This window comes from Massilia litorea, assembly GCF_015101885.1.
In the GTDB taxonomy this organism is placed as follows: domain Bacteria; phylum Pseudomonadota; class Gammaproteobacteria; order Burkholderiales; family Burkholderiaceae_D; genus Telluria; species Telluria litorea.
Genome location: NZ_CP062942.1, coordinates 1 through 57,671 on the forward strand (window position 1 = coordinate 1; position 57,671 = coordinate 57,671).

The window sequence follows — 57,671 nt, forward strand, 5'->3', positions numbered from 1 at the left end:
AGTTGGTGTCGCTGATAGCGTATCCGGAAGTTTCGCTTTTGCTTATACGCCGGATGCAGGTATGCAAAACCTTGGTACTCTTCCGGGGGCGTATTTAGTCGGGCAGAATCGATTAACGATGTAGGCACGGTTGTTGGTGGCTCGTTAGTTGGCGATTTTCCGTTAGCGCCATTCCACGCTTTTGAATATGCATCTGGTTCTATGTATGATTTAGGATCATTGAATGGCGCGTGGAGTGTCGGGAAGCAATCAATAACAATGGTGAAACCGTCGGCTGGTCTAATGCAGGCTTTAATGTGGATCATGCCGTATTGTACGCAGATGGGCTCCTTACTGATCTTGGTACCCTCAATGGTTTTGGTTCCAGCTTGGCATACGACATTAACGATGCTGGACAGATTGTTGGCTCCTCCGAGTTTATGACCGGGAAAGCGCGGCTTTTGTATGAAGAGGGTCGATGATCGATTTAACCACGCTTATTGACTCCGCGTCTGGTTGGACAATCGAATCGGCGTATTCGATTAATAATCAGCATCAAATTGCTGCGTTCGGATGCAAGCAGATGTATGCCAAACCTTATTGCTTGATCCGGTAACGCCTGTTCCCGAGCCGCAAACCGACTCAACTCTTCTAGCCGGATTATTGCTCATCCGATGGGTGCTCCGCGGCAGGCGGACACGGGTTCATCTGGGAAGCGGCGGCTAATTTACTGCAAATATAATTGGCGATACTCAGCCGCTTTCGCACAACGGCTGCTAGCTGCACCGTTGATGCACTTTAATCGTTTTCACACTAAATGTGGCGTTCGAATTTGGATTTGCTCAGAAGACGCTCAAACGACTGCCTTACCAGTTGTATAAGTACTTCATTCTTTAACCACTACATTCGTACACAGATATGAAACCCAATCAGAATTATCGGAATACTCACTTGCCCGCTGAACAAGTTAGAAGCAGAGGTTATTGAGGAGCTTAAAAAACGGCACTTTCTGGAGTATTAGTCAAGCACGTGAACAGTTTTGCATATTGCTCGCGGTGCTGGGCTTTCCGCCGAAGACCTAATGCTTAGTAATAGCCCAATAAGTCGAAAGTTGGACCCGCTCAAATGAAATACCATCATCCCATTGATGCGACGCGACATGGAGTGGACCGAGGGCGTCGACCAGGCTGGGTTAGAGACTGGATTGCTTCGGGAAAGAGTCTAGATACTTTAAAAATCTAATTGCGACCTTTCGGGAGGGCGGCATGGATGAAACAAGCGGGCACTATGAGTGCGACGTGCTGATTGTCGGCGGCGGCATCAACGGCGCGGCCATCGCGGCGCGACGCAGCCGGACGCGGCCTGCGCGTGGTGCTGTGCGAAAAGGACGACCTGGCCCAGCATACCTCCTCGGCATCGAGCAAACTCATCCATGGCGGCCTGCGCTACCTCGAACAGCGCCAGTTCGGCCTCGTGCGCAAGGCCCTGGCCGAGCGCGAAACCCTGCTCAGCAGCGCGCCCCACATCATGGCGTCCGCTGCGTTTCGTGATGCCCCATGACGCCGGCGCCCGCCCGGCCTGGATGATCCGCGCCGGGCTGTTCCTGTACGACCGCCTGGCGCGGCGCGAATTCCTGCCCGGCTCGCAGGGCGTGGACCTGCGCACCCACCCGGCCGGGGCATCGCTGCAGCCGCAGTACACGCGCGGCTTCATGTATTCCGACGGCTGGGTCGACGACGCCCGTCTGGTCGTGCTGAATGCGCTCGACGCCCGCGAGCGCGGCGCCGTCATCCTGACCCATGCGCGCTGCAACCCGCCGCAGCGCCACCCCGACGGCTGGAACGCCACGCTCGAGGGAGAAGGGCGCCACGTGCACGTGACGGCGCGCTGCCTGGTCAACGCCGCCGGCCCCTGGGCCGCGCGCTTCCTGCACGGCGCCACGAATGCGGCGGGCGGCCAGGCGCTGCGCCTGATCAAGGGCAGCCACATCGTCGTGCCGCGCCTGTTCGAGCACGCGCACGCCTATATTTTCCAGCACCCGGACGGGCGCATCGTGTTCGCGCTGCCCTATGAAGGCGCCTTTACCCTGGTCGGCACCACCGACGTCGACTTCCGCGGCGAGCTCGACAAGGTGGCGATCAGCGCCGAGGAAAAGGTCTACCTGTGCCAGCTGGTGAACCGCTATTTCACGCGCCAGGTGACGCCTGCCGACGTGCTGTGGAGCTATGCCGGCGTGCGTCCGCTGGTCGAGGATGCGGCCGCCAGCGCCGCGGCCGCCACGCGCGACTTCCGTCTCGAGCCCGACCTGGCCGGGGCACCGCTGCTATCCGTTTTCGGCGGGAAGATCACGACCAGCCGCAAGCTGGCCGAGCAGGCCGTGGACTGGATCGGGCAGGCGCTCGGCCGCGCGGGTCACAGTCACTGCGCGGGCTGGACGGAGCACGCCTGCCTGCCCGGTGGTGACCTCTACGGTCCGCGTCCGGACAAGCGCGGGGTGCTGGAATTCGGCGCCTGGAGCGCGCGCCAGGCAGGCCGTTATGCCTGGCTGCCGGCGCCCCTGTTAGAGCGCTATGCGCGCGCCTACGGCACCCGCATCCATCTGCTGCTGGCACGCCGCGAGAGCCTGGCGGACATGGGACCGGAAGTGCTGCCCGGCCTGTACGCGGCCGAGATCGACTACCTGATGCAGCACGAATGGGCGCGCAGCAGCGCCGACATCCTCTGGCGCCGCAGCAAGCTCGGCTTGCACATCGCACCCGGCAGCGCGGTGCGACTCGACGAGTGGATCGCGGCACGAGAGGAAGCTTTAGTTGTATAGGGCACACGGACTGCGTCTAAGACAGTATCAAAAAATCCATTATCGTTTAGGTCGTCCATAATGTTTGGCTAATTCTTGCAGAAAATTGCGTCAGCAGGCTAAACAAATTATTGTTGGGCAGCGAAACCGAAGTGCCGAAAGAATTATTGGCTTTCAGATCTCAGAGGGGTTTTTCCTAAACTCTTATGTCAAATATGTGCGCGTATCCCGAGGAGCGCATCATGAGTTGGAAACAACGTAAAAACAGGGAACGCCGCACCGATCTGCGCACGTCTATGCTAATCGATGCAGCTATCAATGCAGTCCTCACAAACCACCTGATTCCTGTCGCAGAAGAACTTATTGATCAGGGCATTGATCCAAATCTTATCCTACGTGTTCTGACACGCCAGCCGAGCGAAGGCGCTATGGCGAATTATACGAATCGTACCAGTCATTAGTGTTCCACTAGTTTATTCAGAGTGACATTTAGAGCGCTTATAAATATTTTTAAACTATCTTCCCTAAGATACTAATTGCTCACTCAAACGGTGTTCCTTCTTTTTCGAACTATTGGAAACTTTAACTTATCACTGTCCAAGCTCGCAAACGGCATCAATGTTCGCTTACTCGAACGACCGAACTTCTTAAATCTGTGCTGTTAAGCGACTACGACAAGCGCAAGGATGAGATCTTTAACCGGCGTTATCGACAATGATAATAGGCAACTCAGACGATGAGTGCAGAGCAATTAATATCGGCACGTCTTAACTCAAGGCGTCGGCTCCCAACGTTTTAAGTACATACCGCGAGCATCATGCCGCGCTCAATTTCCATTTGAAATTGTAGCGTTGCCGATACCCAATACTGAGCTCCTGACGCCGAGCTAGCGGCTACGTATACCTTCGGTCCCGAAGTTGACCAAGGGTCGATAACTTCTTCTTGTGTGCATTTTCAGCTTTGATAGCAAGCCTCCTCATACGCCCTGTCGTGTCGGCGCCGCCGAAAAGTTTGCCGAGGTAACAATCAATCCTTGCCAAGCTAATGTTGACAGCGCGAATCAGGAGCCCCAAGACCGAGCTAAGGGATTGTTGCTCGGCTCTAACTGCGGCTTGGCAGGCCCCAAAGCCGCGTTTCGTATGTTTTGATAAACAGTACCCGCCCAAAATGATGTCGCGATATTTGATCTGAACCAAAGTCCGGTCTGCTTGTTTGACCTACCCTGAGTCTAGATGCACCCACGTACTCATTCTGACAGGCAATCATGGAAACGTTCAACGTGTTAATTCTCAAGGGAACTAATTTCAGGATCGGGGTTCTGGCATTAATTTGCTTCATCGAAGTCGTCATTACTGGATGTGCCTCGTCCATTCAGTTTCGCGAAAACGGCATGCACGGAACGGATGAGCTTGCACCTCCGACTGAAATGATTACCGAAAAGCTGATCAACGCAGAGCGAGAGCAGCGACGGCAGGTAGCCAACGAAGACCTCGACCGTCTGCTTGTGCCTAACCCTCCGCCTTATGTCATCGGTAGCGGCGACCTTCTCTCAATTGTGGTGTGGGATCATCCTGAACTTGCGAACGGCTCGGTCGCTTCGGCTATAGCACCGACGAGCGCGACAGTGGACCCTGGCAACGCGACAAATGCAGCTGTGGGCTTCGTGGTTGATCACGCCGGCCAAATTCAATTTCCCCTCATTGGCATGGTGGCTGTGGACGGTCTGACCGAGGAGCGTGCTCGTGCATTGTTGACGACCAAGCTTGCTAAGTATCTAACAAGTCCAAACGTAACGCTACGCGTACTCGCATATCGAAGCAAGCGTGTGTATGTCGATGGTGAAGTCAAACAGCCCGGATTACAGGCCATCAATGACATCCCAATGACCTTAATGGAAGCGCTAAACCGCGCTGGTGGTCTGCTGCCCACGGCCGACCAGAGCCGCATTGCTTTAGAGCGTGGTAAGGCCCGCTACCGAATCAATCTCCGTGATCTTGTACAGAAAGGAATAAATCCTGGAAGCGTCATGTTAGCGCACGGTGACGTTGTACGTGTGCATTCGCGTGACGAAAGCAAGATATTTGTCTCCGGTGAAGTCATCACACCGAAGGCACTCACAATGCACGATGGCCGCCTCACGTTGAATGAAGCATTAGGTGAGACAGGCGGCATCAGCCCACTAAGCGGAGACGTACGCCAGATCTACGTCGTGCGCAAGACGGCTGAGCGGACACGAGTCTTTCAGCTCGATGCCCGGATAGCCAGCTCGCTGGCGATGGCTGAGGGTTTTGAACTGCAGCCCAAAGATATTGTGTACGTGGCTGCAACTCCGTTGGCGAACTGGAACCGCAGTATCAGTCTACTAATCCCTGGTGCATTGACTTCCGCTGTCACTGCAACCAACCGGCAGTAACTATCCTGCCCTCATCAAGAACGGAGTTAGACATGAGTATCGCAAGTGAGCAGCACGCTCTAGCCCCAATGGCCCCTCATCCTCCAGTTTTTAGCATTCCTTTTGACCCTCATGTTGTCCATGGACCGGACGAGTCGTCATCTGATCTCAAGGGTTACCTCGGCACATTCTATGACAACCGCTGGCTGATCGGTGCGATCACTCTGCTCTTAACACTCGTAGCAGTCATGTACGTGCTAATAGCTAAACCCGTATTCGAGGCTAACCTAATAATCCACGTTGAGGAGGAGAGCACGAACGCATCAAAGAACATTCTCAGCGAAGCATCTTCGCTTTTTGAAATGAAAAAAACAGCAATTGCAGAGATCGAACTGCTGCGTTCGCGAATGGTTATATCGCGCTCACTCGACGACTTACAGCTTTATATAGATGTACATCCAAAATACTTCCCCGTTTTAGGGCCGTGGTTTGCAAGCTGGAATAGTAGTCACCTATCTACCCCTGGCCTGCTCGGCTATGGCGGGTACGTCTGGGGCGGCGAGAAGGCCGAGGTTTCATTATTTGAGGTACCCAACGCGTGGGTGGGCCGCGAATTTACACTAGCCACGCTAAGCAACCAACGCTTCCGATTTAGTGGCGGTGGGCAACCGATCGTATTTGAAGGGAACGTTGGCCTGCGCTACCGAGTGCCTACTCCCGAGGGCGTAATCGAGCTGAAGGTCAACAATATGTCCGCGGAACCAGGCGCCCACTTTGTATTGAGACGCATGTCGCGCGCATCAATGACGGAAGCAATCCAAAATGCACTCGTGATCACCGAGCAGGGCAAGGAGTCGGGCATCATCGAAGTTAAGCTGGAGGGAGAAAATCCTCGCGAAACTTACAGTGTGTTGAGCGAGATCGGCCGCGAATACATGCGCCAAAACCTCGCACGTAAGACCGAAGAAGCTGAAAAGTCGCTTGCATTCTTAAATCGACAGCTTCCGATTGTAAAGCGTCAGTTAGAGCAGGCAGAAGAACGCTATAACGAGTTCCGCAACCTTAATGGGACGGTAGACTTGCGCGAAGAAGCGCGCTTAAGCCTAGAGCAAGCGTCTGCAACGCGCGCGCGGGGAATTGACTTGATGCAGAAAAAAGCGGAGCTCCTCGCCCGCTTTACGGAGGATCACCCAGTTGTAATGGCAATTAACCGCCAGCGGAAGGAGGTCGAAGCTGAGCTTGCGGCTATTAAAGCGCGAATCAGAAATATGCCTATGCTAGAGCAAAATGAAGCAAGGTTAACACGCGACATCAAGGTCAGCACCGAACTCTACACCTCACTTCTAAATACTGCACAGCAGTTGCGCTTGACAGCCACAGGCCGAGTTAGCAACGTGCGTATGGTCGACGCACCTGTTCTGCCGGAAAAGCCGATTAAGCCGAGACGTGCGCTAATAGTAGCGCTGGCTGCGATAACTGGGTTATTCCTAGGCACTGTGGTGGCATTCACACGCAAAGCGATAACAGGAGGAATCGACGACCCGCATAAAATCGAACAGATGCTGCGGGCAAGAGTGGTCTACGCTACCATTCCACATAGCGGAAATCAAGATAAACTAATGCGCAAGAAAAAGAGTGGGTACAGTGTCTTGCCATTACTAGCAACAATGATGCCTGAAGACGTAGCTGTTGAGAGTCTACGAAGCTTCCGGGCGGCCCTTCAGTTCCAGCTGCCTCATTTTAAGAACAACGTTGTAATGTTTGCTGGTCCAACAAGCGGGATGGGCAATTCTTTCGTTACTGCTAATTTTGCGGCCATAATGGCGGCGAGCGGAAAACGCGTCTTGCTAATTGATACCGACTTACGTTGCGGCCAGCTGTACCATTATTTTGGTGTGGGCCGTGACCACGGATTGTCCGACGTAGTATTAGAAAAGGCATCAATCGGTGAGGTTATTCATCGCAACGTAATCGAAAACCTCGATTTCGTTGGCACCGGAGAACTGCAATCAAGCCGCTCGGAATTGCTGTTGCATACAAATTTCGGCAAATTTATAAAACAAACGAGTGCTCACTATGATCTCGTTCTGCTTGATTCGCCACCCCTATTGACAAGTGCTGAAGCGCTAGTCATCAGTGCGTACGCTGGCGCTGTCTTTATGATTGCTCGTTCAGGCCGCACCAACGAACGTCAGATCAATGAGTCAGTTAAACGCCTGCACCACATCGGTGTGTCGTTGCAAGGAATATTGCTAAACGATATGGCGCCACGTTTAAGTTCCTTCAGCTCCAAGGAGCACGCGCCAGCTAGTCGGATTGGGCTTGGTAGCGTCTGAGAGCCTCCGTATGTCATAGGGCATAGTTATCGGCAACGATGCCCGCATAAGATGAGCGCCATTTTTCTAAGCTAAAAGCGGATGGGGTAAGTACAGCTCCATCAAGGATTCTTAAGCTTAGACGGCCTAAAAAAAACCTCCAGGGCTAGGGGCGGCCTCAAAGACAGTACGCCTATACGGCCGGACGCTCCAACGCAGCCACGGAGGTTTTTTGGTAGGCGCTATTAGAGTCGGGTGTTTAAAGAGTACAACAAAGACGGAGCTATCTTTACCTGGTTTGAGCCTTGTCAAAGGCACTTATTATATTTAATAAGATTATGAAACTGCGAAGCAAAGCAAAGCAAAGCAAATCAATCGATAGTGGCGGTTGAACGGCAACAAATTTATAGATGCGTCGCCATTGCTTGATATTAGAACGGAAATGTTCGGAGAGTTTTCGCTGACCAATCTACGAAGCGACTAGAATCATGTTAAAAATCCAGCAAGGCAGCGTCAAGCTATTATGCCAAAAATTGGTTTCGTTGCCTCGATCAGCAAAAATTGGGCTGATGGTCGCGGCAGATCTAATTGCGTTACCGTTCTGTTTTTTGGTAGCCATACTTCTCCGGGGTGGCGATTTGGATCTGGTGTCAGGTTTTAGTCCCGCATCCTACTTCCTCGTGGCTGTGGTTACCGTCACTACCTTCTCAGTCTCCGACCTGTACCGTGCGGTTATCCGCTTCATCGATCAACGTCTGCTCAGTATCACTGGACTATCACTAGCGGTCGCTATTTTATGCGCTTATGTCGTAATGTTTATCATTAACGAAAAAAGCTTCCCGCGCAGTGCTTTAGCGATCTATTGGTTTGTCGGTTTTTCCTACGTTGTCGCTTCGCGAGTTGGAATGCGTAATTTCTTGCGTAATCAAGATTTGCGCGGACGCCGCGTTTCGGAAGTAGTGGCAATTTATGGCGCTGGCGAAGCGGGCGCCCGTTTGGCACAAACAATGCATGGTGGCGACGAATACCGCCCAGTTTGTTTCTTCGATGACAAGCACGCGCTCAATGAACGCAAGATCGGCGCGTTACGCGTTTTCAACACTGAGCGCTTGGTAGAAATTGTCAATGCGATGTGTATTCGCTCGATCGTCATCGCTATTCCATCTGTGTCGCCGGCACGCCTGCGCGACATCATGAACCGGTTGTCTAAGGCTGGGATTAGTACTCGTATTCTCAGTCGTCTTGTCGATCTAGCGGGGGAGACGCCTAGCCCACACGAAGCAATTCGTGAACTCAAGTTTGAGGATCTGCTCGGTCGCCCGCCTGTGCCTCCCCGTATCGATCTGTTTGCACGCTGCGTGCGCGGAAAGACAGTGTTGGTAACCGGGGCAGGTGGCTCTATCGGTAGCGAGTTGTGTCGGCAGATAGTGACGCTCGCTCCGAGCCATATGCACTTGCTCGACCATTCGGAGTTTGCGCTGTACACCATTCGCCAGGAACTGACAACGCGTTTCCCCGACCTCCACATCGTCGCGCACCTGGGCTCTGTCTGTAACGCCGATCTGGTCGGGCGTATCCTACGCGACAGCAAAGTCGACACCATTTATCACGCAGCCGCATATAAACATGTGCCATTGGTTGAGTCCAACATTGTCGAGGGCATGCGAAATAATGTCGTTGGAGCTCAGGTAATCGCTGCCCAGGCGGCTCTGCACCACGTTAAGACGTGTGTCCTGATTTCAAGCGACAAGGCGGTTCGACCGACCAATGTGATGGGAGCAAGTAAGCGGATCGCCGAGTTGATCTTCCAGGCTGCAGCAACACGACCCGAAACTTCTACCACTTTCGCCATGGTGCGATTCGGTAATGTGTTGGGCTCATCTGGCTCGGTGATCCCGCTATTTCAACGTCAAATATCTCAGGGCGGTCCTATCACGATTACGCATCCTGAGATGTCGCGCTATTTTATGCTTATACCAGAGGCGGCCCAACTAGTGATTCAGGCGGGTGCCATGGCTAAAGGCGGCGATGTGTTTGTGCTCGAGATGGGCGAGCCAGTAAAGATCGTTGACCTGGCGCGCAGTCTCATCGCGTTGTCAGGCTTAACAGAAAAGACGCTGCAGAACCCGAACGGCGACATTGAAGTGCGCTACGTTGGCCTATTTCCTGGCGAAAAGCTCCATGAGGAGTTATTGATCGACGGTACGGTAATCCCTAGTGAGCATCCTCGCATCATGCGCATGAAGGAAAATGCGCTGCCCCCAAGCGTCCTCGATACATTTATCGCCTGCTTGATGATGGCGTGCGAAACCAACGATCGCGCGATGATTGAATCAATGGCTAGAGCAATCGTTCCCGAATACAACCCGCAGCAAGCATTGGCTGTACCGACCGCGGTTCCGATTTCGCAATCGTCTACGCAGTTAAGCGTCATCAAAAAATTTGTTCCGTTTCGTATGTAATTATTTCATTCTAGCGTCCACCTAACCCATCCACTGATTCGTGAGGAACCTCATGCGTGACGAAAGTAAACCGGCATACCTCGATCAGCTCATCGCAAAGTTACACGACGGCACTGCTGTAATCGGCATCATTGGCCTTGGCTACGTTGGGTTACCACTGACTTTGCGCTATTCAGAGGCTGGATTTCGGGTCCTAGGGATCGACATCGATTCGGCAAAGGTCGAAAAGCTGAATCGCGGCGAAAGTTATATCGAAAATATTCCTGCGAACTCGATCTGCGCGGCACGTTCAGTTGGCTTTCAGGCTACGACCGATTTCGCGCGCGCTTGTGAAGCGGATGCGCTGATCATTTGTGTACCCACGCCCTTAAATCCCTACCGCGAGCCAGATTTGTCGTTTGTTCTCGGCACCGTCGACGCACTTCTTTCTTTTATCCGTCCAGGCCAGTTAGTGTCACTAGAAAGTACTACCTATCCAGGCACCACCGAAGAAGAGCTGCGTCCGCGGCTCGAGTCACGCGGCTTCGTGGTGGGACGAGACGTATTTCTCGTGTTCTCGCCGGAGCGCGAAGACCCCGGCAACCCGGATTTCGAAACTCGCACTATTCCAAAAATATGTGGAGGCAGTACTGCGGCCTGCCTCGAAGCTGGTGTTGCCTTGTACGAGTCGGCAATTGACCGTGTAGTACCAGTTACATCGACCCGCGCCGCTGAACTTACAAAATTATTAGAGAACATCCATCGGGCAGTAAATATCGGCTTGGTGAATGAGATGAAGATCATCGCTGACAAGATGGAAATAGACATACACGAGGTGATCAGAGCTGCCGCCACTAAACCGTTTGGCTTTACTGCGTACTATCCTGGTCCGGGCCTGGGTGGTCACTGCATTCCGATTGATCCATTTTACCTTACCTGGAAGGCCCGCCAATATGGCGTACATACGCGCTTCATTGAACTCGCAGGCGAAATTAATAGCGAAATGCCACATTGGGTAGTGGGAAAGGTGACTGACGCATTAAATCAGCGCAAGCGCTCAGTTATGGGCAGCCGCATTCTGGTGTTGGGTATCTCATACAAGAAGGATGTCGAAGACATGCGCGAGTCGCCGTCAGTTGAATTAATGGAGCTTCTGCGCGATAAAGGGGCGCACGTCGACTATTCCGATCCGCATGTGCCCGTCTTCCCTCGCATGCGTGAACACTATTTCGACCTCTCTAGCATCCCGCTTACTCCGGAGTCGCTGGCGTCCTACGATTTAGTATTGCTAGCGACAAGCCATAGCGCTTTTGACTACGAAATGATTCGCGACCATGCGAATCTGATTGTTGATACTCGTGGCGTGTACTTGGAATGCCTGCCCCATATCGTGAAAGCCTGAGCGTTCAACCGGAGAAGAACATGCACAACGTAATGCGTAATTATCCACAAGGTATTACCAATCGGAAGATACGCTTCGCTTTAGTGGGCTGTGGCCGTATTGCGACCAACCACTTCAGCGCTATTCGCGAACACGCGGATCGCTGCGAGCTGGCGGGTGTATGCGACATAGAGCGACGTGCTCTCGCTGTCGCTGCAGACAAGACGGGTGCTGAGGCGTACTCAAGCTTGGATCAAATGCTTGCGCGCTGTGACGCCGATGCTTTCATCGTCACCACTCCTTCAGGTTTGCATCCCGAGCAGACGATCCAAATCGCCCGTGCTGGCCGTCATGTGATCACTGAGAAACCGATGGCCACGCGTTGGGAAGACGGCAAGCGAATGGTTGCAGCCGCTGATGCCGCTGGTGTGCGCCTATTTGTTGTTAAGCAGAACCGTCGCAACGCCACACTGCAGTTGCTTAAAAGCGCAGTCGAGAAAAAGCGCTTCGGTCGTATCTACATGGTCAACCTCAATGTGTTCTGGACACGCCCTGAAGAGTACTATAACAGCGCTGACTGGCGTGGAACGTGGGAATTCGATGGCGGCGCCTTTATGAATCAGGCGAGCCACTACGTTGACTTGATCGACTGGATCGTCGGGCCGGTAGAGAGCTTGCAGGCCTACACCGCCACGCTAGCGCGCAACATCGAAGTCGAAGATACTGGCGTCGTTAGCCTACGCTGGCGCAACGGCGCTTTGGGCTCGATGAACGTTACGATGCTCACTTATCCGCGCAATTTTGAAGGATCCATCACAATTCTCGGCGAGCACGGAACCGTACGCATCGGTGGCGTTGCCGTGAATGAAGTGCAGCAATGGGAATTCGCTGAACCTGATCCAGATGACGAAAAAGTACGCGATGCCAGTTACCAGACGACCTCGGTGTACGGCTTTGGCCACCCGCTTTATTACGACAACGTCATCAAAGTACTACGCGGGGAAGCTGAACCCGAAACCGACGGTCGCGAAGGACTGAAATCACTCGAGGTCTTGGTCGCAACCTACATGTCAGCACGTGACGGTAAGCGCGTCGCGCTCCCGCTGGAGTATTAATTATGGATCGCGATCTCTCGCAGGACCGGATCCATCCCAGCGCAATCGTCGACGAGGGTGCGGAGCTTGGTGCAGAAACACGCGTTTGGCATTTTGCTCATGTCTGCGCAGGCGCACGCATTGGCGAAGCCTGCTCTCTCGGGCAAAACGTCTTTATTGCTAACGACGTTCGTATCGGTAATCGGGTCAAAATACAAAATAACGTCTCTGTCTATGATGCTGTTACGCTCGAAGACGACGTGTTCTGCGGGCCCAGCATGGTCTTTACTAATGTCCACAATCCTCGTTCGGCTGTGGAACGCAAGAATGAATATCGACCGACCTTGGTCCGGCGCGGCGCAACGCTTGGCGCCAACTCCACCATCGTTTGCGGAGTTACTATCGGAGAATATGCTTTCATCGGTGCTGGCGCTGTAGTCACACGCGACGTCCCGGCGTTTGCTCTAATGGCCGGGGTGCCGGCACGCCAAATTGGTTGGATGAGTCGCTATGGAGAGCGGTTGCCCTTGCCCATCGGTGGTAACGGCGAAGCGCGATGTCCAAATACAGGCGATATCTATACCTTACAGAACGGCGTTTGTCTGATGACTTCACGCCCTGAAACTCACGCGCTCTAACCCTCACAAAACGGACCTTAACATGGAATTTATCGACCTTAAAGCTCAGTATGAAGCATCGCGGGAACTAATTAATCAGCGCATTCAGGCAGTGCTCGACCACGGTCAGTACATCATGGGTCCTGAAGTAGTAGAACTTGAGTCGGGACTGGCCCAGTACACGGGAGCGCGCCATTGCATCACAGTCTCGTCGGGCACAGAAGCGCTGGTGATTTCGCTTATGGCGCTCGGCATTAAACCAGGCGATGAGGTCATCACTACGCCGTTCTCGTTTATCGCCACCGCGGAAGCCATCGTGCTCCTTGGCGCTACTCCGGTGTTCGTCGACATTGATCGAACGACATGTAACCTTGCACCGAGCCTAATCGAGGCCAAGGTGACGCCGCGCACTCGCGCAATCATGCCGGTATCGCTGTTCGGTCAACCAGCTGATATGGACGAAATCAATGCGATCGCTCAACGCCATGGCCTCGCCGTGATTGAGGACGCAGCCCAAAGCTTCGGTGCGACCTACCACGGCAAGAAAAGCTGCAACCTATCAACTATTGGTTGCACCAGCTTCTTTCCGAGCAAGCCACTTGGCTGTTACGGCGATGGCGGAGCCATCTTTACCAGCGACGACAATCTTGCTCAAGCCATGCGTGAAATCCGAGTGCATGGCCAGTCCCGGCGGTACGTTCATACTCGCATAGGGGTCGGCGGACGGATGGATACCTTGCAATGTGCAATCGTATTGGCGAAGCTGGAGCGTTTTGAATGGGAACTGATGCAGCGCGCAAAGGTGGCTGAGCGCTACGACGTATTGCTGTCTGGGCGGATCGAGCGAATCTCCTGCATCTCCGCGCGCACAAGCGTGTACGCTCAGTACACGGTAGTTGTCGAGAACCGCGCGCGCGTTCAAGAGCAATTGCATGCGGCCGGTATTCCCACCGCAGTACATTATCCGGTTCCAATTCATAGGCAACCTGCGTACGCTCACTTCTCGTCCGCAGATTGCTGTCCGGTAGCGCTCGAGATGGCAGACAAAGTCATCAGTCTACCTATGGGACCATATTTGTCAGCCGAGTCTGCCAATACCGTCGCTATCACCTTGCTAAGTGCGGCAGGCATTGCGCTGCCCGAAGAAATTACCACAACCGAAACAGCAGAACAACAAAGCATGGCTGCCGCTACAGCAAGTGCCTTGCCCTAAGTTTGCAAGGGCTACTCTTACCAGGGTTCGGCTAAAGGAAGCGATGTTAACGCTCGGGACAGGTGAAATGAATATCCTTCTAATCAATCACTACGCTGGTTCGCCAAGACATGGTATGGCATTTCGTCCCTACTACCTGGCCCGCGAGTGGGTGCGTCTAGGCCATCGCGTCCACATCATCGCCTCAGAACATTCCCACATCCGTGCACGTCAGCCTGATCTCCGGGGCAAAGCGCGCCTTGACGAGACCATCGACAACATCGAGTACAGTTGGTACCGCACGCCAACTTATTGCGGCAACGGGATCGGCCGCGTAAAGAATATGGCGACGTTTATCGCAGCATTGTATCGGGACAGTAAGCAATGGGCGCAGTCGTACAAGCCCGATGTGGTCATTGCGTCAAGCACCTACCCCATGGATATCTGGCCTGCTCATCGGATCTCTACGTTAGCCAAGGCAAAACTATTATTTGAAGTGCATGATCTATGGCCTTTATCGCCGATGGAACTTGGAGGAATGTCGAAATGGCACCCGTTCATCATGGTAGTGCAAAAAGCTGAGGACTATGCGTATCGCCATGCAGACGGTGTGGTGTCGATTTTACCTAAGGTACGTGAATATATGGTGTCGCGCGGGCTAGCGCCAGAGAAACTACACCTGGTACCCAACGGCATCGATCCAACCGAATGGATTGCCGGCAGTCGTCAATTGCCCGACCGAGTCATTCGTGTTCTTGCCGCGCTTCGTGAGCAAGGCAATGCCATCGTGGGTTACGCAGGCACGCATGGCGTATCGAACGCACTCGACAATATGCTGAGCGCAGGAAGACTAATGCTAGACGAGAAGGTCGCGTTTGTGCTCGTAGGATGCGGGCCGGATAAGGCGAGTCTACAAGAGCGAGCGGCTCGCGAAAATCTAAGTAACGTCTACTTTTTAGACCCAGTCGAGAAAAGCCAGATCCCTTCTTTGCTGCAATGCTTCGATATTGCTTACATTGGCTGGCATCGGCATCCACTGTACCGGTTCGGAATTGCTCCAAACAAATTAATGGACTACATGATGGCGGCGCGCCCTGTATTGCACGCAGCTGCAGCTGGAAATGATCCTGTTGAGGAGGCGCGTTGCGGGGTAACCGTAGAGCCAGATAATCCTGAAGCAGCCGCTGTCGGCATTCGGGGACTATTACGTCTTTCGATTGAAGAACGAACCGCAATGGGACAGCGAGGAAAGGCATTTGTTCTAGACAATTTGACTTATCCTGTCTTAGGGCAACGCTTTCTCGCCGCATGCAGTCATCAATAAATTAAAACGGCTGTTGCAGGTGAGGCCCATGCGTCACTCGTCATATTTCGGCCGAAAAATTTTGAGGACATGGCTTCACTCATCTCGCAGAAAGAAAACGTCGAAAGTAAAGACCAAAGAGGTGACAAAACGTTTGCTCGATATATCGTTTGCGTTAGTAGCAATGTCCATTTTAACGGTACCCTTCCTGGTCCTCGTTATTTTGGTAAAGCTAACTTCGAAAGGACCAGCACTTTACTGGTCGGACCGAATCGGCCGAGATAACGTAATTTTCTCGATGCCAAAATTGCGGACAATGCGCGTAGGCACACAAGTGGTAGCGACTCACCTCCTTCCGAACCCTGACGAGTGCCTCACACCGATCGGCGGGTTCCTGCGCAAGTCGAGCCTAGATGAATTACCGCAACTATGGTGCATCTTCCGCGGCCAGATGAGTCTCGTCGGCCCGCGCCCAGCGTTATTCAATCAGCACAACCTCATCAAAATGCGCACCGAAAAAGGCATCCATATGATCCGTCCAGGTTTAACTGGATGGGCACAGATCAATGGTAGAGATGAGCTACCAATACCTGAAAAAGTAGAGCTCGACCTCTACTACTTGCGCCACCGATCGATAGCATTCGACGCGAAAGTTATTTTCCTTACGTTTCTAAAGGTGATGCGTCGTGAAGGCATTACCCACTGACAAATCCTGCGATGTTAGCAAAATTATTGATTGCGTCCAGCAACAATTTTCACAGGGAATTCTATGCGTACCATTGCAATCATCGGCGCAACAGGAGAAGTCGGTTTCAGACTCGTGCATGCTCTACGATCGACATACAAAATAATTGCGATAATTCGTAACCGGGAAAAGCGGGACTTCAGCTGCTATCCCGACGTTGAAGTCCGTCAGCTCGATGATATAACGGATTTCAATAGGCTCGGTTTATTGCTCAGCGGGTGCGAAGCCATTATAAACACAGCATACATTTGGTTTGCTGAACACATTCATCGAGCAGTATTGCACAGTAAAACGCCCATTCGTCATGTCGTATTAACGGGGTCGACCGGAATCTATACGCGCTTACCGTCCGAGAGTGCAGACCGTAAGCGCGAAGCCGAAGCATTCGTACGTACAAGCTACCGTTGTCCCTGGACAATTATTAGGCCCACCATGATTTACGGCCATAAGGACGATCGAAATATATCGCGTTTAGTTCAGGCGGCTGCTCACTACCCCGTCTTACCTTTAATCGGTAAGGGCGATAACCTTATTCAACCTGTGCTAATTCACGATCTCATCAGAGCTTATAAAATGGCAGTACTTAATCCTAAATTTTATAATAAGTCCTACGATATTGGAGGAGGTAAGGCATATTCGAATAGGGATTTAATCTCCTGCGCTGCATCAAGCCTCGGGAAACCAGCCCGGTTAATGCCCCTTCCTATAGCGCTCATTCGAGGCGGGATCGCTTTGCTTTCGGTAATAGGGAAGAGCCCGATCTCGAAGGAGCAGGTAGGGCGCTTCCAAGAAAACAAAGATATTGACCTTGCCCCGTTCATTAGCGATTTTGGCTATATCCCTCGTGATTTCGAACATGGAATCCATTGGTTGATACGAGATCTGAAAGTTCACAGATTACTCCGCTGACATTCAAAATGGTAATGTCGGAGATAAATCGGGCGGCGCTCTTTAATGTTTGATATGACCGACGAGCCGAAAATCAACATCGCAATCCGCCACGCATGTCGGCAGTAGATCACTGACATGGAGTTTTACTGCCGAGCCAAACCGCATTCTAGCGCGGATAAAAATGGTATTTGCGAAGTCCGTTGACTGTATTGCGCAATAACTGTACGGGCTCGTACAAGTTGCGGTAACTCCGAAATGATTTGATCGGGGCCCGCATGATGTCTTCGAACTGCTGGGGCGACAATCTGAGTTTCTTTGAAACATACGCGAGATCCTGCTGCTGTAGATCTTCAGGATAAGGGGGACGTTTCATTTCTGCTAGCGCTTGTGATCGGCTTATCTGACTCGCGTTGATCAGATCGGACAAGTGGCCATAACGTTTATCGATCCCGAACTTACGCGGTAGAACATAGCCTTGGTAGAACCTCGTATAAATCGACTCGTGGTGCTTCCCTCCATAATCTTTCCAACCTAAACTGTTGCATAGTATTTCTTTTGCCCTTTCTTTATTATAGTCGACGTAGTTAAGTATTGAGACCATACGAACGCCCCGCACGACATTCGCATAGCACAAGTAAGCCAGGCTAAAATGCGGATAGGTTTTAAGTTTCACAGAACCGAATCGTCGGTGAATGTCTTTAATGTAACGCCAGTCGGAGTGTCCATAGGACCATTCGGGCACACTAATTGACTCGGTGGCGAAGTTCATGCCTGAGATGATGTACTTGATGCCGCGCGAAGTCGCTTCTTTCCAAAGCAAAGCACCTATCGCATGGTCTGTTGGTATTTCCCCGTCCGGCGTGGAGGCCTTCAGAAACGCGAGTTGCAAATCGCGAAATTCGTCCCAGTCAACGACATGGGTATGGAGGTCGATTTTTATATTGCAGAGCACGCGCTCGATATTCTTGGTGGCTAGTTCGGAATTCCAACCATTGTCAAAGTGAACTGCTAGCGGACGTAACCCATGCTGTTTGACGAGCCAGGCCACATACGTGCTATCTACTCCGCCGCTGACCCCAATTATGCAGTCGTACTCGCGTCCCTGTCCGGCTGCCTTAATGCATTCCACTAAAGCTTGTAGTGCGTCTCGCCCAAGATCGCCGCGCAGGTGTCGAGCACTTACCAGTTTGTCATAACGAAGACAGTGCCGGCATAAGCCGTCGTCATCAAAGGAAATACTTTGATCCGCTACAGTGTCCATGATGCAACGGGTGCATACCTGGTAGGATTTGGAAGGGGCCAATGGGTAGCCGGCGTTCTCGGTAAGGGATGTCATTTAAATAACCTTTCAAGTTCTTCGTATTCGGGGTAGGTGATCAAAACAGCACGGTGTTTACCGTGAAAGACAAACATGCTTCCGGCTGCAAGGCCAGAGGCCCCCGCTCCCGCCGCGTTTCGTAAATCCGGCAAGTGGGCAGCACCACCAGCTGCAACGACCGGGATCGAAACCGCTTTACACACACGGCCTATGAGTTCCAGATCGTAGCCTTCCATTGTTCCGTCACGGTCGATAGCGTTTAGTAGAATTTCACCTGCGCCCAGCTGCTCGACCGCGCGAGCGTACTCAACCGGATCACGTTTGAGGTCGCGCGTGCCGCCGGCCACGTGAACCGAATATTTGCCCATCCAATTACGGCGCACATCGATTGATACTATTACGCCAGAACTGCCTGCGAGCGCGGCGGCTGCCGATACCAAGTCGGGCTGATCAGCAGCCGCAGTGTTGAGAACTATTTTCTCAACTCCCAAACTATATAAGCGCTTTACATGTTCGATACTTTTGATGTTGCCGCCATATGCAAATGGCATAAAGGCCTCACTTGCAATCTCAGCGAGCAACTCGAAATTAGGGATGGCCGGCACGCCGGGATTGCCAATGTCGAGAAAGACCAGTTCGTCTACCTCTTTCTCGTTGAAAATTCGCACAGCATTGATGGGATCGCCCACGTAGCGTGCGTTCTTGTATTTGACTGTCTTAACCAGACCGCCATTGCGCATGAGCAAACAAGGAATTACGCGTGCGTGCACCATCATATCCTCGCGAAATTGTGCAATAGCGACATGCCGAAGCGATGGCTCTTCTCCGGATGGAACTGTACCCCGTAGATATTTTCACGCTGCACCATCGCTACGAAGTCCCCGCCGTGGTTCGCTGTGGCCAAAATATCGTCAGGATCATTGCAGAACATGCGATAGGAGTGGCAGAAATAAAAACGTGACCGTTCGTCAAGTGTGTGCAATAGCGCGCTGTCGCGATGTGGAACTAGAAGGCTCCAGCCCATATGTGGCACCTTTAGTCCGCTGCCTGGTGGCATGCGGAAGCGGCGTACCTCGGCGTCAACGAGACCTAGTCCGTTCATGCTACCTTCCTCGCTACGCCGACCTAACATCTGCATACCCAAGCAGACACCCAGTAGTGGAACCCTATCGTTCAACGCCTTTTTTCGCAACGGCTCGGCCAGACCTCGATCACGCAAAGCAGCGATGCCGTTATCAAATGCCCCTACGCCCGGCAACACGATTTTCTCGGCCCGTTCCACCTCTGCAGGAGTTGATATCAGCTCAGCTTGGGCACCAACTTTATGCAGCATGTTGAGCATTGAGCCTAGATTGCAGACGCCGTAATCAATGACAGAAATCATGGTCGTTCTCCCGTCGGTAATCGCCACCGGTATGTAACGAACGCATGCCTAACGCCCCTAAATAGACTTCGTGAAGTTTCTTCTCCTGGCCTTCCCAACAAAATTCATCGGCAGTACGAACCAGTGCCACCTGCAGCTCATTCTGATCGCGTGAAAGGAGATTTTTGACGCCCTCGCAGATGGCTGCTGGCGTCGTGCCGCTCGCGACCTCTCCGATACCTTGCTTGCGCACGAATGCGCTCTGTTCCGTCGTAGGCGACACTAGCACTGGTTTTTTTGCCATCACATATTCGAATAATTTGTTTGGCATGCAGTAATCGTAGCTGAGGGAGGTAGGCTCAATCACAGACAGCCCAAAGTCCGCGGACGCCGTATAGTCGAGGAGCTGATCCGGGGACACCGCTGGGTGATAATGGACGCCAGGGCGGTGTTTAGCCTCGTTGGCGATCCATTCAGTCAGCGGACCATAGCCCATGACAACGAGTGCCGCGCGGTCGGAAAATGCGGAAAAGGCCTCGACAAGATTAAATATCCCTCGGCCTGTGCCGATCATGCCTTGATACAAAAAGATCGGAACGTTTGACGGAATTTGAAATGTCTTGCGGAAATGGTCTGCTGATTCCACTTGACGGCGAACCGGGCAGTTGTACAACACTGTCGTATTCCTTAGCCCATATTCGCGAACATACCATTGCTCAATGGCGCTCCCTACGAAAATACAGTGGTCAACATGCCGAATTAATCTGCGTTCAGAGTGCTTGGTCAGGAGTCTGCGTACTCCCGCAAGGCCATTTGTTTCGGTCTCGAGTTCATGGGCGTCATACACTAGCTTCGCTCCAGTGCTGCGGCTAAGCATTACGCCTAGAGGAAGCGTTGCTACGCTGTGACAATTGATACACCCAATCTCTTTATTGTAGTAGCGCTGATATACTGCTCTGCTCCACTTGCTAGTACGTGCTAACTTTCCTAACAGACCAGTCCCACTCCGCTGTCCAATTCGTACGATCCGGATATCAGTTTGTATAGCTTCAATCGACGCTATCCCGTCCTGGCCCACACCTATCAATTCGATTTGATCAAACAGTTTTAGACGCGAAAGCGAACCGGCCTCTCGCAAGATCCGGCTCTCGTTAAGAAACACCGACGGATACAGGTGAATATTGATCATTTCCCGCTTCCTCATCAATTATTTATGACTTTTCGATTACTTAGATCGGGCTCGATAGTTCGCGTAGGCGCCCATAGCGGCTCCAGCGAACATATCGTCGAAAGTTTTTGCGGTGAAGAGTAGTAATAGCGACATACACATTAGCGAACACGCTAGAAGGAACTGGCTCGATCGGACCTTCAACAGCCACCCTTGCGCGAACAGCTTGACGGTGGCGGTCATAAGCATGAAAAATAAATATACAAAGCCGAAAAGACCGAGATCGACCCACGCAGACAAAATGTTGTGCGAATATGCACCCGATGGATAGCTCGCGTAGGCACCCAGAACAGGATGCTCTACAATGGTTTGTAGTGCACGTTGTGTAAGATTGTATCGAGAGCTTGCGGATTCCGAATGCGACAAATCAAATAATTCCCAAACCCGATTCTCAGGAAGGTGCGTCATAACGCCTTGTGGGCCTACAACGACCAAAATAATGATCGACAGCACAATAAAAAAAATGTGCAGTGCGTTCCTTGCACGATATATTTCAATTAGTGGTAGGACAAACAGCACCCCTATCAGCTCGCTCCGAGCACTGTTTAGAAACATGGCTACCGCAGCCATTACATATAATATCAAGCGCAACAATCTTGATTTTATAAAACATACTACTGAAACGAATGTGAGCGCATACGAGCGAGCGAAACCTTGGTAAGTTGCTACTTTCTCAGGATCTTTTGGAGAACCCACCTGACCAGGCTGGAAGCTTCCCCCACTTGAAAAGAAAAAAATTATCGCAGACATTAGCAGCAACGATACAACAGCAAACGCGATAGTCTTTCGGTCCGAAAAGTCGATGCTCTTAAAGATCAAATAAATATTAACAAAGTAAAGGACCGAAAGTAAATGACTTTTGACCGTGACGGTGTCGGCGCCAAACGCGGCGTTAATAGCCACCACGATCAAAAAATATGCTAGGAAAAAGCCGAATTGGACGTCAGTGGGAGCAACTCGGTATCCGGAAGCCTTTACGGTACTCCAGTAGGCATAGCCGATGGGAATGAAAAGCAGGATCGAGACAGCTGCGAAGTAGCCGCCAAGCAACGCTCTCATTGCGCCGACCCCAATTAGCGTATGGTAAAAGAAGAATCCGGGAAACAAGAGCAAAAAGGCGGCGCGCGCCAAATTAAGAATTTTGCCGTCATTAACCGTAGTGCTTGCGCGACCATAATTTATACGCATGGCGTTTCCGTCCGCGAAGAGAACCAATGCGTAATATTGTGCGAACCATGTACTGTTATGCGAAGGGGAGCTCGGTTGAGACAAACGTGCGGTGACGTCGTCTGCAAAAACGTAGATTTATAGCGCTCTTTTGGAGTAGTCAGAAGTCTGGCCCAACTGAGTACCAACTTACGTGTGTTTCCAACAGAGTTTTTCGGCACGAAGATAGATGTCGGTGGCCTACTTACCGATGAGAGATCCGGAATTCGCTTCGCATTAATGTTATCGTTTCTCCAGTCCGAGGACGCGCCAGAACGCGACCTTTGTAATCGAGAAACACTCGGCTGGCCAGCTGACGGAAGCCTATTAAAAGACATTATCTATTCCCCATATGTGACAGAATGCACTGGCGCAGTGATAGCAGAGGCGATGGAGTTTTGCTGACGCGGAAATAGGGAACATGCTCGCCTCCGAATCCTCGCAAGTAAGCCTCGACTGATCTGATCATCGAGCCACAGAAGTTGTACTGACGCGTAACGCTAGCTGCATGGCGAACTGTCTCCCACAGGCAAAGACTAGCCGCACCGGTGTGACGGTACTCCGGATCGGCGCCGGAGATTAAGCCGTAGGCGCTGTTTTCATCCCACACGTAGTAATATCCACAAAGCGGTATGCCGTGAGGATCGACTGCAACGAGTAACTTGCGGCAGTTGCGTTCTGCACATGCAGCGTCGAGTCGGCGAACGAACTCGTCCGTATAGGGGGGCACTAGCCCTTGGCGTTCGAAAGTCTTGCGGTTCAACTCGAGAAGCACGTCAAGTGACATGTCGTCGCGCACTTGTAAGCGATGTTTGCTTTCGGCCTTAGCAATAATTCGCCGAATATTACCGTCGAGCTCTGCCCATAATTTCTTAAGATTGGACAAATCTGGTAGGACGTAAGTGTAGTATGTGGTCTGCTGAAATCCATTCCAGTAAAAAGGCTGCCAGTTTCTGCGGCTGTGGTGCCAAGCCTGCGCAAAATGATCGAAAGACGGGAGCTGGTCGATCAGCGCCTGCATGAGTTCGTTTTCGCCGCTTAAACGTGTTGCTAGCTTGCCTTCAAGCTCATGTAGCCACGGACCAAGAATCGGAGTCAGTGCCGGTTGGCTGAGAACGCGCATCGTATAGCGGGTGCGTAGAACATAAGGCATTGACGCAATAATGACGTCACCCTTCTTAACAACAACAACATCCCATCCTTGCGAACCAACCGCGGCATCTAGCCACCAATCCCTGGAAAATAGAGGAATTGAAGGTTCCTGACGGCAAAACAAGCGGTACTCTTCTTTTGGCGAAACAGCACGGCTGGGCTCTGGCACTTGCCCGGTCAAAACTGAATGCGCTAAGTCCGTTGGTAAAGCTGTGGTAAGAATAGGAACCATCGAGGCTTTCTCCCTCATCAATTTGCAATCGAGCGGTGTCTCTCATAGTTTGCCTGGTCGTACGATCGCGGCTACTCGCAACCGCCGCCCGAGCACCGAGCTTTCGTGACATTACTTGTATATTGTTCTCGGGACGATTCGCCCGAATCAAAGCTCACGGTCGCCCAACAACTGAATATGGGTCATACTCTCAAGGCTAGCCTGACAACAGTCACTATGTTCAGTAAAGGAAGCGGATCTAAGGGTCAACCGCCCACGATTTAACAAAGTTAGGCGCATCATGCCTCGTACACCTTCGGGCTCGCAGACTTCGTTCTGCATACCCTAATCCTAATGGCATTTGCGATTAAAAAATGGCTTACTGCACGCTTGATCTACATGCAGTTGATTCTGCCACGACGCTAGAGGTAAAAATTTGATTTCGATCTATGTTTGAGCAGAACGCGGCCCAAGTGTACAGGGGCGGTTTCGACCGATGTTTAGGGCTTTATGCTCACCCAGCCACGTTACGCAGTTGCCTATTGAGCAAAACCGCTAACTTCAATCGTCTTGAGGTCCGACAGGCGCAACCTCAGACAGCGCTTAATGGCTGAGTCGAACACCAACAGCTGCGGCGAGAACTGCAGTCTTTGCCGAGTATCACTTTTCTGTTTGACCGCAATGTCCGGGACAGGTTAATTTCAGGCCTAATTGTTGTTAAGCCGATCAAGCACGGCGATGCGCTCCCAGTCAAACGGATTTATCGGGCGCGCCATAACTAAGACCGACGTATATTGTTTTGTGTCAAAATTGGATAAGTGTCTGCAACTCGAAGATAACGGTGAGGCCCACTGGCCTTTTTAAAGTTCGTTGTCGGGCCTCACCAATCCGTCCTACGCCGTCGTAGATATTTCGACTCGCACTTCGCTTATACCGATCACTCCACCTGCGGGACTACGGTCCCCATTAACTCGGACAAAGGACACTGACATCATCCCGATGTCACTCATGGATGCGCCCGATAGCGCGTCTTTGATCGGATATCGCAATTGGATGCGGCCCCCGGCGTGGTGAGAGGCGGCGTTTATTTCGAAGGGTCCGACTGTGCCAATATAGATGTTGGTTGGCCTCAGAGGGATTCCCTTACCTGAAATTATATTCAGGTATATTTGATAGAAGTAGCCTCCGTTCTTTCCGCTTTCTGACATTTCAATGCCGTCGAAAACGGCGAATGCTGAGCGATACGTTCTCGTACTTCCAGGGACGGACGCAGCACGACCAGCAGCGATTTCGACCAATGCTCGACTATATTCCGCGGCCACTGGGAGCTGAACGCTAATCGACCGGTTGTCTAAGCCAACGTTTAGGGCGCCAGTAACGGAAAACGTCTGGTCGCTGGTTTGATGCGGCCCAGATACCGGGAAAGAACCGACGGGAGGAGTCGACCCAAGTAGATCATTTGAAGTCGCTTGCACGCGGTAAATATTTTTACGACTGAGTTGCGCTACTGGTAACTGAGTAGGGAACGTTTCGCTGGCATAACGGTAACCCAACGTGGTCCGGGTACTATAAGTGTCTGTTCTCGACATCGTAAGTGAGCTGCTATAGGTATGCTTACCTTTCCAGTAGGGCTTGGTTATTCCGGGCATTTGCCGACCAGCCCCGGCGTTTACCCAAGCGACCCAGAGTCGATCAACGTTCGCATGATGAAGCCAGAAAATCGGATCGACTGGAGACGACATAGTTGCCATTACGTTCCCAACAATATTGTGAAGTTGGTTGTGTGGTGCACCCTCAAAGCTCGGCTCGTATGCGTTGCTCGTTCCGGTCTGGAAATTGACGAGATTGGAGCTGAACGGCGCGAGCGTTAACGCTTGTCGAACGTTAGTGTTGACGCGTTCGACGTACAGTGGGCTAGTAGAGTTGGTAAATTCGCTCGGTAACGTTGCATAGGAATAGTAGTCCCAATATGGAAGAATGAGCTGGGCATCGCCAGAGACTGCACGGAGCTGGCGCTCAAAATAGTATAAATAGCCGCGATGCCATGCGAGAAAGTATGGGGCACCGTGTGGGCAATAGTTGCGGTGAACATTCGTCCAATACGACCAACTGTTGGGGTCGGCTGAATTAGTGTTTGCTTTCATCGAACTGATCGCCTTAAGCAAGGAATCGTAGTGGCCTGTAGTTTTGAAAGATTGCCATTCAGGACGGACAGTTAACGTAGTTTGGCCAAACACCTCTAGCGGAATCGTCGCCGTGCCCAGTAAAATAGAAGAGCTTTTTATGAAATCCCTTCTGCTGAAATCTCCCTGTTTCATTTCCTTCTCCTTCGAGAATTCGACGGTGTTTGATGCTTTGCTGTTTCGCAACCTTGTATTTTTCAAAGTTGCAATCTTCAATGATGAGGCCCAACTGTTACGGTCAATGGTAGCTATAGAAGGTCTTCGCAATTTGACATTTATCATGTCTTGAGCAGTGGCCTTGGGGCTGTTGGGGTTAGCGCCACTAACGACAAACGTTGTTGCGAGTCAGGGAAGCCACGATTCGTCGCTGGGAATCGCAAGCGCACATCTGCAACACATTTACGGACAGGAAAACTCGACTATATGTGGCGAGGATTTCTGGATTGGACGAGCGAGCAAACCATGTTCCGATTGAGTAGAAAGGGGTTCGGATCATTTATCAATGCGGCGTAATGGCGGTTCTGTTATAACGATGCCGGACAAGTACGCTCGACGTTCGGCTGGTGGCACCGGTACCACCGACAAGTCACTGTGGTGGACGTCGTGTTGCGCGTGATCGTGCTGAGTAGACATAGTTTCAGCGAGCCCCGCGGTCGAGTAAATGGAAGTGCACGCGTCTTTTCGCTGCGCCAGCCGTACGTTGAGCAACCGGCCTGGAGTAGACAAATTAACGAGCTATTGGATCAGATTCGAGTACATTGTTCGATCCGCCTCTTCTGTAAGTGACGAATTGTGCCAAAGCAGAGTGAAGTCACCGTGAAACTGGCTGCAAATCTCTTTATAGCGTTGCATTGCTGCAAGAGCTCGCTCGCCACGTCCCAAGCCCATATTTGCCTCATCAATTACAGCGTTTTCCATCACAATGAGAGGGCGTTGCTGTAGCGAAAGTGGACGACGCTCGATGATGTCGTACATCGTGTACTCGCGGCATGTGCCGGTTCGAAATCCTGCAGTCGTAGGGTATGACAGCGTACTGTCATAGCTCAATTCGTTCGCTGCCCACAGTCGGGCTGTTGTCGTGACATCCCAACGTAAATAATGCTGACGTCCTCCTAGCTCATGCTGAGTTATCCCTTCCTGATCTAGTGCACGTCTCAGTGTCTCGACAGAACTCGCAAACAGTTGTGGGCAGCAATAAGTGTTATAGCCGGGGTGAATACCTACGAAGTGACCGCGGCGATGGACTACTTTGAGTAGATGGCGCATACGCCAGTCGTCTAGACTGGGCGCGTTATCCATGTCTCGGTCCGTTGGCTTTGGGATGAAATTAAAGGTGACACGGTTCCCGGCCTTTTCGTTAACATCCATGATCCAAAACAACGCCTGCCAGTATGGATCGCTACTTTGGTTACCTCTTTGAACTGACCAGTAATTGTGGACGCTAGACGTCAAACCGCCCAGTGAACGTTCGCGGTATGCACGGCCCGCGAGCCTCTTGCAGAGGCGAGAAATGGAAGTGCAGGCTGGATCGAACGGCAGGTCAACATCACAGCTGATTAGCTTGCGTCCTACGTGTTCTTTTCGTTTCAGACCCGGCCAAAGGCGACGCATGGCTGCCCACAAAATTTCCACATACTCGTCAACTATCGGGCGGTTAAGAAAACCTAGTCGGACCGCACTCGACGCTTCGGCGGGAAAACGACCATGTCGATCATGCTCTTTCCACTTCCATTCCTCATAACGCGTCAGCATGAAAAACGCTGAGCCAAATACGTCGAGGGATAGCAGCGCATCGCCTTTCGTATCAATCGTAAAACCGGGGCTCCCGAACAGAACTGGAATGCTCTCCGCGCACAGCTGGATATCAAGGGAACTCGCTGCCAAAGTCCAGTGTTGTCCAAGGTTTGTCGTTTTCACCTGGTTCGCAAAGAAGGAATCTGAGACAGTCAGTGTCTTACCCGACGCGGTAAGACGCACCATGTGGTCGCGCCCGAAGGTCAAACTGTGCTCAAGCCCAAGAAATTGCCCGAGCAAGACTTCCGTAATCCAAATCCGCTCGGGCTGCCAGTTTGAAGGAAGACTGATGTGTAGCATCATTTAGCCCCGATGTGTGACAAAAAGCCCTGACGAAGTGACAGTAGAGGTGACGGTGTTTTGCTGATGCGGGAATAGGGCACGTGCTCGCCTCCAAATCCACGCAGGTAGGACTCGACTGATCTGATCATTGAACCGCAGAAGTTGTACTGATGCGTAACGCTAGCGGCTTGTCGAATCATTTCCCAAAGACAAAAACTGTTCGCGCCGGTGTGACGAAAAGTTGGATTTGTGCCTGAGATCAAGTTATACGCACACTCGTCATCCCATACCAGATACTCACCTGAAAGGGGCACGCCGTGAGGGTCTACTGCAACGAGAAGCTTACGGCGGTTACGTTCTAGACATGCGGCGTCAAGCCGGCGCACGAACTCGTCCGTATAGGGGGGCAGCAGCCCTTGGCGTTTGAAAGTCTTGCGGTTTAGCTTGAGAAGTACATCAAGTGGCAAGTCATGGCGCACCTGTAGCCGATGTTCTTTATCTGCCTTCATAATGTTCCGCCGGACTTTACTATCGAGTCCCGCCCACAGTTTCTCAGAATCGGAGAGATCTGGCAGGATATAGGTGTAGTACGTGGTCTGCTCAAATCCGTTCCAGTAAAAGGGCTGCCAATTACGTCGGGTCGAGTGCCAAGTCTGGGAAAAATGGTCAAAAGGCGGGAGTTGGTCAATTAGCAACTGCATAAGTTCGTTTTCAGTGCTTAAACGTGTCGCTGGCTTACCTTCAAGCTCATGTAGCCATGGCCCAAGAATTGGCGTCAATGCCGGTTGCGTGACAACGCGCATCGTATAGCGGGTGCGTCGAACATACGGCATTGACGCAATGATGGCGTTACCCTTCTTCACAACTACAACATCCCATCCTTGCGGACCGACCGCAGCATCCAGCCACCAGTCCCTGGAAAACAAGGGAATCGAAGCTTCTCTCTCGCAAAAGGACCGATACTCGTCTTTGGGCGAGACGGTGTCACCTGCAGTCGACCCCAACTGCGACAAGTGTCTATGTACTTCCCTATTTGACGCTTTACTGTTAATTGCGCTAGCGTTCATAATCTACTAACTCAGGTAATCGCATCGCTAGCTCTTTGGCAAAGCCAATTTTAAACCTTGTCGCAATCGTAAAAGCCTTGAGGGCGTTTTGCTAATGGTAAAAATTTGGCTTTGCTCCGTTCCGAAGCTACGAACATATGGCTCAATAGAAGGATTGCTGTTTCCGAGAAAGTCATACTTAGGCGCTACGGTCGAGCTAAACTTAATCGCTTCCCACTGGCACAAACTCGGCGCACCTGAGTTGTGCATTTCCGGATGAGAGCCCTTCATTAAAGCGTAGGCGCAAGTGCTGTCCCAGACCGTGTAAGTGCCAGCGCAATGATTGCCTTCTTCGTCAACCACAATATGGATTTTGCGGCGACCTCGTGCGGCGCAAGCAGCGTCTAATCGACGTAGGCAGTCGTCATCGAATGACTGGACAATGCCACGATTCGCAAGTGTTATCTTGTGGAGCGCCAAAAAAGCGTCCACAGGAAGGTCTTCGCACACTCGAAGCCGTCCGGCGCCCTGTTTACAGTGCTTCCGCCGGCTCGAATCAAAGTTACTCCACACCTTATCTAGGTCGTCCAGTCCGTGCACGACGTACGTATATTCGGTGGTTTGGCTGAAACCCTTCCAATAGAAGGGTAGCCAGTTTGAGACGTTTCTACTTAATGTTTGTCGGAAATGATCGAACCGGGGAAGTTGCTCGATGAGCGACAGCATCACTCTTTGTTCGTTGCCTAGCCTCGTCGACGCCTTCTCGCCGTTTTGAGCTATCCATGGGCCCAGGAATGGGGTAAGCGGCGGTTGCTGGATGACCTTCATTCCAAACCTCTTGCAAGTGACGAACGGCATCGCACCGATAATCCGTCCGTTTAGGATTGCGAGAGCTACATCCCAGTTTGTAGGTCCTACAACCGCATCGAGCCACCAACTAGTGCAAAACACAGGAATCGACGGCTCCGTTTCACAGAATGCACTATAGGAAGCTTTGCGGGATAAGGCTGCACTTTCATTCTGCACAGCTTCATTGCCCGTAACGCTTGGGCTTTTGATTACTGCATCCATCGCCTGACTCCATTGTTAAAAAAAATCCATCAAAAGAACACCCGTTAACTTGACTGCGGTTTTTGCAATCGCAGGTCGCCTGCACAGGCAAACATATAGCTTGCGGCCAAATTTATAAGATCGAATATGGCAGAGACTGCTACGAACCCTAAAATAAAATCTTTTGCATCAAGGTCGACAAAATAATGGATTGCGGTTACAAGCAACAAGCACATCAATAACCCCGCCTGCCACAAAAATTCAAACCGATTTTTTTGAGCGATTATTGCGACCAGGCTCAAAGGGTTACTGATGAAGCGAAAGTAAAACATCGGGCACATCAATTGTGCGTATTCTCCAGCGACACGCCACCTTTCGCCGAACAAGTGGGCAAAAACCAGAGGGGAAAAAAATAGACACAATGAAAAGGGCGGAGTGGAAATCGCGACTAGCTTCCATAGAGTACTCACGAAATTTTTCCTACAATGGTTGCCAGCGGTATAAGACTCAGCCATTTTCTGTCGAAACACGTCTCCTATCGACGCGGAAACCAGAGAAACAGGCATCCCAACTAGTCTTTCAGCAAATAAGTAATACCCGGCGGCCGAGAGACCGAAATTTGCAGTAACAAAAACCGCAGGTAGCTGAACAGCTAGAGCGCTCAAGACGTGTGCAGGCACTAGAAATTTTACGCAACTAATGTATCGCTTTGCTAACACGAGAGTTTTGCGTTTGTCGATAACTCGCCATATATTTCGATTGTGACGAAAAATTATATTTGCCATCATAGCCGATGCCAACGCCTGGCCGAAGATGCTACCGATGACCAGTCCCCCCGCATCGGTGCGCAGAAAGCCTAAGGCAATTTGTACAGCTGAAGTCCCTCCACTTTGTAAGACTCGCCGATGGGCCATTATGCGGTAGAGCTTGTTCCGATTACTCCAATAATTCAGATTTGAATAGATACCGTTGAGCAGAACCGCTAGCGGAACAAAGTACAGCCAAGTACAAATTGCGCTATTTCCCAGCGCAGTTGAAATTCTGTCGTTTAAAGTCCAAGCTGCTATGAGCAAAATCGTGCTTGTTATAAAACAGATTGCGATGGATAACGCTGCCACATTGATAGCGTCGGCATTCTTACGCGGTAGCATGATTGCAAGTTCATAACGGCCGGTGACTACTGCCGCTAAGCTTGACACCGTTGCCGTAAACAGTGCGAAAACCCCAAATTGTTCTGGATTGTAGAGACGCGACAAGATCGGAGTAACTCCGAGCGGTATAAGTTGTGCCAGTCCGGTTCCGGTCATCAAAGTGAGTACGTTGCGGTTGAACTCGCCCTTTACCAATACTCTGATAGCATTTACGATGAACATACCCGCTACATTTCTCCTGTATACCGTTGTAGTTTCCACTTGGCCTGTCTGATTGCTCGGTATCGTCATTGACCACCGGGCGCCAGCCGTGCGCAGCCTGGCGAAGTACGGATGCGCTAGAATTTTCGGGCGGAACTCATAAACCAGGTTTGATCTATATCTATACATCGACAACTATTTCACCTGAATCATGGTCCGAAGAAATTTTTGCTGAAGCTCGGGATTAATAGTCAATGGAATCGAGGCTAGCCTGCCCGGAACCGCTCAACAGTACTGCGCATGTTTCCTTTGCGTTAATGAATGCTTCTCGCCGTTATTTATAAGATAGGGTGTGAGTGTGAATCCAACCGCACATTCAATTTCTTGTTACAGGAGTTCTTTGTTGAAACAGATGATAAGGTGGAGCAATAGCTTAAGAAATGCTACATCTATAATGAGGCATTCGTTTCCCTAGCGAATGGCACAGAAAGTGTATTGACACGTTGGTGTGTCCGCCTGGTCCAGCTTGATCCGGCTGAATTACATGAGCTGGCGGTTAAAGTGATCTGAGTCTAGGCTCGCCTGTAGGATACCCCAGCGAAGTTAATTAAGCTGACTGCTACGATCACCGCATTATTTCGGCGTTTGGTAGATGTTGTTCGAACTTACTTTTGTTCGCATGTGTCTGTCGAGAATAGCGATTCTCGGGATCTCAATCTTCTTGTTAGTGGCCACGCTGACGTTCTATAGTAGATCACAACGGTGGTGACTGAAGATGCGCCGAATTCTTGTCAAGCTGCGGAACCTTGCGTTATGTCAAAGAAGATAGAACACTTAAAGTTCATCCTCTTATTCTGCGGTGTATAGTAGGAACCGCATCGACATTGCACTTTGACAGTTCGCGGGACACTTGATAAACGCAGCTATACTGACGGAGCGAACATGCACCGCATTACATCGGACGTAATGATTCATAAGATAATAGAATCGTTACCCCTTCAGAGTGGAACAAAATGGGATTGTCGTATCCGATACTTTCTCGAACAGCAATTGGCAGTACTGGTACGATTATCGAAGCAAGAGCAGATGATCGAAGCGAAGGAGATAGCGGCAGAAGTTGACGATGCCGCCACGACCACAACCCGAGATCGTAAGAAGATCCTACATTAAATAGAGACGCTTCCAATGTAAAGTTCGGAAGACCGCTATCTAAGGTCGCTTCCGCGGCATGATGGTTCGCGTAATAAAATGTTGGCGATCTCGGGTACTCAAATAGTCGTTAGCGCATTTTTGCTGTCAAGAAATCTCAGCAAAGCGTTATGATTCCGCACTTGCATAAATCGTCATCAATGGTTTGTGTTCCCTAGGAGCACCGACACCGTTTCTTTGCCTACCTTGTTTAATCGTGCGGGTGCCTGGCCCTCCGCCTTATTTGATAGCTTATACAGTACAGTAAGGTAACGGCAAAGCAAGGATGAGTAGCGTTTGATAAAAATCAAGGACAGGCAAAATAGCTTTACAGGACGGAGTTTAGACATCCGCAGCATGCTTGATCTAAGGTATTCTTCTGTAGCCTTGCGATATCAAGTACGTAACTGCGATTCAGAGCTTTATAAGGAGACGGTTATGCCTACCTACACCCGAGCTAATCTTTCCCTCGAGCAAGCCGTACGGTACGGCATCGTACTAGACCACGAGCTTGGTGCAATTCATGCGTGGACATTCATGGCCAACAACGGAGTGGAAAGGCGAGTGATCCTTCGCGTGCTGCTAGACGCCGCGCAACGGAGGGAGGCTGATCGGGTAGCAGTCGATATCGCCGCAAGGAGCGGATATCTACATCGACAAGCTGAGGCAATTCGTGTGATATCGGCCCTGCGCCTGGCGTGAAGCAGCACATACTGAAGGTTAAACAGCGCAACGGAAACGACTTAAATGAAGTTGTACGTTTAATTAACAGCGCTGACTCGACCATGCTTTGCGACTGTCTGTCCGGGAGAAATGGATCACGACAAGCTGCTGCCTGGTCAGTGCTTGATCTTGCATCCAGTGGCTAAAGTTGTGGCCTTAAATCGGCCAATCATCCGTAGCCTCTGTTATCCGTTAGCACGCAGTGATGCAGCCGAGCTTATGGCGATAAGTCGGATCTCGGCCAATATGCGCACACCGCTTACGTTAAGCCGACGGATGAGCTTCTATATGCGGGAACGGTCGTCAGGAAAAGGGTTTGGACCATGGGCGTATTCGTTCTGTGAACGCAGCCGCTATCTTTACGCTCGACTGCGGAGCGTGTATGTGTGCTATCGCTGGGCCAAACGGATGTCCTGTGGCATTCAGCGGCAAGTCGATGCACCATCGCGAATTCGTTTAGACGGGCACCGTCTGCAGTTGGTCCACGTAAGCTCATGGCAAACAGGCACTTGTTCGACGTTGCTGTCGGCAGGCTAAAGCTCAGATGATCGCAGAAGCAATTGTCCGATCAGCTAAAGCGGCATACCTGGCTCTCCATGACTATCACCAGGCGAAGCGATCAACCGTGTTGATGTCCGCATTATTAGAAACGATCTCGAACATGGTCGAGATCGTTATGTAAAACCCATAACGTCAACTGATGTAGATCCGTTAAAACTCTCATTTCAGCATCGACCTGCCGAGTAACTATCGGTGGAGCGTGTTACATCCTCCGTTGATGAGAAAGCTCCGCTAGACCTTTTTATCCACGCTTTCGACTATGATTTCCGCCGCGAGCGAGCTTATCAGGGAGCTGTTCGTGCAAGAGGTGTCAGGTATTCTCGAAGTAGTAACTTCTCGAAAGCTCAAGAATTTTTCCGATTAGTTCACAAGCTTTACGATTGGTCGCCAGAAGGCGGCCACAGGCGTGACGTATTACAACATCATCGGAATATTGCCGAGCATCTCGTCGTGTTCGGGCTGGACTGCCGAGAATTGGCAACTCGGCAGCAACGCGCAATCGTTTCAGTTTTACCACATCTTGTACACCGCGACACGCTGTCGATATTTTACACGGCACCTTTTGGGATCTGTTCGGTTAACAGAGCCGTATGTGCTATTTGCATTATGAATGTTTCCGAACGCTCAGACCTTAAATGAAAGTTGGCGGTAAGCTGTTGAGGAAATTCTATACTGACACGTCAAGATAACTGGTCAGTATTCGTTATGTTTCTGGTTGCCATGAAGTTTTGAAAATTCCAGCGTTGTTTGATGTCGGACAAAATCTGCCGCCGTAAATCGATCGTATTTCCATTAATATAACAGCGTATTCAACGGAATAGGCGGAAGATTGCTTTGAAACACTCAGCTGGGCATCGTTTTGGATTTCGATAAGGAATGTTTGTAGGCAAAATTGTTATTGCGAAATTCATAAATTTGCGATCGTAAGGTCGTATCGAAAGCTATCAATCTTAAGACAGGTTTCGAACTACGCCGGCAAGATAACTCAATTATTGCCATCATTTACTTACGCTAAACATTATGAGTTCATCATGCAGATCCATTTTGTATCTACGAAAAAACTCCTCGTTGAGGGCATGACTCTCCTCCTTAAGGAAAACGGTAACTATGAAATTGGACGTATTTTCGACTCGTATAAACAACTCGAAGAGGGGCGGGGATTGATATCGGACGACGTAGTAGTTCTGACCGACCCAGAATTTGATTGCTCTACCGTAGAGGTTCTTGAGACGTTGCAATCAGTAGGGCTCCGTATCCCAGTTGTTTTGATAACCCGTAAGAATCGTCTCCGCTCCGTAACCGTGCTTTTTAAATATTGCGTACGAGCAATATTGCTGGAGGACAGTCGAGTGACCGACTTCTATGCATCGATAGCCGCGGCTACTTCCGGAAAGCCGTATCTAACAGCAACAATCTCTCAGGCCTTGACCGAAGAGATACTTCACGGCGAACCCAAACAAAAAAAACTTTCTCATCGCGAACGTCAGGTGATGGGTTTGATAGCCTCAGGAATAAAAAACAACGAAATCGCTAGAAGGCTTTCGCTTAGCGAAAAGACAGTTAGTAGTCATAAAAATAATATAAAGATACGACTAAATCTGCACGGCACTAGTGAAATTGTTCAATACGCGATCGAAAACGATCTGGTCGCTCGTAAGAAACCTCTCGCTACAAGTTTATCGACGAACAGACTAGTGTGACGAAACATAATCTATGACGCCCGTTCAATTAGGCAGGCCACCCGACTAAAGGAAACAAATAGATTCGTTTTTTCTTTTCCGAAGTGTAGACCGAGCCATTTATAAATCATAGATTTCGACAAACCGGGAGAAGAAATGATAGCGAACGCAGAACGTAGATTACGCGTCCTTATCGTCGATAACGAAGAAGAAAAATTAGAGCTGTATTTTTCCGTTTTTGTCAGCAAGGGTTATTCTGTAAGGAAAGCGATAACTTGTGCAGACGCGTTAGCGCTAGTTCCGATCTTCCGGCCTGATGCAGTTTTCACATCGTTGTTCGATGTCAGTCGCAGCGACCCTGATTTATGCTTGTCGCTTCGCAAAATGCCGGAAACGGTCGAGGCTCTTATCGTCGCTATAACGAATTACGGCATTCCAATAAACGACAATCGTGCTACCGCTGGATTTGACTATTTTCTTGTTAGGCCGATAAGCCTTAGTAAAGTGTTGGAAACGATGCAGCATCTTGTGGGTTATAAAGGCGATTCCGTAAAAGCAGTACGTGTACCGATCTATGACTGATGGGCCATTCTCCTACCATTCTCCAAGACGGTAGATGATAAATTAGCGTCACCGAGTTCCTGACGAATTGTGCAATCGTCTAGGCCTGCAGATTTGTGGATTTTCGGAGAAAGCAAGCTTTAATGCACCGACGACATAAATGACGGTGCTGACAGATAATTCATAAAATCGTAGTCCTTGGCTATACATACCAAGCTAGGCCTTAGGAGTTCCGGACGGAAACACTTTAGCTTTCCCGTCTCCTAAAATAAATACGAATTCTGGGACAAAAGCGAGCGCGCTAGCCGCGTCTTGGTTTAGAGCGCCTAACAACACCCCTTGCTTGCCCGGATAGCAACAGCACCGTAAACTGAGCTATTGTGGACGTCTGCAGCCGGCCGATGAGGGACATCTACAATGGTTAAGTGTATGGTGTTCGTTGCTTTACTCACAATCGAGGGTTTTGCTAGGCACACTAAGCAAGGACGTCGCTTTCGCAATGCTTGCACTTGATGGCAGCTGCTAGGATCTTCTCCGCGCAGAACGTGCATGTTTTCGTCGAGCTCGCCGGCGCCGGGAGAGAGGTCTCTTCAGCTTGCGACACCGCTACCGGTTCAGGTTTCTTGAAGGCTCACACCGTCGGCATGTCTTCGTCGGGCGTGCCGGCGCCGACGGCAGCGGGCTCTCTCGAGCTGGCGCCGCAACGACCGGCTCAGGCTTCTTGAACGCTACACCAAACCCCGCACCCACCCCAGAACAGACCACCGTAAAGAGATGTTCGCGAGCGCAATTGCGGTAATGTTCGGGTGCCCCTTCAGCTAGGCTTCGTAGGCCGGCAGTATGTCGAGCATCGGCACCAGGATGAGGAACAGAAACGAGAATATCTCGCCGGCCGAGTTGAGCTCCCTCACTGCGGTCATAACTACTGACCAGGTTAGAGCTGTCAGGAACATCGGTGAAGGAAGGCACAAGGCGAACATATCCTTCCCCAGTTAGTGTTTTGGAGCGCTCAGCCAGCACATCGGCAATGTTACGTTTTGTTAAGTTCTCCGCCGAACAGAAACGGAGCCCGATATCGAAACTAGTTATCAGAAATATAGTCCTAATGGACATCGGTTCGCGCGCTAAAGGCATCGGAACTGTTGTTTTGTAGGCCGTCTTCAGAGCATAAGAATCGTAAAGACATGATTGCGACAATTGGTGAGATTCTGGCAATTCTAGATCCGTATAATGCTTCGGCTTGAGGGCGCAAATGTGCCCGGTCAATCTCGGGGAAAAGCAAATGCCTCTGAAAGCGTGCGTCGAGTGTGGTTACCTCACCAGCTTCGTAACAAGCTGTCCTCAGTGCGGTCACCAGCCACATGTAGTTGTTGGCCTACGAACGGCCGGGATAGCCGCCGCCGCTCTAATTGCCTGCTTGGCAGTCCACTATTTCGCCAAGGCTGATGAGGCTCAGCCGGCGCCTGTCCTGGCCAATCTGCGCCAAGGGTAAGATGCTCGACCTCTAGAAAGCGATAGCAGAAAAAGACAGTGGTTTGTGGGTAGGGCTGCCGATCGCCACAGGACAATCAGTGTCGCGCGATGAATGGCTGGCCTAATGGAAGAAGACCCGGACCATTTTCAGATCGGCAGTCTTACAGCCGAGGAGTTGACCGGGTACTCGATGGATCACGAGGACCTGATTGAGTGGGCCGTGTTCGTCATATGGTCAGACGAGAAGGTGCATTAGGTTCGCAAATCTCCAGTAGATGACAGTCCTCCTAAATAACTGCAACTTGCTCTGATGGAACATTTTTACACCTAATCAGCCCAATCACTAGGCGGATGAGGGCCGGCATGAAAATAAAGTGCGCCGGCGGCGCACTTTATTTCCTGATCGCCCAGCCTTATTCACAGTGTTTCGGGCCGCTAGGATAACTGCCTTCGTTATATTTTGCCAACGTGGCGGCCCAGTCCTTTTGTACCCCGCAGCTTCCTTTAGTACTGCAGGCGACTGGACTAGTAACAGTCAGCCACGCTGCCGCGGCCGAGATGGTGGATGTCACTCCTTGTGGCGCAGATGCGTTATTCGCGACATTTAATACTGCGGCGATATATTGTTGTGCCAGCTGATAATACCCAGGTGCGCTTTTTACCGGGCTATCCATGATTCCCTGCCAGGTTAGTCCGCTCAAATAGAACATTGCGCTGCGATCGTACGGAGAAGGCCAGACGACGTTCGGCTTGCTCCCCCAGTACCCCTGCGTGTAGCTGCAGCCACCTGCGTCGACGGAGTCGCAAGGCTTCACGTCGCCCAAAAAGGTTGCTTTCGGTTCCGGGCCCTTGGGAATACCGAGCGAACCGGAATGGTTCATGATTGTGATGGAGGCTACATTCCGGATGGTGCCCGGAAGAGGCAGGTTGTCGACCGAATACGGGATGACGGTCGCGGTGCCATCAGTGGTCGCGGCAGGGATGAAGCTTGGAACGGTTAGATTGACATATGGACCGCCGACCCAGTCGGTTCCGGTCTTGTATTGGATCTGGTCTTTGATGGACAGGCCTTCCGTATTCACGGCGCCCTCATTCCAGAGCGTGATCAGGCCGTAATAACGCCAATCGCCATTACCGACCGCGCAGATATCGATCGTTTTGTAGCCGGCCAAAGTCGTACCGTTTTTCCCTTGGGCAAGGGCAGTGTCGTATGTTACGAGACAGGATGCCACCAGTAGCGTGGCCTGGAAAAGACGCGAGAGTTTCCGTGTATCTTTCATCATTATTCCCCTATATTTTGCAGACGGGCTCGAGAGTGAGCCTTATTGAGTCTAATGTAAATACAAGTGAAAATCATGAATTATGCATACTATTAAAATAATGTAAATAGCTTGTGGCTATTTAGCGGTTATTCATCTGGGAAAATAAGTTAAATTCATGCTTAATGCGATTGACATATTTAGACTGAAGATACAGATGTTATGTCCAAGAAAGCGTTCAGGACGCGTGACCATCTGCTCAATCGCCTATCTAGCTGCGTTGGAAACCAAGATCAACGGCATAGTAGGCATGAGCGCGATCGGCCTGTTCGCACAACCTCAAGGAAAGCGTTTCAAGCGCCGAGTTAGTACACAGCCTAGTTCACAAACCGCCGCCTTGATGACATCTTCCTATAGAGCAAGAATCGAGTTGCAAGGTGGGTTGGTACGCGGGAGTGGGCCGCACGCAGGTACTCATGGTTTTCTAAGCTCCGGACGGCACCCTTGGGAACTTTCACTCCAGGGTTTTCCTCTCCAAAGAGTCAATGTGCTCCATCCCTCTCACGACCAGGCATATTGGAATGTATGTTGTTGGTCACTGTAGAAGAAATACGCAAGGCAACGCACGTTGCAAGGTTCATCCATGCTCCCCTTTCCTCCACCGTCCAGGTCTCTCCCCATATCTGACCTTGTACTGCGCCGATTGGAACGACTCACCGCTGTCGTGCAACGACGAATAGTGATTTCATGTAAATTAAGATGAGGTAGAGTTACAAGGAGCAACAGACTTAAAACCACAACGCGCGCCGATGTTCGACGATCGGCTGAGTCACTTCGCCAGTAAGCAATTCGCCGTTGACCTGATGGCAATGCGTGTCTTGCTCTCAGCCATGCTCGGCTTTGATGACGGCTTTTGGTGAGCGACGGCGTCTTCTCATCGCCATGCCGGCCCTGCCGCTTCGTAACAGGGAAGCCTGCGGGCAGGGCCGCACCGTAGGCCAGGCAATATTGAGGCAGAAACATGACTGAAGGACGCTTTCCCTCTTCACAGGCGTGGCTCAGGCGCGCCCAGTGCGTCATTCCCGGTGCGCACCACCTGTCGGGGCGGGTGCTCACGACGCCCGAGCGCTCGCCGATGTATATCGAACGCGGCTTTGGTTGCCGGATCACGGATGTCGACGGGCACGAGTACATCGACTATCTGATGGCCTTCGGTGCGTTTCTGCTCGGCTACGCGGACCCTGAAGTGGACGCGGCGGCGCGCGAGGAGCTCGAGCGCGGCTCGCTGTTGTCGATGAATCGTCCGCAGCACGTGCTGTTCGCTGAAGCGCTGGTCGCGCAGTTTGACGCGGCCGACATGGCCGTGGTACTCAAGACAGGGAGCGAAGCGACGACTGCCGCCCTGCGCATCGCCCGCCGCGCAACGGGGCGCCGCCGTGTCGCACGGGCGGGTTATCACGGCTGGCACGACTGGTGTCTGCCACTCGAGAATTCAGTTCCCGCCGGGCTCGACGCACAGGTGCTGGAGTTCAACGCCAACGATCCGCATTCGCTCGAGGCCCTGTTCAGCGTCTTTCCTGGCGAAATCTCCGGCGTCATCCTGGCGCCGGAGATGGTATTGCCGCCGACGCGGGAACGGTTTCAGGCCCTGCAAGACCTGACGCATCGCCACGGCGCGCTGTTCATTCTCGATGAAGTGAAGACAGCATTTCGTACCGCCCCCGGGTCGGTGCAGGCCCGTTTCGAACTCAAGCCCGATCTGACCACGGTGAGCAAGGGCCTGAGCAACGGCTGGCCGATCGCGGCGGTGGTGGGGCGGCGCGATGTCATGAACAGCGCCGCCGGAATGCATCTGTCGGGCACCTTCCACGGCGATACTGCGGCCATGGCCGCCGCCCTGACAACCTTGCGTATCGTTCGGGAACGCGACGTTGCCGGCCATGTATGGGCGCTGGGCCAGCGGCTGATCGACGGCCTGAACACCATTGTGCGCGAGTTCGATGTGCCCGCGCTGAGCTACGGCGAGCCTTTCCCGCCGATGCCCTTCCTACGCTTTGATCATCCGGACTCCCAAGTTAACGATGCAATGCGGACAGTGTTCTACGAGGCGATGCTCGAGCGCGGCGTCCTGCTGCATCCCCGTCACATGTGGTTCATCAGCCATGCGCATCAGCGGGATGACATCGATACGACGCTGGAGCATGCGCGAAGCGCGATGCGGATCGCCAGCCAGCATTGCCGGGCGACCTGAACGGGCTGCGATGGACCATCGAGCCGCCAGCATCCAGCAAATTGTCGACCGCTATCTGCGCGCCGAGGCTTCGGTGTCCATGATCGTGATGGAACTCGTGCAGCACACGGAGGATACGTCGGCACTGGCCCGCATCCTGCCCACGCTCACCGGCGACCCGGCGAAGCTTCGCGCGCTGGCGCAGCACCTCGCCGACAATGCGGCGGGCTGCAGGACCATCGTCAGCATGATCCGCCAGCGCCTCGATTCTCCGGAACCTGCCAGCGACACGGAAGAGGGCATCGAGCGATGCCGACGGCTGTTCGATGCGTCTGTGGCGCAGAGCGAGGAGTCGAGTGTGGCGCTTTACTCACTGGGAAACCCCGAGTTGCTGGCTGCGGCGACGGACGAGGTCATTGGCGTGATGGACGACTGGGGTGTCTTGAAGCCAGATCGGGATGCCATCGAGATCGGCTGCGGCATCGGGCGCTTGATGGCGCCCCTGTCCTCGCGCCTGCGGTCCGTGAGCGGCACCGATGTCTCCCCTGGCATGATCGCGGCGGCCACGCGCCGGCTCGCCGCTTGTTCGAATACGTCTGTCCTGCTGACTGACGGCAAAGACCTGTCGGCGTGGGAGGCGGCTTCTGTCGATCTCGTCTACAGTGTCGATACCTTCCCTTACGTCGTGCTTTCCGGGCGGGCCTTGGTCGAGCGCCATTTTGAAGAGGTGCGGCGCGTGTTGCGCCCCGGGGGCGATTTTGTCCTGTTCAATTATGCTTACGGTCGCTCACGCGAGGAGGTCAATGGCGAGGTGCTCGGCTTGGCGCAGCAGGCGCAATTGCAGGTCATCCGTGCCGATGTATCGCCATTTCACATCTGGAATGGCGTCGGCTGGCAGCTGAGGAAAGCCTAGCGTGAGAATTCTTTACCTGTCGCCAGGTTTTCCGCCGAATTCGCATCTGTTCTGCGTCGCTGCGCGCGCGCGCGGCGCGAACGTCCTTGCCGTAGGCGATATCCCAGAGCAAGATCTGCCGCCGGAAGCGCGCCAGGCATTCGAAGCGTACGTGTTTGAACCGCGTATGGGAGAGTACGAACGCTTGCTCGGCGTCGTGCAGTCCCTGGTCGCGCTGTACGGTCCCATCGACTTTGTTGAATCGAACGGCGAGCACTGGCTCGAAGTGGAGGGCCGCCTGCGCGACGACCTCTGCATCGAAGGCCTCTCGGCGCAAGACGTCAGGCGCCTGCGCAGCAAGCTGGCCATGGCGCAGGTTTTTGAGACAGCGGGCGTGCCCCACCCGCCTGGCATCCGCTGCGTGTCTCCCGAGGTCGTCAGAGACTTTGCTGCAACGCATGGCCTGCCGCTCGTATTCAAGCCCGATAGCGGCTCCGGCGCAACGTCCACCTTTCGCGTATCGACACCGGCCGAACTCGACGCCGCGCTGCTTCTGCCGCTCGATAATCACATCGTCCAGCCCTTTGTCGAAGGCGTCATCGTCACCTTTGATGGCCTGGTCAACCGCGAAGGCGGCGTGGTCTTCTGCACCTCGCATGTCTACGATAGCGGCATCATGGAAGTGAGAACCGGCACACTCGATGGCTATTATTATTCGATGCGCAGTATTCCCCCGGCGCTCGAGGACGTCGGTCGGCGTGCGTTGGCGGGGTTCGGCCTGCGCCGGCGCTTCTTCCACCTTGAATTCTTCTGGCGTCCCGACGGGTCCTACCTCGCGCTGGAGATGAACGTGCGCCCGCCAGGCGGCTACACCACCGACATGATGAACCACGCCTGCGACTTCGACGTATACGCATTATGGGCCGCGGTCATGATGGGAGATTTGCTGGAAGACTATCGGTACGAACGCAAATTTCACACGGCCCACGCAGGACGGCGCCACGAACGCGTCTATGCGTTGTCACCTGAGACGCTGAGGGAACAGCTTGGGGACACCCTGGTTCTCGTTCAATCCGTTCCTGACGCGTTCGCATCGACAATGGGCAACACGATGTACATGCTGCGGCACTGGCAACTGGCGCAGCTGCTTGACGCTATCAAATTAGTGCAACTGCCGGCGGCTCGAATGCAAACTGGCTAGGGTAACCAGGCGTCGAAACGCCTGCGCCAGTGAAGCTCGTTGACGCTCGTTGACGCCGCGGACGAGAAAAGGGCTACACGATAAAGTTCTACGCCGCTATCGTAGTTTGCCCAGTGCTGCAGCAGTGATCACGATGCCATTTTCGGTGATTGCCCCAATCCAGTTCGGTCCTTCCTCGTTGACGTATGTGCAAGTTAAATTGCCGATACCAAACTCTGCCAGGATACCGTCGGTGGTCCAGGCCCCTTTCTTCATTTCCGGGAGTGTGACGTCTGGGAACTCATGCTTGATGATAGTCTGCACAACAACGCGTGCGGTCCACCGTCGAGCGCGAACATTTAAGGAGAGCTCGCGCGGCCGCGCAGGCACGCCTACCAAATAATTAAGTCGAAACACATCCATAACGCCTCCGCTCGTCTACCAGCGGAATCATATTGACGGACGCACGCACAGTCTAATCACTGTGCATAAAGCGAGGCCACAAGTCGAGCGCCTTACATTCAATCCGTAATTCCTCCGGCTCTATCCGGACAGAACCTGTTGTGCAGGAACCAAGGTTTCTGGCGCGCGGACAGCCAGCGAGGGAGCACTCAAGGAACTACAAGAAGGCCGGTACACACTATGCAGAACAAGCCCTTGCCGCCCATAGAGCATCCTCTACACTATTTTACCGTCCGATTGCGACCCGAAGTGGACCGTTCGGTACCGTCGAGAGCGACCGCGAATAAAATGTAAAATGCAACTCTCTAATCGAGAGGCGGATACGCTTGGTACCACCGACGGTGGACACGTAATCGAGTGCATGCAAACATCGATCACTGGGGGCACCTCGGCGTTTGTGAGTTGCTTTTACAAATTCGCAGCAACTGAGCCCCGCAAAGTAACTACACAGCAGGCTTCATCGGAGCCGCAATAGCGCGGTTCTTTCCAGCCCGTTTTGCGGCATATAAGGCCATGTCCGCAGCGTCCAAGAGCGAGAGAAGGTCAGGGTTATTCATGTTGAGGCAGGCGGCGCCGATACTCACAGTATAAGGCGGCACACCTTTTGCATTGGTCTCGGCAATGCAAGTACATATGCGGTTAGCAATCGCGAGCGCTGCCTCGATGCCGGTTTGTGGCAGAAGGACTACGAATTCTTCTCCGCCATAGCGACCGATGACATCTTGCGCACGTAGCAGTTGTGTAGCCTGTGCCGAAAAATTGGTAATCACTTTGTCGCCGATCAGATGACCGTAAGTGTCATTGATTGCCTTGAAGTTATCGAGGTCCGTTATCAGCAATGATAGGGGCGAACCATACCGTCGTGACACGGCGATTTCGCGCTCGACAGTTTCAAGGAAAGCGTCGCGTCGCAACGCACCCGACATGGGGTCATGCAGTGCCTGCAACTCAAGGCGGCCCTGCAATGCACGGTTGGCCATGAGCAGAAATCCTAAGCTCATCGCCACCAGCGAGAACGGAAACGCGAGAATGTACAGGTCGTGAATCGTAGACGTGTCATTTTCCCGTATCAAAGTCTGTCCGGAGACAAGCGCCGAGACGCAGCGTGCCCCCATGACCAATGCAGTGGTTGCATACATGGAACATGTGAACCACTCGGGAAACCGTTTTAAATGGTATCTGGTGAGCGAGACGCTACATGCTCCAAAAAGTACAGTGAGCAAAGCGCTCACAATAATCACCCGAATGCCATAGTCGTCGACAACAAAAGTCACCCATCCCAAGGCCACTGAAGCGCCACAAAGCAGCGCGAACAGCGGCCGTTCGCTGACCGTCAAGTTGCCGAACATGGCTAAGCTTCGATGCATTACGATGACACCAAACGGAATGAGTAAATTGGGAAAGTAGCTCGAGAACAGCACGGGCAATTTGCCGCGCGTTGTAAAGCCCAAAGCGGCAATGACCATCAGCAGGCACGCCCATCCCCATTCAGATAAACCGGCGATGGTCTTTGGGAAACCGACACGTACGGAGAAGAAAAGAAAACCGCAAAGTAGGCCGAATGCGGCTGAAATGATGATGAAGGAATTATTGTCGATCCCTAGCATAGCTAGCAGGCCTTTCTGAACGAACCAATGACAGGATTTCTCTCAGCTGGATCGCCTTAAGTAAGTAGTGCCCCAAGTACCACAAACGAAGCCAGAAATTCTAATAGGAAACATAGTGTTCCCCTCTGAACTATCGCACAGCTTCTCGAGTGCGTCGTGGAAGCAATCAAGCTTCCTGGTAATGCTAATTGACGGCCAGAGCAAAGCCGGGCGACTATGTCATTAAGCGCTAGTATATGCAGACCTGCAGTTCCGTGTGTAAATCCGCGAGAGTTCGTCTTTTCAAACGTACCGTTGATGAAGATCAAGCCCTACTGAAGACAAGCGTGTAGCTTCTAACATGAGTCTGGCAGCCGCTAAGCTGACGTCATGTGCGTGCGAATAGACAGAAACACGAGCGGTGTCGAATTTCGAGTATGGGCGGGAGAAAGTGCTAGAGCGAAAAAGGAGCCAGCAAGAACTCCTAATCGCCTCGCATTGTCTAATCACAACAGCGTGTTGAACTACCTTCAAGTAGCAGGGACATCGCGGTCTCATATGGAGAACATGTACGGCCAGCGGCGGCAATGACACTCTTCAATTCATCAATTTTTCTTCGTGATCGCAACTGGAAAAGAAAATCCCGTTATCCCAAGGTTCTTCAAGATTTGCTCTGCTGTATGGATGTTCCAAACGCCGTTTGGGACAACTATGCTAGGAAACCCATGTCGAAAAATATTTTCGTTATTTACATTGACGAAATGCTAATTGAAGGATGATCAAACGCGGTGCGACGCTTCTCTACAAGAATTTATATAATGTAAATAAAGCGAAGCCGGAGCATGTAAGTTGCGGTACGGTAGATTAACAATTATCTTCATAATGAAGAATCGAAATGTGGTGAATTCGTTCTCATTAACGCGGGACAAAGACGCCTGTCGTGTTGTCTCTACACTGCGTCGATCATTCAAGATTTATCATTGATCGCCTGAGCTCAGTCCCCGATAATTTGCACTTTTCGAAAACGACGCCGTTTTAACGTCCTTAGGGCCTAATTTTATGTTGAGCGTGACTGATTTCGGTTATTCCACCTGTTACCAACTAGTGTACTGAGATAAGTTTTATTAAAAGAATATATTTAATAATTGCGGAAAATTTCCCCTGGGGAATTAGATGTAAATGACAAATTTAAGACGTTATCTGTGAAGCGGAAATGCAAATCGTTCTTTATTTTGGTCACGTTATTTCTCATGTCCAAACTCGCGAACCCACAAGTATGGAAAACCGCCATCTCCAGAAACGAAAGTGATGGAACGGTAGTTATTTATAGATACGTTAAAGAAGTCATCCCCAGTTTTTTACGCAGTCGACAACCCGACCGTATCCTTTTCGTATGGCGATACAACGGCGAGAGAGGGATGCCGTCCCTTAACGAGCGTAACCAGATGGATGATTTCGAAGCCGCGCTTTCGCCTCTGCAGGGGGACGGATTCTCAACATTGGCAATGGTTTCAACCGGAAACAACCTGAAAGAGTGGACATATTACACCCAAGCGGAGGAGGCATTCATAGAACGGTTGAATTTGGCTCTTCAATTCAGGGCGACGTTTCCGGTTGAAATCCACGTTTCTTTTGATCCAGGGTGGACAACGTATGAGCGGTTCGTTAAGGCTGTAAAGAACTAATTCATTGACCTCTCGTCCGCTTGGAATTTATTTTCAACCAGCCGATGCAACACATTCGTGAAATCGCTGTATGGGTGTTCGGAAGTTGAATTTCTTCTTGGTTCACTCATTCAGCTGCTTAGCCACCTCGTCAAGGCTCAACTATGGGTACGCCGAGAGGTCTAGCCCTTTCGGAAAATCTGGACGCAAGATCCCAGTGATGTTTTCGTTGAACCGCCCTGCCAATGGTCTTCATGGGCGCAATATGTATGGATATGCGTATCGACAGTGAAGCGCTTATGGTCAACCCTCTCCGTCCCGCGGGCCCACGTCAACGTTTTATAGTTTTGCTGTCGAGTTTACGCAAATTGCTGATGAGTGCATCGATCACCGATGCGGTATCTCTGCTGGCTACTTTTAGCGGCATCAATTAGCGTGTCAGCGGCTCGACGACTGTAGCGATTTCCTGTTGTGGCTACGGAACAGCAGATCGACTTCCCAGTGGCTGCCTAACGCGCGATCCTCGACAGCACTAGAAAGTTCACTGATCGAAACGGTTTCAACGATCCCGTCATGGTCGTTCGTTTTTGTATGTGAAGAATTCAGTTTAGTTTAGTTCCTAACTTTCCCTATCGTTTATCGCGCCAAACAGGTTCTTTCGACGTCGTCGCTAGCGAACCATTTGTCTAGCGACAAATAATTAAGACTGACAGCCTTCCCGCGTGCCGATGCCGTCGGTCGTCATATTCCGCTACCGGGGAATACTCTAACAAGATCCTTGATATTGTTCAATGCTGAGACCTATGCGACATGATAAAAGAATGTTGCATGGACAGCGTGACCGAACGGTCGATAATGCTACCGTACAACATGAGGCACATAATGATCTCAGATCTAAGCTGCGACGATACGTTGATTCAGCATGCTCGACAAGGCGAGGGGAAAGCATTTGATTGCCTAATGAAGAGGTATCGTGGACGCGTAATGCGAGTGGTTTCCATGCTGATTTCTAATCCTGAGGACGCAGAAGATGTGGTTCAGGAAACTTTTTTGAAGGCATTTCGTGGATTGAACGGTTTTCGTAACGAGGCATCGTTCTTCACCTGGCTGTATAGGATCGCTACGAACGTTTCGAAGAATTATCTTCGAGGAAAACATAGGCATGAATTGATTTTTTCTCGGGTCAATTTCGATTCCGCTCCAACCAACTCTAACTTGGAAAATTCATTAGAACTAGACACGCCAGAGTTGCTGCTAATAGGTAAGCAGGTCGAAAGCTCGATTCGTTTCGCTATCGCACAGCTCCCAGATGATATCCGGGATACATTGGCTTTGCAGTTGTACGATAGTTTAAGCAATGATCAGATCTCAAAAAGGCTAGCGTGCCCGACCGCAACCGTACGGACGCGAATTTTTAGGGCGCGTGCTGCTACCAAAAATTATCTGGAGCGTTGTTAGATTTCTTATCAAGAAGATACATTAATTGTTCAGCGAGTTGGTTGGGGCTAGTAATGCCAATTTCAATCCCAATTCCAGCTTAATTTTCCGTATTGACTGCGCAATTACAATTGGGATTTTACGAATTTAGTAATTTGTCTGCTCTTCTGAGGTGGCACTTACAAAGACGGCACTGTCATATCATATAGCACGAACCACACATGACCTTTGTTATAAGAATGGGTAGCGTACCGGTGTTAAACTGTTTGTAATGTTGCTATTCCTTAGTCTTAGCGCATCGCAACGCTTTAAATCGGGCGGTGGAGAAAATGTGACGTGCTGACTCATACTATATTTATTGAAGTAGTTCGTGGTATTGATGCGACGCACGCGTTTCGTTAGGCACCACTAGTCTTGAAGTCTCATAGTTAGCCAAGCACGTTTTTATTGATTAGCTTTTTTAGCGAAATACCGCAGATTTTGCATGGAAAATTCTGGCATTCCTTATATTTACGAGTTTTCGTATCGGTAGCAATTTGTCGATCCAGAAAACTCAGGAAGCTGCGATAACTTATATATTGCGCGGTAGAACTCTATAGAAAACTCCGGCGCCGGAACTCGGCATAGCGTGTTTGCGGCCCAGCAGGAGATCTTCATCGCCTCACTGCTTGGGATCCCCTGTTCTTGTAAGAAAGATTGAGCATAGTATTGACCATGCATTTGTTGCAAGGCAATCGCACAAGCGAACAGTCGTAGCCGTTCATTAAGATTCATTCCATCTCCTTGGTCGAAGTGCTGCAGGTTTAGGGAACTATAACGCTAACAACATTACTGCCTTATACATGGCTTATCGGCTGCCCCAGAGCTCTAGTCATGTCGGGTAGCAGGCGATCGAAGTCATCCATAGTAGAAACAAAATTTCTGGATTGAATCACGGGGGCAAGCACTGCACGAAAGATTGGATGATAGTACGGCGAGGTGATGCAAGGTCTCTTCTGTGGTCTGTTAGCGTTTCCCATCAGCTACTATTAAGCATCGATCTATAGTTAGCCATGACTGACAACTATTATAAGCTTTGGGATGTTGTTCGTCAGAGTTATGAAAAGTGTGCCTCTCGCTCCTTTGTTATTTTGTTGCGCTACGTTACCTTAAGATGAGATGGATATCGAAAAACTTGAAGGAACAGGCATTCTGTCGATTAGCTTAGATCAGCCTAATCATTATTTTGAAATGGTAGTTTGCACAAATATTGGGCGCAAGTTCAAGGTATCCGCCTGGAATGCGGTCGACGCTTTCTTTGATATAACATTTGGTGCTCTGGATTGCCGAGAATTTGGTGCAGTGGGCGAACTTGAGTGCGTGACCTTGATGGGAGACGTACTAATACTTGAAGGGAATTTTGTGAATATTGTAATCAAGACTGCTAGAATCTTAATCGAAGAGTTTTCTTAGTCCAGGATTTGGATAGGCAAACTCATGACGATAGGAGGCACTCGTTTTCCATTGAAGTTTGCTGATTATTTTATGCTACAGCCACGTAGTATGAACACTGAGGACCTATTGTTAGGGTCTGCCTACTCGCTGACCAGGGTCGAGTGGTTGCTGACGGATAGATGTATGCCACATCTCTAGTTGCTTTGCAGAAAATGCCGGCCTTGCGGCCGGCATCGATTTCGTGAAGTTTAGTAGAGGTACGACTCGTAGGCGCCGAAGTCAATCTTCGCACCGCGCGTCTTGCCATCGAAATCGGTGATGGGCGCGTTGGCGGTCAAGCCTTTGCTGATGACTGGGGAGGTCGTCTGCAGGTGATAGTTGCCATCGCCGCTGGCGAGATACTGCACAAACTTGGGATCGGCACTGATGATGCCGGTCTTGGTGGCGCTGCTCGGACTCGCGAGATCGAAGTTCGTGCGGTTTGCATACACCAGGTTGGTAGACACGCTGTTACCGACGTCTTCCGATGCGATCGGACCCTGGATGCCGCCGCCATTCGCGTAAATGATGTTGTTATGCACCTGAATATTGCGGGTTGGGCAACCGTTGTTGTAGGCTTCCTTGCAGCCGCCGTAACGCACGCCATAGCCAGAGTTGGCAAACAACGTGTTGTTCATGATCAGGGTGTTGTTATTGTCATGGCCCAGGTTGATACCTTGGCTGGTGGACGAGACAACGTTATTCATGATCATGCCGGACGAATTGTGGTAGATGCCCTGGATGTAGCCACAACCACCACCGACCTTGTGGACCCGGTTGTTGAAAATCTGGTAGTTCGAGTAGGTCTTGCCGCGGCTTTGGTCGGTCACGATGCCGCCCCCGCCACGATTGTCACAGCCAGAGGTCATCGCGACGTCGTGGATCCAACTGTTCCTAACCGACGAGTTACCGCCGGTCATGGCGATACCGATGCGCACGCTCGTGCTACCGGCACCGTTGACCTGGAAACCGTCGATATCGGTATAGCCACCCCTTTGGCTCCACATCGTGTACGCGCCAGTGACCGGCTTGAGAATCGCTCCATACTTGGTGTCCGAAACGAAGCGAATACGTGCGGTCGCGGTGCCACTGACGGTGGAGGTAACGGTTTCGGTGTAGGTACCGGGAGCTACGTGGACAACATATCCAGGCTTGGCAAGAACTGCAGCGCGCTGGATGGTACGCAAAGGAGCACTGCTCGAGGTACCGACGTTCGTGTCCTTGCCCAAGGTGGACACATACAGGTCCGCAGCGCTAGCGCCAGCGGTAACGGTAAACAGTGCTGCAAAACCAGCGACGAACATTGCAGAAGTACGGGTAGACGAATTAGCAAAAGTTTTCAACGGAAATGCCTTTAATCACGAAAGAAGGAGTAACTTTGACGTAGGTCAACTGCCAAAGTTCAACATTTCGGCAAAAAAATTTTCCATGTGAACTGTTTTGCTACAGAAATTGCCGCCGGGCTATTGATATAGTAGTTACATTAGCCCCTTTGATTGATCGGATGTCCATCTGAAATTAAATGTGCTTAGTACTTTCTTGTCAATAGATTCTACGGTTTGGAGCTAGTTAAGCACGTTTTCTAAACAAATCTCGTGCATCTTTGGCGATATTCTCCTAGGTATTGTTTCTGCCACATACTCCGTCAATGCCTAATACGGTCATAACCTCTTAACCTCTTAACCTCTTGATCTCTTGATCTCTTGATCTCTTGACCTCTTGACCTCTTGACTTCTTGCTCACGCAGCGCCTCAAGAGGTCTACAGACACTACCTTCGTCTGTGCATAGTTTGAAAAACGGGGTGCTAGGAGATTGTGCTTGAGCGCTTCAAGAAATACCTATCACTGTTGCGAGCCATACCACGCGATGTTCTCGACACCAGCGCTTCAGAAGCGACGCACGTTTCTGCCAATGTTGCTCGTTAAGAAATTTCTCAAGGTTGACGTATTTTATGCACACCCAGTTCTTTTTTTTTACGCTAACTTTTGAAGCTGATGATCTAAAATACACCTTTGTAGAATGTGAAGTGGATTATCGATTGTAGCCCAAGGGAAGCGGTGGCGGCGACTCTTTTACGCATGGAAATCTGCTCTCCTCAAAGGAATACCAAAATGGAATCCAGTAGCAATCATAATGATGCTTGGCATTTCTTGACTCTACTTTTAGACGCCAGTAACTTTTCCGCTGTCATTACCGACGCAAATGCCCCTGACAATCCGATAGTTTATGTCAATGCCGCGTTTGAAAAAATGACAGGTTACGCTATTAATGAGGTAATCGGTAAAAATTGCAGACTGCTGCAGAACGACGACAGAGATCAGCCTGATCGAAAATTGATCTCAATGAGCATCGAAAAGAACGCTCCTTGTGAGCACTTGCTTCGGAACTACCGTAAGGACGGCCAGATGTTCTGGAATAAACTCTATCTTTTCCCATTTCGAAACGATGGGCAGGTGATTTACTTTGTCGGCGCTCAACTCGACGTAACTTCAGAGATTAGCATGCTGGCAACCGTTAAGAATACGGCGTCTGAGCGGACACGATTGATAGAGACTTTGCATACCGAGCGAAATCGCATAAAAAGACTTTCGTTGAAGTTGCTTAATGCCCAGGAAGCTGAGCGCAAAGCACTAGCGCGAGAATTACATGACGAGTTCGGCCAACGGCTATGCGGAATCAAGATGTTTCTAGATCGCGCGCAATCCGACATGGACGCGGACGAGAAAAATTTATTAGTACTACAGGCCAAGGATGAGGTTAGTGAACTAATCGCATTAGTTCGGAATATGTCTGCATCACTACGACCGGCAAAATTAGAATTTTTCGGGTTAGAAGCAACTATTTATGAGCTGCTGATGCGCCTGTTTAAGGATGGCCCCAATTGGGTTTTCGAGTATACAGATCTTCCAGAGCGTCTTCCACTGGAGATCGAAATCACATTATTCCGTATTGTACAAGAGAGTGTTACCAATATCCTGCGTCACGCCAACGCCGGTCAAGTTATCGTTGAGATGAAGCGTGGGCCTGCGAATGAAGAGATCACACTTACGATCGCTGACAACGGGGTTGGATTTGATGCGTCGCGTTGGAAAGAAGTCGGCGCCTCAACAGCACGGATGGGATTGATAGGCATGAGTGAGCGCATTGAATTGCTCGGCGGAACGTTTGTCGTGAAAAGCGCTCCGAACGCAGGTACGTGCATTGCCGCTGTGCTTCGTGTCATTTGCGAGAGTGACTAATGGGTGACATAATCTAATTAATTTCTCATTGTGGGGCTAACAGCAGCTTAATCACACGTGGAGTGTGCTTCTGTACGCTTAGCTTCAGAAGTTAGCTAACAACTTTCGCCGTTGCTCGGGCGTGTGCGCACCATCCTTCCCAGTACCATTCGAGCACCATATTTTCATAGCGCCCGCCTGGGCGTCGTGTAAAATCTTTTACACCTTGCCCCCCCATCTGTCGCTCAAAGTATGAACGCTCACGAGATTCTATTTCAGTATCAGTTTCGATTTCGGTAACAGTGCGTGAACCTCTACGACTGGCCATCCATGCCGCGGTTCGGCAGTGCTGCTTCCATAGAGCGTCGACACCCGAACGACGATAGCTGCCATGAAGTTTATGTTGCCTAAGGTCAAGATTCCTATGCTGTCTAGTAAACTCGGCTCGCAGCTCGGCCTCATCGGGCCAGCATGTTTTATCTGAAAGCCCTGGGCCGTCAACCTCCCTATTTTCAGTCACCATCATATGTACCCCAAAGTGTAAGCAGTTATTTTCATGTCGCGTCATTTCGTACATTGGTAACGGCCGCTCCTTGGCTCGTGCCGGCAACGTCCGCCGTGTTGCTCTGATCAAGCAGCACGGTGCTTTTGTGTATCATCCTATGCCGCCGGGGCGCAACCGTGTGTTCGTTACGTAGTAGTGGCTGCCCATAGACGTCAACGTACTCGGTTATTGACGTCCACAGAAATGCAAAGCTACTTCGGGAAGGGGCCGGAAAAGAGCGTTTGTTAGGACAAGGTAGTGAGTGCTTCCGTTATACTGCTATTTCATCGGCAACTATCGATAATGGTTGAGAACATTAGAATCCCTTGGGCTGTGTATCGTTAGACCTTTTTGAACGAGAAGACGGAAACCGCCGATCCATATTGCAATCCTCAGCCCTGTTATCGCTGACGATATAAAAATTTTGTTCTTATATTGTCGTGGTTTATGGATGTGCGTTCAGAACTCGTTTATACGAGTAATAAAATTAGAGTTATATCTTGTACAAGGTACTACGCGTGTGTAACGAGGACGGCCTAGTGCCGCTGAGCCAGTGATTACTCGAGAAATTAGCACATATCTGACCGATCGCGCAGCAGAATAAACAGTTCATTGATAAGCATCAAGCTATTGCGGTCACTTACACCTCCCTATATTAAGAAATAACAGGATGGTACGTACGCCGAACGGTTGTTATGGTAGTCTTACGGATTCTCTTACGCAATCTTTGTGTTCAGGCGTCAATTTGAAGTTCGCGCGACAGGTCCACTAGATAGTCTACTCGTTTGCATGGTGACGCACGAGTTGCAGTATGACTAGGAAAAATTTAGGGCAACCCAGCGTAGACTCGGGCTATTTCAACTATTCTTATTCTTTCGCTCCTGATGCGTAGTTCTTCACCGCTGACACGATAAATCGTCCTGAAAGTAATAAATGCCGCGCTCGCAAAACTAGGCGGAGAAGGCTGATGGCTGCAAGTAGGACGCGGAATAATTCGGATGAGGGCCGCGGATCCGAAACCTAACTAGGGCTAACGTCGGGTATGGCCGTTAAAAAGGTTTCAGTCGGCTAAGCTTGCGCGTGTCGCACGCGGTTTTACCCAACTGGGGCACACGTGGTATGCAGTTGGCTTGGAGAGATATATGGGATTCAATCGAAGAAGCTATATTTATTCAACCAGCCAACGAGGTCTGTTTGGTGTGAGGACCTTACTTTTCGCGTTGGCTGCAGTGAGCGCAGCAATTGCGTCGTATGCACCACCTTCCTTTGCCGTCGGAACGAAATGCTCCAGTTCGCGAACTTGCTATCGGTTAATCAATCTTGCTCCTGGATTGCTTGCTGCAAACCCTTCCATTAACGCTAAAGGGCATGTGTCCTTTTCAATGCAGTCACTTAAAGGGGCGACTGCTTACTTCTTTGACGGGAAGACTGTCCGGAATATAGGCACGCTTGGAGGTAACGACGTTTTAGCAGTTGACTTGAATGACTTAGGACAAATTGCTGGCAGTGCCACTACCAGCTCTGGCGTCAAGCGCGCGTTTGTTTGGAGCGCGACAAAGGGCATGCTCGACATAAGCGGACTGCCTAAAACGGCTGAGTCTGAGGCCGCTGCGATTAATAATCACGGTATTGTCACCGGCACTTCGAACTCGCATGCGTTTCGCTGGAGCGCCGACACGGGTATGGAAGACCTGGGAGCACTTACGAAGGGGGCAGCTAGCGTTTCCTTCGGTAGAGCCCTTAACGACGCAGGTATGATTGTAGGCGCGTCGCAAACTGTTACCAACGAAAGGCATTCTTTCATTTGGACCCGAACTGGTGGCATGCGTGACATCGATACGTTGAAAAGCTCAGATGCTATTCCTGTAGCGGTGGGAGACAAGGGACAGGTGGCGGGCAATCGTAGAGGTTCCGGTGATGGCGGCTATAGCCCCTTCCTATGGACGTCCACCGACGGAATGGTAGACCTTGGAAAGGACTCCGGTACGGAAGCAGTAATTGCTGCGGTGACGCCTAACCTGCACATTGTAGGCCTCATCAATCTCCGCGATGGCAATCAGCGTGCGATGTCCTGGACGCGTACAGGTGGCATGCGTCGGCTTGGCACGTTTGGTGGGCGGTCGTCGGGCGCTTCACATGTTAACGCGAATGGACAGATCGTCGGCTATTCCGAAAACAAGGCTGGCGATCGACATGCATTTGTGTGGGCGGCGAGCACGGGCATGCTAGACCTGAACGAGCACATAAATAATGCGCGTCCTTGGCAGGTGGTAGACAGTGCAGTCGCAATCAATGACAGCGGCGCAATCGTTGCTACTTCTAATATTGGGCTTGTTCTCCTCCGGCCGGTCAATAAGTAAGGAGGAAATTCTCGTTGTCTTTCGCGCTACGCGAATTGATAATGGTTCGCGCCTGACGTCCTAAATTTTCTTCTATTGCTGGGGCACCTGTCTCGTTACTGTCTTGCCCGGAACTTAAAAAGACACGGGCTCAGCAACTTAGCGATAGTCATTGCCCACTCAGCTATTTGAGCGTTCTCTTATAAACGCACTTAGATGCTTTTGAGCTTTTTCCGTTCCTGTGGTTTCTACTATGAACGATAGGTAGATTCGTTGAGCAAAGAGTTCGGTGGACCTGGCAGTGCTGGTGACGCTTGCAAGCTGGTCACCGGATGCCGGCCTTGCGGCCGGCATCGATTTCGTGAAGTTTAGTAGAGGTACGACTCGTAGGCGCCGAAGTCAATCTTCGCACCGCGCGTCTTGCCATCGAAATCGGTGATGGGCGCGTTGGCGGTCAAGCCTTTGCTGATGACTGGGGAGGTCGTCTGCAGGTGATAGTTGCCATCGCCGCTGGCGAGATACTGCACAAACTTGGGATCGGCACTGATGATGCCGGTCTTGGTGGCGCTGCTCGGACTCGCGAGATCGAAGTTCGTGCGGTTTGCATACACCAGGTTGGTAGACACGCTGTTACCGACGTCTTCCGATGCGATCGGACCCTGGATGCCGCCGCCATTCGCGTAAATGATGTTGTTATGCACCTGAATATTGCGGGTTGGGCAACCGTTGTTGTAGGCTTCCTTGCAGCCGCCGTAACGCACGCCATAGCCAGAGTTGGCAAACAACGTGTTGTTCATGATCAGGGTGTTGTTATTGTCATGGCCCAGGTTGATACCTTGGCTGGTGGACGAGACAACGTTATTCATGATCATGCCGGACGAATTGTGGTAGATGCCCTGGATGTAGCCACAACCACCACCGACCTTGTGGACCCGGTTGTTGAAAATCTGGTAGTTCGAGTAGGTCTTGCCGCGGCTTTGGTCGGTCACGATGCCGCCCCCGCCACGATTGTCACAGCCAGAGGTCATCGCGACGTCGTGGATCCAACTGTTCCTAACCGACGAGTTACCGCCGGTCATGGCGATACCGATGCGCACGCTCGTGCTACCGGCACCGTTGACCTGGAAACCGTCGATATCGGTATAGCCACCCCTTTGGCTCCACATCGTGTACGCGCCAGTGACCGGCTTGAGAATCGCTCCATACTTGGTGTCCGAAACGAAGCGAATACGTGCGGTCGCGGTGCCACTGACGGTGGAGGTAACGGTTTCGGTGTAGGTACCGGGAGCTACGTGGACAACATATCCAGGCTTGGCAAGAACTGCAGCGCGCTGGATGGTACGCAAAGGAGCACTGCTCGAGGTACCGACGTTCGTGTCCTTGCCCAAGGTGGACACATACAGGTCCGCAGCGCTAGCGCCAGCGGTAACGGTAAACAGTGCTGCAAAACCAGCGACGAACATTGCAGAAGTACGGGTAGACGAATTAGCAAAAGTTTTCAACGGAAATGCCTTTAATCACGAAAGAAGGAGTAACTTTGACGTAGGTCAACTGCCAAAGTTCAACATTTCGGCAAAAAAATTTTCCATGTGAACTGTTTTGCTACAGAAATTGCCGCCGGGCTATTGATATAGTGGTCACATTTTACCCAGTCATTGCTTACATACGGTAAAAACATGGAATGAAACGACTTTGTGAGTATGCAAGGATCAGATGAAAGCTTTCTCGCACTGCTGAGTTAGAAGCAACGGCAATAGCTTCTTTCTTGCTGGGTTATGCGGTGCGAGAGTGCTCTTCCTCTGCAATTGAAGGCTCCTCTTTAATATGACGCTGGCTTACCGAGGGTCATATCAGTTGAGTTGACGTAGT

At 51.3% G+C, this 57,671-nt stretch carries 39 protein-coding genes and 2 pseudogenes; 25 read left to right on the forward strand and 16 right to left on the reverse strand.

Going from position 1 to position 57,671, the window contains the following annotated elements; genetic code table 11:
* Positions 1-111: 111 nt before the first annotated feature.
* The 15 genes and pseudogenes from LPB04_RS24495 to LPB04_RS23390 form a co-directional block, all read left to right on the forward strand.
* Positions 112-216 (forward strand): annotated as a pseudogene (locus LPB04_RS24495) (hypothetical protein); the annotation flags it as partial.
* Positions 217-230: 14 nt separating this feature from the next.
* Complete coding sequence (locus LPB04_RS24500; RefSeq protein ID WP_193689221.1) at positions 231-461, forward strand: hypothetical protein; 231 nt, start codon at positions 231-233, stop codon at positions 459-461.
* Between the two features lie 643 nt (positions 462-1,104).
* The gene (locus LPB04_RS24505) at positions 1,105-1,221 is read left to right on the forward strand and encodes an H-NS family nucleoid-associated regulatory protein (RefSeq protein WP_407943908.1); all 117 of its coding nucleotides are present in this window, start codon (positions 1,105-1,107) and stop codon (positions 1,219-1,221) included.
* A gap of 23 nt (positions 1,222-1,244) precedes the next feature.
* Positions 1,245-2,797: pseudogene (gene glpD, locus LPB04_RS23335) on the forward strand (glycerol-3-phosphate dehydrogenase).
* 221 nt (positions 2,798-3,018) lie between these two features.
* Positions 3,019-3,237 carry a hypothetical protein gene (locus LPB04_RS23340; RefSeq protein ID WP_193689222.1) on the forward strand — a complete coding sequence of 73 codons (219 nt, stop codon included), beginning with the start codon at positions 3,019-3,021 and terminating at the stop codon, positions 3,235-3,237.
* A gap of 803 nt (positions 3,238-4,040) precedes the next feature.
* On the forward strand, positions 4,041-5,189 hold the full coding sequence (locus tag LPB04_RS23345) for a polysaccharide biosynthesis/export family protein (protein WP_227496786.1): 1,149 nt from the start codon (positions 4,041-4,043) through the stop codon (positions 5,187-5,189).
* A 32-nt stretch (positions 5,190-5,221) separates the two neighbouring features.
* Positions 5,222-7,504: a GNVR domain-containing protein gene (locus tag LPB04_RS23350; RefSeq protein WP_193689218.1), complete on the forward strand. Its 2,283-nt coding sequence runs from the start codon at positions 5,222-5,224 to the stop codon at positions 7,502-7,504.
* Positions 7,505-7,971: 467 nt separating this feature from the next.
* Positions 7,972-9,945: a polysaccharide biosynthesis protein gene (locus tag LPB04_RS23355; protein ID WP_227496787.1), complete on the forward strand. Its 1,974-nt coding sequence runs from the start codon at positions 7,972-7,974 to the stop codon at positions 9,943-9,945.
* A 52-nt stretch (positions 9,946-9,997) separates the two neighbouring features.
* Positions 9,998-11,326 carry a nucleotide sugar dehydrogenase gene (locus LPB04_RS23360; protein WP_193689219.1) on the forward strand — a complete coding sequence of 443 codons (1,329 nt, stop codon included), beginning with the start codon at positions 9,998-10,000 and terminating at the stop codon, positions 11,324-11,326.
* Positions 11,327-11,358: 32 nt separating this feature from the next.
* Positions 11,359-12,420 carry a Gfo/Idh/MocA family protein gene (locus tag LPB04_RS23365; RefSeq protein WP_193689264.1) on the forward strand — a complete coding sequence of 354 codons (1,062 nt, stop codon included), beginning with the start codon at positions 11,359-11,361 and terminating at the stop codon, positions 12,418-12,420.
* Positions 12,421-12,422: 2 nt separating this feature from the next.
* Positions 12,423-13,037, forward strand: a complete 615-nt coding sequence (locus LPB04_RS23370) for an acyltransferase (protein ID WP_193689220.1) — start codon at positions 12,423-12,425, stop codon at positions 13,035-13,037.
* Positions 13,038-13,059: 22 nt separating this feature from the next.
* A complete protein-coding gene (locus tag LPB04_RS23375; protein ID WP_193689223.1) occupies positions 13,060-14,229 on the forward strand; it encodes a DegT/DnrJ/EryC1/StrS family aminotransferase in 1,170 nt (389 codons plus the stop codon).
* 67 nt (positions 14,230-14,296) lie between these two features.
* Positions 14,297-15,532: a glycosyltransferase family 4 protein gene (locus tag LPB04_RS23380; RefSeq protein ID WP_193689224.1), complete on the forward strand. Its 1,236-nt coding sequence runs from the start codon at positions 14,297-14,299 to the stop codon at positions 15,530-15,532.
* 28 nt (positions 15,533-15,560) lie between these two features.
* The gene (locus LPB04_RS23385; protein ID WP_193689225.1) at positions 15,561-16,217 is read left to right on the forward strand and encodes a sugar transferase; all 657 of its coding nucleotides are present in this window, start codon (positions 15,561-15,563) and stop codon (positions 16,215-16,217) included.
* 63 nt (positions 16,218-16,280) lie between these two features.
* Positions 16,281-17,165, forward strand: coding sequence for an SDR family oxidoreductase (locus tag LPB04_RS23390; RefSeq protein WP_193689226.1), 885 nt, complete (start codon positions 16,281-16,283; stop codon positions 17,163-17,165).
* 148 nt (positions 17,166-17,313) lie between these two features.
* On the opposite strand, the gene LPB04_RS23395 is transcribed toward LPB04_RS23390, so the two are convergent.
* The 11 genes from LPB04_RS23395 to LPB04_RS23445 all read right to left on the reverse strand — a co-directional run bounded on the left by LPB04_RS23395 (position 17,314) and on the right by LPB04_RS23445 (position 31,353).
* Positions 17,314-18,483 (reverse strand): N-acetyl sugar amidotransferase, encoded by a 1,170-nt coding sequence (locus LPB04_RS23395; protein ID WP_193689227.1) that lies wholly within the window; start codon positions 18,481-18,483, stop codon positions 17,314-17,316.
* Positions 18,480-19,238, reverse strand: coding sequence for an AglZ/HisF2 family acetamidino modification protein (locus LPB04_RS23400; protein WP_193689265.1), 759 nt, complete (start codon positions 19,236-19,238; stop codon positions 18,480-18,482). Before LPB04_RS23400 ends, LPB04_RS23395 begins: the two co-directional genes overlap by 4 nt.
* Entirely contained in the window at positions 19,238-19,849 is a 612-nt protein-coding gene (gene hisH / locus LPB04_RS23405; protein WP_193689228.1) for an imidazole glycerol phosphate synthase subunit HisH, read from the reverse strand. Before hisH ends, LPB04_RS23400 begins: the two co-directional genes overlap by 1 nt.
* Complete coding sequence (locus LPB04_RS23410) at positions 19,833-21,017, reverse strand: glycosyltransferase (RefSeq protein WP_193689229.1); 1,185 nt, start codon at positions 21,015-21,017, stop codon at positions 19,833-19,835. The genes hisH and LPB04_RS23410 overlap by 17 nt, the downstream gene beginning before the upstream one ends.
* Before the next feature lie 36 nt (positions 21,018-21,053).
* Positions 21,054-22,244, reverse strand: a complete 1,191-nt coding sequence (locus LPB04_RS23415) for an O-antigen ligase family protein (RefSeq protein ID WP_193689230.1) — start codon at positions 22,242-22,244, stop codon at positions 21,054-21,056.
* A gap of 355 nt (positions 22,245-22,599) precedes the next feature.
* On the reverse strand, positions 22,600-23,664 hold the full coding sequence (locus LPB04_RS23420; protein WP_227496788.1) for a GNAT family N-acetyltransferase: 1,065 nt from the start codon (positions 23,662-23,664) through the stop codon (positions 22,600-22,602).
* Between the two features lie 854 nt (positions 23,665-24,518).
* Positions 24,519-25,943 carry a tyrosinase family protein gene (locus tag LPB04_RS23425; protein ID WP_193689231.1) on the reverse strand — a complete coding sequence of 475 codons (1,425 nt, stop codon included), beginning with the start codon at positions 25,941-25,943 and terminating at the stop codon, positions 24,519-24,521.
* 600 nt (positions 25,944-26,543) lie between these two features.
* Positions 26,544-27,905 carry a polysaccharide deacetylase family protein gene (locus LPB04_RS23430; protein ID WP_193689232.1) on the reverse strand — a complete coding sequence of 454 codons (1,362 nt, stop codon included), beginning with the start codon at positions 27,903-27,905 and terminating at the stop codon, positions 26,544-26,546.
* Positions 27,902-28,810 (reverse strand): GNAT family N-acetyltransferase, encoded by a 909-nt coding sequence (locus LPB04_RS23435; protein WP_227496789.1) that lies wholly within the window; start codon positions 28,808-28,810, stop codon positions 27,902-27,904. Before LPB04_RS23435 ends, LPB04_RS23430 begins: the two co-directional genes overlap by 4 nt.
* Positions 28,811-28,978: 168 nt before the next feature.
* A complete protein-coding gene (locus tag LPB04_RS23440) occupies positions 28,979-30,001 on the reverse strand; it encodes a GNAT family N-acetyltransferase (protein ID WP_193689234.1) in 1,023 nt (340 codons plus the stop codon).
* A gap of 44 nt (positions 30,002-30,045) precedes the next feature.
* Positions 30,046-31,353 carry a lipopolysaccharide biosynthesis protein gene (locus tag LPB04_RS23445; RefSeq protein WP_193689235.1) on the reverse strand — a complete coding sequence of 436 codons (1,308 nt, stop codon included), beginning with the start codon at positions 31,351-31,353 and terminating at the stop codon, positions 30,046-30,048.
* 3,482 nt (positions 31,354-34,835) lie between these two features.
* Here LPB04_RS23445 and LPB04_RS23450 point away from each other — a divergent pair.
* Together LPB04_RS23450 and LPB04_RS23455 are read left to right on the forward strand one after the other, a co-directional pair.
* Positions 34,836-35,504: a response regulator transcription factor gene (locus LPB04_RS23450; RefSeq protein ID WP_193689236.1), complete on the forward strand. Its 669-nt coding sequence runs from the start codon at positions 34,836-34,838 to the stop codon at positions 35,502-35,504.
* A gap of 135 nt (positions 35,505-35,639) precedes the next feature.
* On the forward strand, positions 35,640-36,065 hold the full coding sequence (locus tag LPB04_RS23455; protein ID WP_193689237.1) for a response regulator: 426 nt from the start codon (positions 35,640-35,642) through the stop codon (positions 36,063-36,065).
* Between the two features lie 1,865 nt (positions 36,066-37,930).
* Here LPB04_RS23455 and LPB04_RS23465 read toward each other — a convergent pair.
* A complete protein-coding gene (locus tag LPB04_RS23465) occupies positions 37,931-38,800 on the reverse strand; it encodes a hypothetical protein (protein ID WP_193689238.1) in 870 nt (289 codons plus the stop codon).
* 997 nt (positions 38,801-39,797) lie between these two features.
* Here LPB04_RS23465 and LPB04_RS23470 point away from each other — a divergent pair.
* From LPB04_RS23470 to LPB04_RS23480, 3 genes are read left to right on the forward strand one after another with little or no spacing between them, the layout of a single operon-like run.
* The gene (locus LPB04_RS23470) at positions 39,798-41,027 is read left to right on the forward strand and encodes an aminotransferase class III-fold pyridoxal phosphate-dependent enzyme (RefSeq protein WP_193689239.1); all 1,230 of its coding nucleotides are present in this window, start codon (positions 39,798-39,800) and stop codon (positions 41,025-41,027) included.
* A 10-nt stretch (positions 41,028-41,037) separates the two neighbouring features.
* Complete coding sequence (locus tag LPB04_RS23475) at positions 41,038-41,919, forward strand: class I SAM-dependent methyltransferase (RefSeq protein WP_193688792.1); 882 nt, start codon at positions 41,038-41,040, stop codon at positions 41,917-41,919.
* A gap of 1 nt (position 41,920) precedes the next feature.
* Positions 41,921-43,099: an ATP-grasp domain-containing protein gene (locus LPB04_RS23480; RefSeq protein ID WP_193689240.1), complete on the forward strand. Its 1,179-nt coding sequence runs from the start codon at positions 41,921-41,923 to the stop codon at positions 43,097-43,099.
* A gap of 96 nt (positions 43,100-43,195) precedes the next feature.
* Here the strand turns inward: LPB04_RS23480 and LPB04_RS23485 are convergent, their stop codons facing one another.
* Together LPB04_RS23485 and LPB04_RS23490 are read right to left on the reverse strand one after the other, a co-directional pair.
* Positions 43,196-43,402 (reverse strand): hypothetical protein, encoded by a 207-nt coding sequence (locus LPB04_RS23485; RefSeq protein ID WP_193689241.1) that lies wholly within the window; start codon positions 43,400-43,402, stop codon positions 43,196-43,198.
* A 581-nt stretch (positions 43,403-43,983) separates the two neighbouring features.
* On the reverse strand, positions 43,984-45,147 hold the full coding sequence (locus LPB04_RS23490) for a GGDEF domain-containing protein (protein WP_193689242.1): 1,164 nt from the start codon (positions 45,145-45,147) through the stop codon (positions 43,984-43,986).
* A gap of 1,229 nt (positions 45,148-46,376) precedes the next feature.
* Here LPB04_RS23490 and LPB04_RS23495 point away from each other — a divergent pair.
* The 3 genes from LPB04_RS23495 to LPB04_RS23505 all read left to right on the forward strand — a co-directional run bounded on the left by LPB04_RS23495 (position 46,377) and on the right by LPB04_RS23505 (position 49,679).
* Positions 46,377-46,811: a DUF695 domain-containing protein gene (locus LPB04_RS23495; protein ID WP_193689243.1), complete on the forward strand. Its 435-nt coding sequence runs from the start codon at positions 46,377-46,379 to the stop codon at positions 46,809-46,811.
* Between the two features lie 807 nt (positions 46,812-47,618).
* Entirely contained in the window at positions 47,619-48,248 is a 630-nt protein-coding gene (locus LPB04_RS23500) for a sigma-70 family RNA polymerase sigma factor (protein ID WP_193689244.1), read from the forward strand.
* A 1,137-nt stretch (positions 48,249-49,385) separates the two neighbouring features.
* Positions 49,386-49,679 (forward strand): hypothetical protein, encoded by a 294-nt coding sequence (locus tag LPB04_RS23505; RefSeq protein WP_193689245.1) that lies wholly within the window; start codon positions 49,386-49,388, stop codon positions 49,677-49,679.
* 230 nt (positions 49,680-49,909) lie between these two features.
* Here the strand turns inward: LPB04_RS23505 and LPB04_RS23510 are convergent, their stop codons facing one another.
* Positions 49,910-51,043, reverse strand: coding sequence for a DUF1565 domain-containing protein (locus LPB04_RS23510; protein ID WP_193689246.1), 1,134 nt, complete (start codon positions 51,041-51,043; stop codon positions 49,910-49,912).
* A 769-nt stretch (positions 51,044-51,812) separates the two neighbouring features.
* Here LPB04_RS23510 and LPB04_RS23515 point away from each other — a divergent pair.
* A complete protein-coding gene (locus tag LPB04_RS23515) occupies positions 51,813-52,940 on the forward strand; it encodes a sensor histidine kinase (protein WP_193689247.1) in 1,128 nt (375 codons plus the stop codon).
* A 1,665-nt stretch (positions 52,941-54,605) separates the two neighbouring features.
* On the forward strand, positions 54,606-55,823 hold the full coding sequence (locus tag LPB04_RS23520; protein WP_193689248.1) for a hypothetical protein: 1,218 nt from the start codon (positions 54,606-54,608) through the stop codon (positions 55,821-55,823).
* Positions 55,824-56,170: 347 nt separating this feature from the next.
* On the opposite strand, the gene LPB04_RS23525 is transcribed toward LPB04_RS23520, so the two are convergent.
* Positions 56,171-57,304 carry a DUF1565 domain-containing protein gene (locus LPB04_RS23525; RefSeq protein ID WP_193689246.1) on the reverse strand — a complete coding sequence of 378 codons (1,134 nt, stop codon included), beginning with the start codon at positions 57,302-57,304 and terminating at the stop codon, positions 56,171-56,173.
* Positions 57,305-57,671 lie beyond the last annotated feature (367 nt).

Excerpts from the sequence above, each read along its gene's own strand:
- LPB04_RS24505 (WP_407943908.1), top strand. The coding sequence starts at position 1,105 with ATGAAATACCATCATCCCATTGATGCGACGCGACATGGAGTGGACCGA.
- LPB04_RS23340 (WP_193689222.1), top strand. The coding sequence starts at position 3,019 with ATGAGTTGGAAACAACGTAAAAACAGGGAACGCCGCACCGATCTGCGC.
- LPB04_RS23345 (WP_227496786.1), top strand. The coding sequence starts at position 4,041 with ATGGAAACGTTCAACGTGTTAATTCTCAAGGGAACTAATTTCAGGATC.
- LPB04_RS23350 (WP_193689218.1), top strand. The coding sequence starts at position 5,222 with ATGAGTATCGCAAGTGAGCAGCACGCTCTAGCCCCAATGGCCCCTCAT.
- LPB04_RS23355 (WP_227496787.1), top strand. The coding sequence starts at position 7,972 with ATGTTAAAAATCCAGCAAGGCAGCGTCAAGCTATTATGCCAAAAATTG.
- LPB04_RS23360 (WP_193689219.1), top strand. The coding sequence starts at position 9,998 with ATGCGTGACGAAAGTAAACCGGCATACCTCGATCAGCTCATCGCAAAG.
- LPB04_RS23365 (WP_193689264.1), top strand. The coding sequence starts at position 11,359 with ATGCGTAATTATCCACAAGGTATTACCAATCGGAAGATACGCTTCGCT.
- LPB04_RS23370 (WP_193689220.1), top strand. The coding sequence starts at position 12,423 with ATGGATCGCGATCTCTCGCAGGACCGGATCCATCCCAGCGCAATCGTC.
- LPB04_RS23375 (WP_193689223.1), top strand. The coding sequence starts at position 13,060 with ATGGAATTTATCGACCTTAAAGCTCAGTATGAAGCATCGCGGGAACTA.
- LPB04_RS23380 (WP_193689224.1), top strand. The coding sequence starts at position 14,297 with ATGAATATCCTTCTAATCAATCACTACGCTGGTTCGCCAAGACATGGT.
- LPB04_RS23385 (WP_193689225.1), top strand. The coding sequence starts at position 15,561 with ATGCGTCACTCGTCATATTTCGGCCGAAAAATTTTGAGGACATGGCTT.
- LPB04_RS23390 (WP_193689226.1), top strand. The coding sequence starts at position 16,281 with ATGCGTACCATTGCAATCATCGGCGCAACAGGAGAAGTCGGTTTCAGA.
- LPB04_RS23395 (WP_193689227.1), bottom strand. The coding sequence starts at position 18,483 with ATGACATCCCTTACCGAGAACGCCGGCTACCCATTGGCCCCTTCCAAA.
- LPB04_RS23400 (WP_193689265.1), bottom strand. The coding sequence starts at position 19,238 with ATGGTGCACGCACGCGTAATTCCTTGTTTGCTCATGCGCAATGGCGGT.
- hisH (WP_193689228.1), bottom strand. The coding sequence starts at position 19,849 with ATGATTTCTGTCATTGATTACGGCGTCTGCAATCTAGGCTCAATGCTC.
- LPB04_RS23410 (WP_193689229.1), bottom strand. The coding sequence starts at position 21,017 with ATGATCAATATTCACCTGTATCCGTCGGTGTTTCTTAACGAGAGCCGG.
- LPB04_RS23415 (WP_193689230.1), bottom strand. The coding sequence starts at position 22,244 with ATGCGTATAAATTATGGTCGCGCAAGCACTACGGTTAATGACGGCAAA.
- LPB04_RS23420 (WP_227496788.1), bottom strand. The coding sequence starts at position 23,664 with ATGAGGGAGAAAGCCTCGATGGTTCCTATTCTTACCACAGCTTTACCA.
- LPB04_RS23425 (WP_193689231.1), bottom strand. The coding sequence starts at position 25,943 with ATGAAACAGGGAGATTTCAGCAGAAGGGATTTCATAAAAAGCTCTTCT.
- LPB04_RS23430 (WP_193689232.1), bottom strand. The coding sequence starts at position 27,905 with ATGATGCTACACATCAGTCTTCCTTCAAACTGGCAGCCCGAGCGGATT.
- LPB04_RS23440 (WP_193689234.1), bottom strand. The coding sequence starts at position 30,001 with ATGGATGCAGTAATCAAAAGCCCAAGCGTTACGGGCAATGAAGCTGTG.
- LPB04_RS23445 (WP_193689235.1), bottom strand. The coding sequence starts at position 31,353 with ATGTTCATCGTAAATGCTATCAGAGTATTGGTAAAGGGCGAGTTCAAC.
- LPB04_RS23450 (WP_193689236.1), top strand. The coding sequence starts at position 34,836 with ATGCAGATCCATTTTGTATCTACGAAAAAACTCCTCGTTGAGGGCATG.
- LPB04_RS23455 (WP_193689237.1), top strand. The coding sequence starts at position 35,640 with ATGATAGCGAACGCAGAACGTAGATTACGCGTCCTTATCGTCGATAAC.
- LPB04_RS23465 (WP_193689238.1), bottom strand. The coding sequence starts at position 38,800 with ATGATGAAAGATACACGGAAACTCTCGCGTCTTTTCCAGGCCACGCTA.
- LPB04_RS23470 (WP_193689239.1), top strand. The coding sequence starts at position 39,798 with ATGACTGAAGGACGCTTTCCCTCTTCACAGGCGTGGCTCAGGCGCGCC.
- LPB04_RS23475 (WP_193688792.1), top strand. The coding sequence starts at position 41,038 with ATGGACCATCGAGCCGCCAGCATCCAGCAAATTGTCGACCGCTATCTG.
- LPB04_RS23490 (WP_193689242.1), bottom strand. The coding sequence starts at position 45,147 with ATGCTAGGGATCGACAATAATTCCTTCATCATCATTTCAGCCGCATTC.
- LPB04_RS23495 (WP_193689243.1), top strand. The coding sequence starts at position 46,377 with ATGTCCAAACTCGCGAACCCACAAGTATGGAAAACCGCCATCTCCAGA.
- LPB04_RS23500 (WP_193689244.1), top strand. The coding sequence starts at position 47,619 with ATGGACAGCGTGACCGAACGGTCGATAATGCTACCGTACAACATGAGG.
- LPB04_RS23505 (WP_193689245.1), top strand. The coding sequence starts at position 49,386 with ATGGATATCGAAAAACTTGAAGGAACAGGCATTCTGTCGATTAGCTTA.
- LPB04_RS23515 (WP_193689247.1), top strand. The coding sequence starts at position 51,813 with ATGGAATCCAGTAGCAATCATAATGATGCTTGGCATTTCTTGACTCTA.
- LPB04_RS23520 (WP_193689248.1), top strand. The coding sequence starts at position 54,606 with ATGGGATTCAATCGAAGAAGCTATATTTATTCAACCAGCCAACGAGGT.